This window comes from Leptothoe kymatousa TAU-MAC 1615 (genome assembly GCF_018739865.1).
Taxonomy (GTDB): Bacteria; Cyanobacteriota; Cyanobacteriia; order Phormidesmidales; family Phormidesmidaceae; genus Leptothoe; species Leptothoe kymatousa.
In genome coordinates this window covers 138,201-195,871 of record NZ_JADOER010000002.1, presented here as the reverse complement: position 1 = coordinate 195,871, position 57,671 = coordinate 138,201, and the positions used below count along the sequence as shown (strand labels likewise).

The 57,671-nt window shown below is 51.9% G+C and carries 45 protein-coding genes (2 of these 45 cut by a window edge); 24 read left to right on the top strand and 21 right to left on the bottom strand.

Features of this window, described 5'->3' with window-relative positions:
* The 3 genes from IXB28_RS01240 to IXB28_RS01230 all read right to left on the bottom strand — a co-directional run.
* Window positions 1-229 carry the beginning of an FtsW/RodA/SpoVE family cell cycle protein gene (locus IXB28_RS01240; RefSeq protein ID WP_215616721.1) on the bottom strand. It extends 1,133 nt beyond the left edge of the window, so the window shows 229 of its 1,362 coding nt (coding positions 1-229); its start codon is at window positions 227-229; its stop codon lies off the left edge, out of view.
* Between the two features lie 191 nt (window positions 230-420).
* Window positions 421-2,007 carry an NAD(P)H-quinone oxidoreductase subunit 4 gene (locus IXB28_RS01235; RefSeq protein WP_215616720.1) on the bottom strand — a complete coding sequence of 529 codons (1,587 nt, stop codon included), beginning with the start codon at window positions 2,005-2,007 and terminating at the stop codon, window positions 421-423.
* A 505-nt stretch (window positions 2,008-2,512) separates the two neighbouring features.
* Window positions 2,513-3,460, bottom strand: a complete 948-nt coding sequence (locus tag IXB28_RS01230; protein ID WP_215616719.1) for a class I SAM-dependent methyltransferase — start codon at window positions 3,458-3,460, stop codon at window positions 2,513-2,515.
* 227 nt (window positions 3,461-3,687) lie between these two features.
* On the opposite strand from IXB28_RS01230, the gene IXB28_RS01225 reads away from it, so the two are divergent.
* On the top strand, window positions 3,688-6,378 hold the full coding sequence (locus IXB28_RS01225; protein ID WP_215616718.1) for a M1 family metallopeptidase: 2,691 nt from the start codon (window positions 3,688-3,690) through the stop codon (window positions 6,376-6,378).
* Window positions 6,379-6,673: 295 nt separating this feature from the next.
* Here IXB28_RS01225 and IXB28_RS01220 read toward each other — a convergent pair whose 3' ends face one another.
* A complete protein-coding gene (locus tag IXB28_RS01220; protein ID WP_215616717.1) occupies window positions 6,674-7,288 on the bottom strand; it encodes a phycobiliprotein lyase in 615 nt (204 codons plus the stop codon).
* Window positions 7,289-7,759: 471 nt separating this feature from the next.
* On the opposite strand from IXB28_RS01220, the gene IXB28_RS01215 reads away from it, so the two are divergent.
* The gene (locus IXB28_RS01215) at window positions 7,760-8,098 is read left to right on the top strand and encodes a DUF4926 domain-containing protein (protein WP_215616716.1); all 339 of its coding nucleotides are present in this window, start codon (window positions 7,760-7,762) and stop codon (window positions 8,096-8,098) included.
* A gap of 35 nt (window positions 8,099-8,133) precedes the next feature.
* Here IXB28_RS01215 and IXB28_RS01210 read toward each other — a convergent pair whose 3' ends face one another.
* Both IXB28_RS01210 and IXB28_RS01205 read right to left on the bottom strand, forming a co-directional pair.
* Complete coding sequence (locus tag IXB28_RS01210) at window positions 8,134-10,014, bottom strand: DUF4114 domain-containing protein (protein WP_215616715.1); 1,881 nt, start codon at window positions 10,012-10,014, stop codon at window positions 8,134-8,136.
* 226 nt (window positions 10,015-10,240) lie between these two features.
* Complete coding sequence (locus IXB28_RS01205; protein ID WP_215616714.1) at window positions 10,241-12,724, bottom strand: tetratricopeptide repeat protein; 2,484 nt, start codon at window positions 12,722-12,724, stop codon at window positions 10,241-10,243.
* A gap of 630 nt (window positions 12,725-13,354) precedes the next feature.
* Between IXB28_RS01205 and IXB28_RS01200 the strand changes: the two genes are divergently transcribed.
* Entirely contained in the window at window positions 13,355-14,368 is a 1,014-nt protein-coding gene (locus IXB28_RS01200; RefSeq protein ID WP_215616713.1) for a hypothetical protein, read from the top strand.
* 297 nt (window positions 14,369-14,665) lie between these two features.
* Window positions 14,666-15,007 carry a DUF4189 domain-containing protein gene (locus IXB28_RS01195; RefSeq protein ID WP_215616712.1) on the top strand — a complete coding sequence of 114 codons (342 nt, stop codon included), beginning with the start codon at window positions 14,666-14,668 and terminating at the stop codon, window positions 15,005-15,007.
* Between the two features lie 272 nt (window positions 15,008-15,279).
* Here the strand turns inward: IXB28_RS01195 and IXB28_RS01190 are convergent, their stop codons facing one another.
* Entirely contained in the window at window positions 15,280-15,609 is a 330-nt protein-coding gene (locus IXB28_RS01190) for a hypothetical protein (RefSeq protein ID WP_215616711.1), read from the bottom strand.
* A 330-nt stretch (window positions 15,610-15,939) separates the two neighbouring features.
* Window positions 15,940-16,491, bottom strand: coding sequence for a DciA family protein (locus IXB28_RS01185; protein WP_215616710.1), 552 nt, complete (start codon window positions 16,489-16,491; stop codon window positions 15,940-15,942).
* 109 nt (window positions 16,492-16,600) lie between these two features.
* On the opposite strand from IXB28_RS01185, the gene IXB28_RS01180 reads away from it, so the two are divergent.
* Window positions 16,601-17,929 carry a hypothetical protein gene (locus IXB28_RS01180; protein WP_215616709.1) on the top strand — a complete coding sequence of 443 codons (1,329 nt, stop codon included), beginning with the start codon at window positions 16,601-16,603 and terminating at the stop codon, window positions 17,927-17,929.
* Window positions 17,930-18,004: 75 nt separating this feature from the next.
* Window positions 18,005-18,673, top strand: coding sequence for a PspA/IM30 family protein (locus IXB28_RS01175; protein WP_215616708.1), 669 nt, complete (start codon window positions 18,005-18,007; stop codon window positions 18,671-18,673).
* Between the two features lie 35 nt (window positions 18,674-18,708).
* On the opposite strand, the gene IXB28_RS01170 is transcribed toward IXB28_RS01175, so the two are convergent.
* Complete coding sequence (locus IXB28_RS01170; RefSeq protein WP_215616707.1) at window positions 18,709-19,863, bottom strand: histidine kinase; 1,155 nt, start codon at window positions 19,861-19,863, stop codon at window positions 18,709-18,711.
* A gap of 467 nt (window positions 19,864-20,330) precedes the next feature.
* On the opposite strand from IXB28_RS01170, the gene IXB28_RS01165 reads away from it, so the two are divergent.
* The 4 genes from IXB28_RS01165 (at window position 20,331) to hisB (ending at window position 23,987) form a co-directional block, all read left to right on the top strand.
* Window positions 20,331-20,897, top strand: a complete 567-nt coding sequence (locus IXB28_RS01165; protein WP_215616706.1) for a hypothetical protein — start codon at window positions 20,331-20,333, stop codon at window positions 20,895-20,897.
* 239 nt (window positions 20,898-21,136) lie between these two features.
* Window positions 21,137-21,580, top strand: coding sequence for a hypothetical protein (locus IXB28_RS01160; RefSeq protein ID WP_215616705.1), 444 nt, complete (start codon window positions 21,137-21,139; stop codon window positions 21,578-21,580).
* A gap of 311 nt (window positions 21,581-21,891) precedes the next feature.
* The gene (aroB, locus tag IXB28_RS01155) at window positions 21,892-22,986 is read left to right on the top strand and encodes a 3-dehydroquinate synthase (RefSeq protein ID WP_215616704.1); all 1,095 of its coding nucleotides are present in this window, start codon (window positions 21,892-21,894) and stop codon (window positions 22,984-22,986) included.
* A gap of 386 nt (window positions 22,987-23,372) precedes the next feature.
* Complete coding sequence (gene hisB, locus IXB28_RS01150) at window positions 23,373-23,987, top strand: imidazoleglycerol-phosphate dehydratase HisB (protein ID WP_215616703.1); 615 nt, start codon at window positions 23,373-23,375, stop codon at window positions 23,985-23,987.
* 8 nt (window positions 23,988-23,995) lie between these two features.
* On the opposite strand, the gene IXB28_RS01145 is transcribed toward hisB, so the two are convergent.
* Window positions 23,996-25,654, bottom strand: coding sequence for a CocE/NonD family hydrolase (locus tag IXB28_RS01145; RefSeq protein ID WP_215616702.1), 1,659 nt, complete (start codon window positions 25,652-25,654; stop codon window positions 23,996-23,998).
* Window positions 25,651-26,115 (bottom strand): cupin domain-containing protein, encoded by a 465-nt coding sequence (locus IXB28_RS01140; RefSeq protein ID WP_215616701.1) that lies wholly within the window; start codon window positions 26,113-26,115, stop codon window positions 25,651-25,653. The genes IXB28_RS01145 and IXB28_RS01140 overlap by 4 nt, the downstream gene beginning before the upstream one ends.
* Before the next feature lie 698 nt (window positions 26,116-26,813).
* Here IXB28_RS01140 and IXB28_RS01135 point away from each other — a divergent pair.
* Window positions 26,814-28,004 (top strand): PP2C family protein-serine/threonine phosphatase, encoded by a 1,191-nt coding sequence (locus IXB28_RS01135; RefSeq protein ID WP_215616700.1) that lies wholly within the window; start codon window positions 26,814-26,816, stop codon window positions 28,002-28,004.
* A 159-nt stretch (window positions 28,005-28,163) separates the two neighbouring features.
* Here IXB28_RS01135 and IXB28_RS01130 read toward each other — a convergent pair whose 3' ends face one another.
* Together IXB28_RS01130 and btpA are read right to left on the bottom strand one after the other, a co-directional pair.
* A complete protein-coding gene (locus tag IXB28_RS01130) occupies window positions 28,164-29,081 on the bottom strand; it encodes a vitamin K epoxide reductase family protein (RefSeq protein WP_215616699.1) in 918 nt (305 codons plus the stop codon).
* A gap of 261 nt (window positions 29,082-29,342) precedes the next feature.
* Window positions 29,343-30,149, bottom strand: coding sequence for a photosystem I biogenesis protein BtpA (gene btpA / locus IXB28_RS01125; RefSeq protein ID WP_215616698.1), 807 nt, complete (start codon window positions 30,147-30,149; stop codon window positions 29,343-29,345).
* Window positions 30,150-30,487: 338 nt separating this feature from the next.
* Here btpA and rimO point away from each other — a divergent pair, with 338 nt between their 5' ends.
* From rimO to IXB28_RS01085, 8 genes are all read left to right on the top strand, one after another.
* On the top strand, window positions 30,488-31,846 hold the full coding sequence (gene rimO, locus IXB28_RS01120; RefSeq protein ID WP_215616697.1) for a 30S ribosomal protein S12 methylthiotransferase RimO: 1,359 nt from the start codon (window positions 30,488-30,490) through the stop codon (window positions 31,844-31,846).
* A 67-nt stretch (window positions 31,847-31,913) separates the two neighbouring features.
* Window positions 31,914-33,317, top strand: coding sequence for a DEAD/DEAH box helicase (locus tag IXB28_RS01115; protein ID WP_215616696.1), 1,404 nt, complete (start codon window positions 31,914-31,916; stop codon window positions 33,315-33,317).
* 565 nt (window positions 33,318-33,882) lie between these two features.
* On the top strand, window positions 33,883-34,389 hold the full coding sequence (locus IXB28_RS01110) for a Tic20 family protein (protein WP_215616695.1): 507 nt from the start codon (window positions 33,883-33,885) through the stop codon (window positions 34,387-34,389).
* Window positions 34,390-34,505: 116 nt separating this feature from the next.
* Window positions 34,506-34,850 carry a 30S ribosomal protein S6 gene (gene rpsF, locus IXB28_RS01105; protein ID WP_215616694.1) on the top strand — a complete coding sequence of 115 codons (345 nt, stop codon included), beginning with the start codon at window positions 34,506-34,508 and terminating at the stop codon, window positions 34,848-34,850.
* Window positions 34,851-35,185: 335 nt separating this feature from the next.
* Window positions 35,186-35,734 (top strand): Npun_F5560 family protein, encoded by a 549-nt coding sequence (locus tag IXB28_RS01100; RefSeq protein ID WP_215616798.1) that lies wholly within the window; start codon window positions 35,186-35,188, stop codon window positions 35,732-35,734.
* A gap of 244 nt (window positions 35,735-35,978) precedes the next feature.
* Window positions 35,979-36,620, top strand: a complete 642-nt coding sequence (locus tag IXB28_RS01095) for a DedA family protein (protein ID WP_215616693.1) — start codon at window positions 35,979-35,981, stop codon at window positions 36,618-36,620.
* A gap of 255 nt (window positions 36,621-36,875) precedes the next feature.
* Window positions 36,876-37,424 carry a bifunctional adenosylcobinamide kinase/adenosylcobinamide-phosphate guanylyltransferase gene (gene cobU, locus IXB28_RS01090; RefSeq protein WP_215616692.1) on the top strand — a complete coding sequence of 183 codons (549 nt, stop codon included), beginning with the start codon at window positions 36,876-36,878 and terminating at the stop codon, window positions 37,422-37,424.
* A 136-nt stretch (window positions 37,425-37,560) separates the two neighbouring features.
* Window positions 37,561-38,055: a hypothetical protein gene (locus IXB28_RS01085; protein ID WP_215616691.1), complete on the top strand. Its 495-nt coding sequence runs from the start codon at window positions 37,561-37,563 to the stop codon at window positions 38,053-38,055.
* A gap of 247 nt (window positions 38,056-38,302) precedes the next feature.
* On the opposite strand, the gene IXB28_RS01080 is transcribed toward IXB28_RS01085, so the two are convergent.
* The 4 genes from IXB28_RS01080 to IXB28_RS01065 form a co-directional block, all read right to left on the bottom strand.
* Window positions 38,303-38,578 (bottom strand): RNA recognition motif domain-containing protein, encoded by a 276-nt coding sequence (locus IXB28_RS01080; protein ID WP_215616690.1) that lies wholly within the window; start codon window positions 38,576-38,578, stop codon window positions 38,303-38,305.
* A gap of 612 nt (window positions 38,579-39,190) precedes the next feature.
* Window positions 39,191-40,126 carry a ribonuclease Z gene (locus tag IXB28_RS01075; RefSeq protein WP_215616689.1) on the bottom strand — a complete coding sequence of 312 codons (936 nt, stop codon included), beginning with the start codon at window positions 40,124-40,126 and terminating at the stop codon, window positions 39,191-39,193.
* Between the two features lie 579 nt (window positions 40,127-40,705).
* Window positions 40,706-41,542 carry a hypothetical protein gene (locus tag IXB28_RS01070; RefSeq protein ID WP_215616688.1) on the bottom strand — a complete coding sequence of 279 codons (837 nt, stop codon included), beginning with the start codon at window positions 41,540-41,542 and terminating at the stop codon, window positions 40,706-40,708.
* Between the two features lie 30 nt (window positions 41,543-41,572).
* Complete coding sequence (locus IXB28_RS01065; RefSeq protein ID WP_215616687.1) at window positions 41,573-45,436, bottom strand: hypothetical protein; 3,864 nt, start codon at window positions 45,434-45,436, stop codon at window positions 41,573-41,575.
* Between the two features lie 522 nt (window positions 45,437-45,958).
* On the opposite strand from IXB28_RS01065, the gene IXB28_RS01060 reads away from it, so the two are divergent.
* The 4 genes from IXB28_RS01060 to IXB28_RS01045 all read left to right on the top strand — a co-directional run bounded on the left by IXB28_RS01060 (window position 45,959) and on the right by IXB28_RS01045 (window position 51,477).
* Window positions 45,959-46,450 carry a photosystem I reaction center subunit XI gene (locus IXB28_RS01060; protein WP_215616686.1) on the top strand — a complete coding sequence of 164 codons (492 nt, stop codon included), beginning with the start codon at window positions 45,959-45,961 and terminating at the stop codon, window positions 46,448-46,450.
* A gap of 130 nt (window positions 46,451-46,580) precedes the next feature.
* Entirely contained in the window at window positions 46,581-48,785 is a 2,205-nt protein-coding gene (locus IXB28_RS01055; protein ID WP_215616685.1) for an AAA family ATPase, read from the top strand.
* Window positions 48,786-48,932: 147 nt separating this feature from the next.
* Window positions 48,933-50,501 carry a tetratricopeptide repeat protein gene (locus IXB28_RS01050; RefSeq protein WP_215616684.1) on the top strand — a complete coding sequence of 523 codons (1,569 nt, stop codon included), beginning with the start codon at window positions 48,933-48,935 and terminating at the stop codon, window positions 50,499-50,501.
* Window positions 50,502-50,679: 178 nt separating this feature from the next.
* On the top strand, window positions 50,680-51,477 hold the full coding sequence (locus IXB28_RS01045) for a tetratricopeptide repeat protein (protein WP_215616683.1): 798 nt from the start codon (window positions 50,680-50,682) through the stop codon (window positions 51,475-51,477).
* Between the two features lie 47 nt (window positions 51,478-51,524).
* On the opposite strand, the gene IXB28_RS01040 is transcribed toward IXB28_RS01045, so the two are convergent.
* A complete protein-coding gene (locus tag IXB28_RS01040; protein WP_215616682.1) occupies window positions 51,525-52,913 on the bottom strand; it encodes a 1-acyl-sn-glycerol-3-phosphate acyltransferase in 1,389 nt (462 codons plus the stop codon).
* A 638-nt stretch (window positions 52,914-53,551) separates the two neighbouring features.
* Between IXB28_RS01040 and IXB28_RS01035 the strand changes: the two genes are divergently transcribed.
* Window positions 53,552-54,103, top strand: coding sequence for an FHA domain-containing protein (locus tag IXB28_RS01035; RefSeq protein ID WP_215616681.1), 552 nt, complete (start codon window positions 53,552-53,554; stop codon window positions 54,101-54,103).
* Between the two features lie 15 nt (window positions 54,104-54,118).
* Here the strand turns inward: IXB28_RS01035 and dprA are convergent, their stop codons facing one another.
* From dprA to IXB28_RS01020, 3 genes are all read right to left on the bottom strand, one after another.
* A complete protein-coding gene (dprA, locus tag IXB28_RS01030) occupies window positions 54,119-55,276 on the bottom strand; it encodes a DNA-processing protein DprA (protein ID WP_215616680.1) in 1,158 nt (385 codons plus the stop codon).
* A gap of 115 nt (window positions 55,277-55,391) precedes the next feature.
* Complete coding sequence (locus IXB28_RS01025) at window positions 55,392-56,051, bottom strand: DUF2301 domain-containing membrane protein (RefSeq protein ID WP_215616679.1); 660 nt, start codon at window positions 56,049-56,051, stop codon at window positions 55,392-55,394.
* Between the two features lie 15 nt (window positions 56,052-56,066).
* Window positions 56,067-57,671 carry the 3' portion of a sensor histidine kinase gene (locus IXB28_RS01020; protein ID WP_215616678.1) on the bottom strand. 78 nt of this gene lie beyond the right edge of the window, so the window shows 1,605 of its 1,683 coding nt (coding positions 79-1,683); its start codon lies beyond the right edge, outside the window — the gene reads right to left on this strand; it ends in the stop codon at window positions 56,067-56,069.

Genomic DNA, 57,671 nt, shown 5'->3' with positions numbered 1-57,671 from the left:
TCACCCAGCGCGATATGCCCAGACCGACCAAAACCCAAAGAATTTGAACCTTAAAGTAACGGGCGCCATCACCGATTTCAGCATCTGCCACCGGATAGGACGCAGAAAACAGCACCACGAGGCCGATGAATATCCACAGCATGGTTAACCATCGCAGTAGTCTGGCTTCCAGCGCCCAATCCCGCACTGAAAAAAAGTTAATGACACCGGCAAAGCGATTCAAATTCAAGGGACGATTGCTATATAGGAGTGCTTAAGAGATAAAGAAAACCACCGATCTTGTCAAGGGTAACCTTGTAAAGATCGGTGGAAGTAGTAGAGGATATTTTTACAAAGGGCCGCTATGGCACCGCCAAAGGGCAGGCCCCGCAAACCCCATGGCGTAGGAGATGGCATGGCTATCCCCTACAGGCAACGGCTCTACCGACCAATGGCGGGGGCTTTAGTGGTTGGGATGGTGCCGATGGGGAGAGGGGGTTGGCTATCTGCGATCGCAAACAGTTCCGTCCGCAACGACTCGCTAATCTGCATGGTCTTGGCGTCGTACACCTGGGTTAGCAGCTTCGGATATAGACCAAACCCAATGATGGGCACCAACAGGCAAGCCACGATAAACACTTCCCGGGGCTCCGCATCGATCAGCACCTGCTCATCCGTCAGCTCCTTATTTTCAGGACCAAAGAAGATTTCCCGCAGCATCGACAACAGATAGATGGGCGTCAAAATCACCCCCACCGCCATCAGCAAAATCATCACCAGCTTGAAGTTAAAGCTATAGGCATCGCTGTTGGCAAAGCCCACAAACACCATTAACTCCGCCACAAACCCACTCATACCCGGCAGCGCCAGGGAGGCCATGGAGCAGGCGGTGAACATGGCAAAAATCTTCGGCATCTTGGTGCCCACACCGCCCATTTCCGGCAGGATCAGGGTGTGGGTGCGGTCGTAGGTGGCCCCCACCAAGAAGAACAGGCTAGCCCCAATCAATCCGTGGGAGACCATCTGCAGCACCGCGCCGCTCATACCCAGGTTAGTAAACGAGGCAATACCAATAATCACAAATCCCATGTGGGAAATGGACGAATAGGCAATCTTTCGTTTTAGGTTGCGCTGGGCAAACGACGTGAGCGCCGCATAGATAATGTTGATCACCCCAAAGAGAATCAAACCAGGGGAGACAATGGCATGGGCATCGGGCAGCATCTCCACATTCATGCGGATCAAAGCGTAGCCACCCATTTTTAGCAAAATGCCCGCCAGCAACATGTGCACCGGAGCCGTCGCCTCGCCATGGGCGTCGGGCAGCCAGGTGTGCAAGGGGAAGATGGGCAGTTTCACCGCATAGGCCACCAGGAATGCGGTGTACAACCACAGCTGCAGCCGCACCGGAAACTCCTTGGCCATCAGCGCCTGCATATCAAAGGTGATGGTGTCGCCATAGAACGCCATGGCCAGGGCCGCCACCAAAATAAATAGGGAACCGCCAGCGGTGTAGAGAATAAACTTAGTGGCCGCATATAGCCGGCGCTTGCCGCCCCAAATGGACAGCAGCAGGTAAACCGGAATTAGCTCCAGCTCCCACACCAAGAAGAACAGCAGCATATCCTGCACAGCAAACACCGCAATTTGGGCGCCGTACATGGACAGCAGCAAAAAGTAGAACAGCTTTGGCTTCAGCGTGACCGGCCAAGAGGCCAAGGTGGCCAAGGTGGTGATAAAGCCCGTCAGCAATACCAGCGGCATGGAAAGGCCATCTACGCCTACGGACCAGTTCAGGTCTAACGCTGGCACCCAGCTGTAGCTTTCCACCAGCTGCATGCCAGAACTCGTGGGATCGTAGTAATTAACAAATGCAAAGACAATCAGGGCGAAATCAATCAGCCCAACGATCAGGGAATACCAGCGTATGGTTTTGCCATCCGTATCGGGGATCAACGGCAAAAGCAACGCCGCCACAATGGGCAGCAAAATAATGGTGGTTAACCAAGGAAATGTTGCGAAGTCCATATAACAAGAGGTCAGGCAAGAGGCCAGGTTTTATTGCATCCATCCCACCGCCCAGAGCCCGCTTACAAGCAGGGTCGATGGGGTAGAAGATCGGCTGTGGCGTCGTTGCTGACAAGAATCTCAACAACCGTCAGGCCTTAATTAACCACTGTATGAATAAAAATATTGATCCCCTAGTATCTGCTGGATTTCTTAAAAGTGTGTAATGGGATCGTTACAAGTGGTTAATAAAGGTGAGGGGGGTTCAGATAGTTGTTGTTAACCGGGGAATTATTTAGGCTTGGAATCATTAAGAGAACATCAAGAATTGAGCGGACATTAAACGCAGAAATGCGACAACAGCGTTGCGTTCTTCTACTTAGGAAAACGCAATCAATTAAATCCATAATTGTCACCGCTAGCCACAGAGGACTGAGCGGAGTCGAAGTCCGGCAAAAGCGGAGTCGAAGTCCGGCAAAATTAGAAGTTATTTAATCGCCAGTTCTTAGCTCTTTTACCCAGACCATTAGCTAGCCGCCCCAGTTTTCTGGGCAATCACCACCCGGTGGCGAGAGGTATTGATCTGTTGGCTAGGTTGGTTAAAGCCTGCGTCCATAAGGGCCTGGTGTAAATCCAGGGAAAAGTACTGGTCGAGATAGGGCTCTGTGCTTTTCAGCAGCGTCAGCACGTAGGCCGGTAGTTTTTTGTACACCTCCGACTGGGGGTTCATTTCCATGATGGCAAAATGACCGCCCGGTTTCAGCAGTCGATGGGCTTCGCGAATAACATCTAGGGCCGCCGATGTAGGCAACTCATGGAATAAAAGAGAGGCCGACACTAAATCGACGGATTGCCCGGACAGGCCAGTTTGCTCAGCCGCTGCATGGCGCCACTGGGGTGCCGCCGCCGAGGCCCGGGTTTGATATTGGGCCACGGTCAAAAAATAGTCGGATAGCTCTACGCCCGTAATGTGGGCATGGGGATAGGCCGATTGCAAAGCACAGGTGCTCAGCCCAGTACTACAGCCTAGATCCACAATCGACTCGGGGGCCGTGGGCAGCCGCTCTGCTAAGGCATCGAGGTAGCTTTGGCGCAACCGCACATCCCCACGGGCATCCCCTTCGGGCCACAGGCGAGCGTGCACGGCTTTAGCGGCCACCGTCGCTTCTAGGGCAGGCTCCCAGCCCAGGTTGCCTTCTTCGTAAGCGTGGAAACTTGTGAGGTAATAGTCGGGATAGGTGAGGGTGCGATCGCAAATCGCCGCCCGTTCCTGTTCCCACAACGGATTTAACGCCCCATTCCCCCCCCGGGACCTCAGCTTGGCCACCTCATCCAGCCAATACACCCCAATGGACTCCGCCCGCTTAATCATCATGTTGCGGGCCCGATCCTTCGCAAAATTCGCCAACGGCTTAATGGCCAACGCTCGATTGATTAAGCCCGTAATAGACCGGGTCGCGATCGCATTATTCATCAAACAGCAGAATTCATAACACAGCTATATCCAGCCTAAACCCCATCCCACCAGGCCCCCAAATTCCCCCTCCAAATCAAAGAAAAAAGCGATCCTATCTAACCCCATCACCAGCCACCCAAAATACTAAGCCACCGCCAATTAAGTATCCCAACGGTAAGCAGCGATTTCGTCTAGAAAACGCTACCCTAGATACCCAAAACTACCCCACAGTCACATCCAAATCTATGTCCGTCGCCGCCTACTACAACGCCGATGAAAACGGCCACAAATCCTTCGAACTACCCGGCGCCTCCCCCCACTACAACCCCGATCGCCCCGGCCAAGTTGAGCACATCGCCCTCGACCTCGATTTCGACATCCCCAAAAAAAGCTACAAAGGCACCTGCTCCATTCGCCTCAACCCAGTGCGCAACGGCATAGATAGCCTCACCCTCGATGCCGTCAGCCTAAAAATTGCCTCCATCACCATTGCAGAACAGCAACAAAAATTCGATTACGACGGAGAACAACTCCACATTCACCTCAGCAAACCCACCGCCGCCGGGCAACCCATCACCCTAGTCATCACCTACGCCGTCAAAGAACCCCAGCGCGGCATCTACTTCATCGCCCCCGACGACCATTATCCCGATAAGCCTTACCAGGTCTGGACCCAGGGAGAAGACGAAGACTCTCGCTTCTGGTTTCCCTGTTTCGACTACCCCGGTCAGCTCGCCACCTCAGAAGTGCGGGTACGGGTGCCCAAAAAGTACTTTGCCCTCTCCAACGGCGAACTCATCTCCACCGAAGAACAAGGCAAAACCAAAACCTACCACTGGCAGCTAGACAAGGTCCACCCCAGCTACCTAATGACCCTGGCCATCGGCGAGTACGACAGCATCGAAACCGACTGGCGCGGCCGCCCCGTACGCTACTATGTGGCCAAAGGTCGCAAAGACCAAATCGACCTCACCATGGGCAAAACGCCCCAAATGATGGAGCGGTTCAGCCAGGTCTTTGGCTACGACTATCCCTTTTCCAACTACGACCAGGCCTGCCCCGCCGACTTTATTTTCGGCGGCATGGAAAACACCACCACCACCCTCCTCACCGATCGGTGTTTACTCGATAAACGGGCGGCCCTCGACAACCTGCGCTCCGAAACCCTAGTGGCCCACGAGCTAGCCCACCAATGGTTTGGCGACCTCATCGTCATCAATCACTGGTCCCACGCCTGGGTAAAAGAAGGCATGGCCACCTACTCCGAAGTGCTGTGGCTAGAAGAAGCCTACGGTCGCGACGAGGCCATGTACTACCACCTCAACCATGCCCGCGACTATCTCGCAGAAGATGCCAGCCGCTACCGTCGGCCATTGGTCACCCACATCTATCGGGAACCGATCGAGCTATACGACCGCCACATTTACGAAAAAGGCTCCTGCGTTTACCACATGATCCGCCAGGCCCTAGGCGACTCCCTATTTACCAAAACTCTCCAAACCCTGCTCACAGATAACGCCCACAGCACCGTCGAAAGCGTCGATGTGTTGCGCGCCATCGACAAAGCCACAGGCAAGAATCTGCGGTATCTCTTTGACCAATATGTCTATCGCGGTGGACACCCCGACTACAGCGTCAAATATAGCTGGGACAGCGACAGCAATCTCGTCAAACTCCTCGTCACCCAGACCCAGGTCGCTGACGGCAAATCCCAGGTACAAGAAGGCCTATTTGACCTCAAAATTCCCATCGGTTTCGGCTACGTAGACAACAATACCGCCGATGTCCAAACCGTTACCGTCAGAGTCCACGAACGGCAGCAAGCATTTTACTTCCCCCTACGACGCAAGCCCGACTTTATCAGCTTCGATGTGGGCAACCACACCCTCAAAACCGTCAAACTCGACTATCCCCTCAAGGAGCTCCAAGCCCAGCTAAAGCACGACCCCGATCCCATTTCCAGGCTATATGCCGCTAAAGCCATTGCCAAGAAAGGTACCCTAGCCGCAGTAGAAACCCTAAGCACCGCCCTGGTAGACGATAGTTTCTGGGCCGTACGGGCCGAAGTGGCCGAAGCCTTAGCCACCATTCAGCTATCCCAAGCCGTAGATGGCCTGATCAAAGGCCTCAACGACAAACATCCCAAAGTGCGCCGAGCGGTCGTCAATTCCCTAGGGAGCATCAAAACAACAGAAAGCTACAAGGCCCTCAAATCTGTTGTCAGAAATGGAGACAAAAGCTACTACGTTGAAGGTGCAGCGGCCACAGCCCTCGGAAGAGTTGGCTCTAGCACCCTCGACAATGGCAAAAACAAAGAGAAAAAGACCCTTAGCCTACTAGAAATGGTCTTAGAAGAGCGGGCGGGCTGGAACGAAGTGGTGCGCTCCGGTGCCATCAGTGGTCTAAGTATGTTCAAGTCCTCGGCAGATGCCCTAGACCTGTTGCTACCCTACACAGAACTAGGCATTCCCCAAGCCCTGCGGCTCAATGCCATTCGGGTCCTCGGCAAAATTGCCGCCGGACAGACCAAAATCAACATAGACCGCATTTTAGATCGCCTCGCCGCCATCGCCCGAGAAGAATTCTTCCTCACCCAGGTGGCTGTGGTTATCGCCCTAGGCCAAATGGAAGTATCGGGGGCGGTGCGCGTATTACAGGGCCTCGCAGAACAAAGCCCCGACGGACGCGTTAAACGCCGTGCCGAAGAGGCCATGGGTCGAGTGCGTAGGGCCATCGGCTCAGATCAAGCGGTGCACGAACTACGCAAAGATCTAGATGACGTAAAACAGCTCAATAAAGATCTGAAGAGTCGTTTGGAAACCCTAGAAGCCAAAGCCAAGGCAAAGACAGAGGCCGATAATCAAATAAAAAAAGACTATCGATTTGAAGATCGACAGCCCCCCAGACCCAAGCGCGAAAGGCTGATCGAGGATTAGGAATAACTGATATCTCAAATCTTGTACCTGGTGATGATGCCCGGCCCACCGAAAGTTCCAAGGCTAATTGAATCAAAACCCACTAAAGGGGTTAGAGGATCGCTAAAAGTCCAAGTACAGGGCCATTAAGCGAATCTTGTCCCTTTAGGGGACAGCCCTCAATTAGCGTTGGGTTTTGAACCTAACGTGGGTTGTAGGCTCAAAACCGATCTGGTGCAAGATCTCAGATATCAAAAGGGGGACATTCCCATGTGGATGTCCCCCTTTTGATACGCAATTTAAGAGCAGGATAGACCTACCAGCCCATGGCCGCCAGCTGTGACGATTGCTCAAAGGCTTCAATGGCAGCGTCCTCTTCCAGGGGCTTGCCCTCAATGGCCTTACCATCGACAAAGCGGGTTTCCGCACAGAACGATGCGGTACTTAGGCCACCAAAGCGTTTCACAATGCTGCTGCGCATGCGTAAATTCGGGGTGACAAACCAGAACCGCTCCACCGAACTCATGGTGTCATATTCGGTTTCTAGCACCAGGCCATCGTCATCATCCATTTCGTAGCGACCCACCACGGGGACAATTTCCGCATATCCGCGCTCCCGCAATAGTCGCCCCTTACGGGAATTATCATCATCGGGCACCAGGGCAAAGACCGTTGTGCCCTCATGGTTACCTTCACCGTCACGGTCCCAGGCCATTTCTCCATTCCAGGCCACGTAAGCACCACCCACGGCCAAGGCTGGATCAATTTCATGGAGGTTGCAAATGGCAATAATTTTTTCGTTGTCCTTATCCAGAGGCTCAACGGTAATATTAGAGCCCCCCAGCTCAGCCCGTCGAAAGGGTAGATGGTGAGTGGTTCGTTGAGACTGCCATTGTCCAGCACTATGCTGGAAAAATTCCATTACATCCATGGGGTTAGGGACGTTGCTGCGTATATTTTCCTTCCCATTAATAATAAACCGTTAGGGAACTTCGGGCATGGATGGATGACCTGCCCCACAGTGGTTTACTCAGCAAATAACGGCCCACGCCAAAAGGGTGATGGCTCACAAGGGCGACGGTTCACATCGAACAAGAATTATTAAAGCTACAGCAATTGCATCGGGTTAATAACAATCGCCATGGAAGGAGTATAGCGAGAGCGTTGCTGTTCCTTGGGTTGGATTATGCATCAACCATTGGCCAATGGTAAGCCCCATGGGCTTATGCATCCATTCAGTCAGCAGCATCACCAAAAGGCTCTCCTATTCGTTTACGAGAGAATATGGTCAGAAAATTATTCAGGGAACACTGGCTAGGCATCCTACAGTCATTGGCCTAGGTGCAGGCCCAACATCACCAAGAGCCAAGCATTTGACACAACAGGTACCACTATTCAACCGATGATTAAAGAGCTGGATATCGTTACGCTCACCCGTGATATAAAAACCTACGGCTTAAGGAAAGGCAGCCGTGGCGCCGTGGTGCAGTGTTATCAAGATAGCGACTGCTATGAGGTTGAATTTACAACTGGCATGGGTAAATCGTCCCAGGTGCTCACCCTGTCCAAGCTTGATATCCAGCTAGAACGAGAGGCCATCCAAGCGCGGGTGGTGGAGATGCTAAATTCTTTGCCGGAAGATGTCCTAGCCGAAGTGCGAGACTTTGCCGAATTTCTCACCCAAAAGGAACACCATAAGGTGGATGGTTCTGGGTTGTTTATACATTTTTCCAATAGCTGAGCCTTGGTGGAGCGTTGAGCAAATAAAAGACGCGCTTAAATCCAGCCGACGGCACTGGTGCTTACCACCCGTTTTAGGTCCGGCGTCAGTTCTATCGTGTAGGCAAAGGGAGAATCCAATTGGGTCTCCACCTGGGTCATAGCGGTGCCATCGGGACGACGGGGCGAGAAAAATGATTCGGCTTGCACCACCAGGTTACCGTCAGCGTTGGTGCCCATATCTTGGACCGTCAAGGTATTACTGTTGCCACTGCTCAGAATGGCCGACAGGTAAGCGGCGGCCACCAGCTCCCCTGTCGCCGGATCAATCTGACTAATCACAGAGGCCTTGGCCCCACCCCCTTGGCCATAGCTGCGCAACCAGGCCGTTGTTGCCCCCTGGCTTTTACGGCGAAAGTCCTCGCTGGGGCTCCCCTGGGTCCCATCGACGGTAAACACAGCGTAGAGGTCGGTGCCAGTCCACGCTAAACCAAGGCCACGGCCATCGGTGCCCGTAATTTCATAGTCGGTGCCCACCCAAGTTTGGCTACCAAAGCTAGCAAGGATAGGGTTTTGGTTATTGCTAGAGACTTGGTTGGTGCCAATATAAATACGCTGATTACCTAGGGTAATTTGCTGGGCACCGCTGGCCTGGATATCGGCTTCAGTGGCGTCGGGCGTAAATTTTGCCACGGTATCGGATACGGCGCTGGTAATAGGCGTCAATACGTTCTGGCCTGTTGATGTTGAAACACCATTGACAACAGCCTCCGCCAAAATAGTTTGGGCCAGGGGCAGCTCAAACCAGGTTTGTATCGGGTCAATTACCTGGGACAACGCACTGAGGTCCCCACTGGCCCCAGAGACTTGAATAATCAGATCGTTAAAGTCAGCATCCGACTGTTGCGAGAGGGCAATATCCTCTAGGGCCACAACGCCGTCGGCCATCTCAGCAAATTGTTCTTGGCCACCTGAGTTGGCGGCCGCCACCGAAAACAAAACGGGGCCACCCGCTTGGAGAGCACCATCGACGGCAAGAATAAACCCAAATTCATCTCCAGCGGCTAGGGTGACGGTTTGCGTGCCCACAAAGCTGCCGCCATTGTGGTTGGTTTCCCCTAGCTCTCCCGAGAGTTTTGCCCCATGGGCAATATCCGAGAAAACCTGAGCCCCCTCGGTGCCATTGCTAAGGGCACGACGAATTGCCTCCTGGATATAGGCTGCGGACCCAGGGGTAAAGGCTTCCATGCCCGTGAGGCTATAGAGACCTAATTCTCCGGCAGCTTTGCCGCTATCGAACAGCACTTCAATGTCAACGGTGCCAGTGGTGGTGGTAAACCCACCTTGGGCAAATTCCACCGCTGGGCCACCGGGAAATAGCTCGCCATGGTCATTTTCCGTGCGGAGCGTGGCCCACTGGGCAGGGGAGAGGGGTTGTCTTTGAACCAGGGCGGCAAACATGGCCCCTTCGTCCCCGGCGGTATCCGTTGGATTTACTTGATGGTCTACCCAGTGACCCAATTCTTCTAAAAGTACGGATAGCAGTGCCCCAGGTTGTGGCAGTAAAGAGTCTGCCAGGTAAATCGTTTGCTGGCTGGCGGCATAGGCTCCGTGGGCACCGTAAGCGGCTAAACCATCGGGTGCCACCAGGATATCTGGACCGGTATTGCCATTGACTAGCTGGTGCAGGTAATCATCACCGCCCACACCCAGCAAATCATCGACAGTATCGGTTTCTAGAAACTGGTCAATTAGCTGTAGGGCCTGGTGCCAGGGCAGCTCGAATTGGGCCTCTATGGTGCTAACAGTTGGGTTGGGTTCAAGGGTGGTGAGCGCCTGGCTGGGAACGATGGGACCATCCTGAAGGTAGGCATTGGCAACAGGGTTGAAATCGCCTAGGGCATGGGGCGGGTAGGCTTCCAAGCTGTTGTGGAACATGGAGAATGGATGGGTAAAGGACGGCAACCGCTGACTAGCAGATCTACTTGAACCTGCCGACAAAATGACAGGTTTCAGGAGAAATCTAAAAGTTGGGTAGATTCCCGGAGAGTTTTATGGCACTAGCAGCATTCCCAATTTATTGTTGAGACAAACAAGCATTGATATGGTGTGGATAATTCGAAGCCAAGCAATATCGGTGCATTACGCTAGCGCTAACGGCACCCTACAGTGGGCTGGCGATTAGGGTCTGAAATCGTGGGTCGTTGCGAAGACCGTCGAAATCGGTGTCGGTTTTGGCCAGTTCGATATATTCTTCAGGGGCAAGCTCAATCGCTTTTTGGAGAAATTTTAGGGATTCGTCTGGTTTGTTCCAAAGGGCATAGGCGCAAGATTTGTTATAGAGCGCTTCGTGGTCGTCCGGTTTGATCGCTAAGGCGGCGTCATAGGCTGAGATCGCATCCCCATAGCGCCCCATCTTAGCCAACGATAGGCCCTTGTTATTGAGCGCTTCGTGGTCGTCCGGTTTTATCGCTAAGGCGGCGTCATAGGCTGAGATCGCATCCTCATCGCGCCCCAGATTAGCCAACGAATTGCCCTTGTTATTGAGCGCTTCGTGTTTGTCCGGTTTGATCGCTAAGGCGGCGTCATAGGCAGCGATCGCATCCTCATCGCGCCCCAGATTAGCCAACGAATTGCCCTTGTTATAGAGCGCGTCGTGTAGGTCCGGTTTGATCGCTAAGGCGGCGTCATAGGCAGCGATCGCATCCCCATAACGGCCAATTCTTCGTAAAGCAGGCCCTAAATCAAAAGTAAGAAGATTACAGCTCATCTCTGGCGCATCTACTGTAACAATCTCATCACTCTGAGTCTGTGCCTTCAATAAATAACTCTCCCTTGAACTCTCTGCACCGTATTTTGATTGATAAAAATACGCAACAAACTTCGCCAGACCCTTTAATTTCTCCGTCCGCTTCCAGCAAAGAGCTAAGGACGCTTTAATAGCCGTTTCCGTTTGTTGTACTAGCTGCCCTAAATTCTCTGACCACCCTAGCCACCAACCCTTTTCCACCATTGGACTGAGCTGCTGCAAAGAGGTTTGTAGCCCCTTCTTGATTAGGGGATGCATATCTTCTTGATATTCCGCCGCAACCGCCTGCAATGGTGCCTGCACCAGCTCTAAATGGCCCAGGTAAATGCTCTCTAACAGCCGAGAAATTACCAGCAGCTCTGCCTGCTGGGGCTGGGCAAAAAGCTGATGGTACAGGGCTTCCGATTGATAGATTCGCCAGTCTTCACTGTCATACTTTTCAGAAATATGGGCATCTTCCCACACCTCTTCATCCGCCAGTCCACCATAGTGGTCCGCCAGGGTTTGATGGGTTGCGCGAAACTGTTGTTGACTCTCTTCATAAAACGCCTGGCGCAACACATCCCGCGCCACATCATCAAACCGATACCCGGCATCCGTCGTGCGCTGGGTAAAGGGCAAGTCCAATAGCCAACGAAACCGCCCCTTAGCCGTCTCTTTCTCTTGCAGCGGAATCTCCAACCCTTCGCAGCGGGTCAACGTCTTGATTAGGTCCCCATCAAACGACCGACAGCAGGCAACAATCTGCACTAGCTGAATTTCATGGAGGCTAAACTGTCGCAGCAAAAGCTGTTTAACCGCCTGCACCCCCTCGGTAAAGTCCGGTTCCTCCCCCCGACGATATTCCTCCCGCACCCAGTTTAGGTAATAGGGCAGCCCCCTGGTCGCTGAGATAATACGCCTGACGCGATCATCGTCAGTGATGCCAATTTCCGCCAAATACTCCCTGGATTGAATATCCTCGAACCGTTCCAATTCCTGTTCATAGACCGCCCGATCATTCTGGTTGCGCTCACTCCAGTGGTCCTTATTGAGCAATTGTTTGCGCCCAGCGGTAACAATGCGAATGGGGTGCTTTTGCAACTCCGTATTCCCCAACAGCAGCTTGCAAAGCCATTGGTCTATTTCCGGGGGCACTTTTTCATAAAAGTCCAGTACCAGCAAAACCGGCTGAGCCGCTGCTTTGCTTTGCAAACATGTGGCAAAGGCTTTGGTTAGCTCCAATAGCGGGTTAAGCATCAGGGCCTGCAGCTCCCGATCATCCCGAGTAGCCCTATGGCGGCTGATGATGCCCTTCACTTCATCCAACATGGAGGCACTGAGTTCCGCCGCATCGCCAATGTGGGGCGCGGCCAACGATAGCCCAGCCCCCACCAAACTGCCCCCCGGCACCATGGCGGAAATCCCTTGCAGCGCCAGGGTACTAAACTTTTTTAGCTGATCGATTTGTTTATCATCGGCCTGGCCAGTGCCGCTTTCGGCTTCTGTTTTGAGGGTTTCCAGGGTGCTGTTGTAGCGCTGCTCCAGCTGATAAAATTCGTTTTCCTCAGCCTCATTGGTCATGGCCGCCAACTGGCCGTAGAGCACCTTCATCACCCCCAGGGGCGTATTGGCATTGGCCGTATCGCCAAATTTCACCTCAGCAATGGTTTCAATATTGGGGTAGCGCTTGCGGTGGGCCTCCATTGCCTTGGCCAGCACCGTGGATTTACCCACACCGCCCAAGCCCCACCCATGGAACACCACCGGACGATTGGCCGGAGCCTCAAACGAAGCAGCCAGCACTTCTAAAAACCGCTCGGCCACGGTGCGGGAAATGTAGATGTCTGGAACTGCCATAGCCGCTGGGCAAATGAATAAAACTTCGGTCTAATTCTAGCGACTCAACCCATTAACCGCACTTATTCTATCCAAGCTTAAGCGTTCTGCAAGGATCACCCCCTTAGGGGCACAATCGCCATGTATTACATTAGCAATTGCGTCACACCTACACCTAAAATTCTCTCTTGAAGGGTTATTTTGTGACTAAAGTCACTCTTTTTGAGGAAGAAAGTTCTATCTTATATAGATATCCATTTCCCTTGTCAGTTCTTGATTTTAACCATGGGATAGCAGATCAAGTAACAGTTTTACAACTGGCCCACAACAACACCAACAAAAACAACGCAAGACCATTCTTTTCCCTGTGCCGGTCAGAAGAATGGTCCCTTCTCAGTCTGTCCTCATGAACGGCTAGCTAGGGTCTAAATGTTGCCGCTGGGTGCTATCTAGTTTCTATCTATATATATTTACGGCGTTACTGATCCTCGGGATGATTCTATTTGGCGGATCCAAATAATGAATCAGCCTAACAGATCGTTTCATTCCCTAAATCAGCAACGGCATATTCACTATTGGAATCAGGTGTGTCCTCTTCGCAGCGGCGTCTTATTTCCCTCACGTTGTCACCCTCAGGATGCACACGCAATCATGGCTGCACATACAATGGGCCTACCATCAGGCCTGCTAGACGATATTGACCTGGTTATACGTCAAGATGCACGAGAACTTATTGAACGTATTGAACAGGGACTGGCCTCTGAGCATCTATCTAAATCGGCCTATCGCGAGCTAGGCAAACTACTGGAACAAGTCCCCCATCTAGAACTTACTAACGACCGTATGCTGATGCCAATGATGCAATTGGCCGTCAGTTTATTGTTACCGACAGAAGCCACCCCGAAAGACGATCAGTCCCCGGCCATGTCCATGGCCGAACGGGTGGCGCTAGCGCGAGATATTCGTAAACGCATTGCCCGAGAGATCAGCATCTACCGCAATCCTTTAGTGGCAGTCTTGAGCGCAGCGGGGTCCCCCGCCGCCCAGCTAATCTCGGGACTGACCTGGTTTACGATTACCATTACCGTCCTGATTGGCAGCACCACCGCTGCCCGCATGTTTCTCTCCAATCAGTACAACATTGGCTATCAGCATGGCATTCGCCAGGCTCAGCCGGTGGCGGAAACAACCGTTGAACCAGACGCCAATAACAGCATTGTCATCGATGGGGAATCGTCGGGTTCCACCGCCATTGACGATGGCGAAAGCCAGGGCTCCCAGGTAGAACTATTTTCTTCCCAGGAATGGCAATATATTCAGCTCGTTCTGGCGGCAGGGGGCCTGGGTAGTATTGTTAGCGTCATGTTGCGATCGCGAAAGCTAGAAAACCGAAATCGGTCCCAATCGATGCTGCCCTTTTTCATTGGCTTTTTTAAGCCCGTGGTGGGCACCGCCTTTGGGCTGCTGGCCGTGGCACTGATCGAATCGGAAGTGGTGATTTTATCTGGGTTTAACCCCAGCGAAGCCGATACCCAGTCCAAGTATTTGTACTTTGCGATCGCCTTTATTGCCGGTTTTAGCGAAGTCCTTGTCCCCGACTTCCTGGCTAGGACCGAAAAAACAATGTCCCCCAGCGAAAGCCACCAAACGGAGGATATTGCCTAAATAGCTAACGCACAGCCCTGCTATGCCATGTATGGCATAGCAGGGCTGTGCAACATAGCAAATCTGTCACAGCTTTCCGTTTTAACCCCCACCTATTTGGTTAAAACAACAGGTATTCGAAGGTTCTTGCGTAACAAGGCCCAGGCAGCTGTTTCGCCGTTGCTGATTTAGGGAATGGTCCGATCTGTGACATGTGTCATGGACCGGTCTCTTGCAGATAAAATCATCCCGAGGATCAGCAACGCCACTGTTTTAACAAACAGCTGCCGTAGTTGTTCCTTTTGTTCTTAACTATCTATGCTTAAACCAACTATCCTGAGTCTGCTGCTGCTGAGCACCTTCCTCACCGTGCAAGCCCAGGCAGCTCAGCGCTATGGGGCCATTGCCATCTCCCGATCGGGAGACTGGGGCGTAGCCACCAACTATCTATCTGTGAACAGTGCCGAACGAGAAGCCCTCCGCAGCTGTGGCGATATCGACTGCACCATTCGCGTTTCTTTCCGTGGCTGTGGGGCCGTGGCCGAATATAACCAAAGCCTGGCCTGGGGCGTTGCCACCACCCTTGAACAAGCTAACCAAGAAGCGTTAAGCGCCCTAGACAACCAGGGAGAACTGATTGCCAACGGCTGCAATCGCTAAATACTCCCTTGCCATCGGGCCAGCATCTTTGCCCAAACTAGGCATGGCGAGGATAGGGCACACCCACAAATACACCCACAAATACACCCACAACAAAGGGCAGGTATGGACCTGCCCTAGGGATTTAAAGTTAATTTTCTAAAACTCAAACGTCTGTGATGCACCGAAACGGCAGTGTCTGATTCTGGGAACGACTCAATCGGCCAGGTTGCTATTTCCAAGGAAGGAGCTAAACAATACTGACGACGAGCCACACAAAATTTTCCGTCGGCCTAAGAATTAACTTTGGCCACCAACTCAGCCTGAGCCATCGGCTCTAACTGAGCAACAGGCTCTAAACGAGCAACAGGCTCTAAAAACGGCCTAGGCGTAACGGGCAAGGACTCCAACATTTCCCTCGCATCCTTCGATAAGGTAGCAGCTACCTTATCTGGATTATTTAACTTAGACACAGATTGAAACGGTGACCGCGATAAACAACAGCCTTTCCAGGCAGATTGCACAGGCACTGACAACTGCGAACACTCGCCACCACGACGGCCAACTGGAGTATAAAACCGGCAAGCGCCACACTTGGCCATTTCATTTTTTTTAATACTCATAAAAGTCTTTAACGAGAGAGTAACCGAAAGCCTTTACCTTGATCATTGTGACCGAGAGTTTCCATCCATCTCTGACATCTCAAAAATGTTAAAAGCTTGATACAACAGGCATTAGAAGTTAATCGAGGCAGCGATCCCCGTTAATATTTTCTTCATATTCTATTTAAACAAATCAATATTCTCAAAAACATCGGGGATCATTACTAAACAGGCGATCCCGCCTATACATTCAAGCAAAATTATCAGGATTAAAGGCCATCAATTTGAGGAAAATCACTTAATTTCAAGAGATTTTGAACCTTTCTTTTTGTCTGTTTTATTTATATATTTTTATTGCCATTTCTTAACAATGCATGGGGCGCACATGCCCCACCTTGCGAGTTCCCCAGATGGACAAAAACATTCACATTCAGGACATAATTCTTGATGTTTTTGTTGTTCTTTTTTTATAGAAACCCACCCCCGATAGGCTTCTTCTGGAGTTGTTGCTGGGGCTTGTTCTAACGCTTCATCAGTATCTAGCTTGCCCACATAGCTGGGATGGGTTCTGATCCAATCATTGTCTGGCTGTTGAGCCTGTCGGGGTTTGCTATGCCACTGGGCACTAGAAAAGCGAATGTCATCTAGGGGCATTGCTAATAGCTGATTGAGTTTATGCAAAATACGCCGCCGCTCTAGGGTGAGGGTCTGGGCCCAGGAGGCATTGGCCACATCGACATAAAGAATATGGCGCTGAATGCTAACGGGCTTGGTTTGGCGCGCCACCACATACCCCACGGCTTTGGGCCAATAGTTGCCGACCTGGCGAAACTGGCGTCGGGCTTGCCAGCTCGGGTTGGCTTCCATATCGGTAATTAGCGATCGCAGTCCAGAAAACCCCATGGCCACTCCCCTTGAAACTCCAATACGACGTCTCCCAACTAACGTGCTAACGTATGGTCTATCAGTGGTCCACCGCTGCTCGCTACTTGTTTAATTTTAGCTGTGCCCCATGGCTTCTTCCCAAGACAACTCCTCTGTTTCTCCCTCCACCGGGTCAGACCCAGACCATAGCATTGCTCCGCAGCTAGAACGGGCCCTGCAGAATCTTAATGTCAATCTTGAGGATGAATTAACCCGCTATCGGCGTAAACGCCATGGCCGGGTCAACCCACCGCCACCGCCACGTCGAAAAAAACAACGACAAACCATTGATCTAATTTCGGTGAAGGCGGCCCCCAGCGACTCGGCGGTAAATGTGCCGCCGGCGAATCAACCGCCCAAGCCACCGCCGCCGCCACCCAATCCGTTTTTGCAAGCTGGCACAGAGCCCCCCACCGCCGCCCCACCGGACATCGAACTACCGGATGTGGACGAACTGCTGGAGGCCCAACTGTCAGAAATAGATGAAAGTGTTGCGGAAGGCGCCACTGGCGAGGCGGCCACTGGCGAAGCGGCCACTGGCGAGGTGGGCATCGACGAGACCGCCCTCCCCGTTCAGACAACCGACAATACGCCCGATGGCTATTTAGAATCTTCGGAAGAACTCCTAAAGAGTCTTGACGATGAAAAAGCCGAGCCGGACTCTATTCCTGAACCCTATTCTCCCAATCGGAAAAATAACGGGCTGCTGAAGCTGGCCGGACTGGTGTTAGTGCTATTAGCCGGGGTTGGTGTCGGGTTTGCCATCACCTATCCCTCCCAACTCCAAAAGCTGAGAGCCCAGCTATTTCCCGGTGGCACTGCCCCGGATACGACGGAACCAGCCGCAACCACCGACGGCCCTTCGGACGCAACCTCGGACACACCCTCAGCTGAAACCACCCCCGCTGAAACCGCACCGGATGGCTATAAGCCCCCCGGTCCCGACTTATCCCAACGAGAGTTTGTGGAGCTGGATTTAGAAAGTCTTAGCACCCTTGAGGTAGATGGCAATCGGCCCAATGTGCCGGTGCCAGCGCCCGCCCAGGCCCCCCAAACCGACACGGCGAATCCAACTGCGGCGGCAGGCACCACCCCAGCCGCGCCGCCTGCCAGCAGCGACCCCGCCGCACCTAGCGAACCCGCTGCCACTGGCGAAACTACCCCGGCCAGCGACCCCGCTGCTGAAACAACGCCTGCCGCCGCCGGTCCTAATTTCTATGTGATTACGAGCTACACAGGCGATGCATCCCTCAATAAAGCACGGGAATTTGTCCCCGATGCCTTTGTGCGCAATTTCAATGCCGGTGCCCGCATACAGTTAGCGGCGTTTGATAATCAGGCCCAGGCCGCCGACCAGGTGGCCGCACTCAACCAGCAGGGCATAGCGGTGGAGCTCTTTGGTCCGACGAACGAATAACCCCCTGCTATCCTAGACACAGGACTGGCGTCGTATTGATAGCCCAGTCGCTGTGCCTCGGAAATTGGAAAATTTATGGGATTGGTCAATCGGTTCTTTCGGGTAGTGCGTTCAAGCCTCAATGAGGCTCTCAACGGAGCCGAAGATCCAGAAAAGGTTCTAGAGCAAACCACAGCGGATATGCAGGAAAACCTGCTGCAGCTCCGACAGGCCGTGGCGGTTGCGATCGCAACCCAAAAACGTAGCGAACGCCAATACGACCAAGCCCACAACCAGGCCCGCGAATTTTACAATCGCGCTCAAAACGCCCTAGCCAAAGGAAACGAGACCCTAGCCCGCGAAGCCTTGGGCCGTCGTCAAACCTACCTCGAAACCGCCAACGCCCTAGAAAGTCAGCTCCAGCAACAGCAAACCAGCGTGCAACAGCTCAAAGCCAATATGCGCACCCTGGAAGCAAAAATGGCCCAGGCCCAAACCCAAAAAGACATGTACATTGCTAGGGCTCGCTCCGCCAAAGCCAGCCAAAAGCTAAACGAAATGATGACCCAGGTAAATGGCGGTCGATTTAGCCAGGTAGAAGAAAAAATTCTAGCCATGGAGGCCGAAGCCGCCGCCGCCGCTGAGCTCAGCCAGCTTAGCCAAGATTCATTAGAACAAAAGTTTACCGCCCTAGAGACCGGCCAAAACCCAGTAGATACGGAATTAGCCGCCCTAAAAGCGCGGATGCAACTGCCGGAGGGCTAAAACCACAACCTCTGGCCAGGGCTGCCAGGGCTCCATCAGGGCTGCCACGGCTGGCGACTATGGCTTTGTTTATACACCGGCAACGTAAAGTGAAACGTGCTGCCCGCCGTCGGGGCAGAATCCACCCAAATTTGCCCATAGTGGGCTCTCACAATGCGCAAACACAGGGCCAACCCCAACCCATATCCATCCTGGGACTGATCTCGCTGTAAGCGAAAACTCTCCTCAAAAATTCGGGCTTGCTTATCCGCAGGGATGCCCGGCCCCGTATCTTGAATACTCACCTGCACCTTTTGGGTGGTCCGATGCAGCGCCGTAATCATCAGCTCCCCCCCCGTGGGGGTGTATTTCACCGCATTGTCCAAAAGGTTCGTAATGACCCGACGCACTTGATTCGGATCCGCATGCACCTGGGGTAAATCCTGAGGAATCTCCAGGTGCAGCACCTGATCCTTAGTTTTCACCTTAGACAGCATAGATTCCATCACCTCTTGGCACAGCTCTACCAAATTTAATTCCCGAGGAAAAATATGTAGATCCACACTGGGACCGTGGGCCGCCTGCAAAATATCCGTAATCATCCGATCGATCGACCGAATCTGAGTTTTAGCATTCCGCAATAATTGCACCGTCAGCTCAGGCCGAAAGCGAGAGCGGCGCTCTTTGGATGGGTCGTACCCCATTTCCAAGGTCTCAATGGCAATGGATGCCGCCGTCAAAGGATTGCGCAAATCATGGGCCAACATTGCAATGATCCGATCCTTGAACTCAAGCTTGGCATTAATTTCCGCATTCAACTGTTTCAGGCGAAAGATTTCGTCCGAAAGATGAATAATTTCAGTCGATTGAGCAATGGACGTCTCATCTAGGGTCTGCTGCTTGCGCGCAGCATTTTCATCCGTCGCTTCAGCCTGCCAACGCGCCCACCAATAATCAATCTGAGAGATAATATCGCTCCCAGTCAATGTTTGCCGTCCAGCCGCCGAGACCTTGATCAGCGTAGGGGTAACGACTAACTTGAAATGCTCAGCCAAATAGGGCTGCTCACTAACGTCAACGACCTCTAAAACAGGATCAATTTCCCCTTCTAAGCCCTCAACATGCTGACGAATCTGACGAACTTGCTCAACAGAACTTGGCCGCTTATCAATAAACAGCAATAGCTTCAGAGGCACTTCAAGAGATGGCATGGGTGAACGTTTGACTCCTGCTCAGCAATAGAAATCTCCAAAGACCGGGTGCCTGACTAAATGACGTTGCTGATAGAAGGACTAACGTAAGCCTTAAAACAGCTAATACAATAAAACGAAAGGATGGCATCATACCAAAAATAACAACGCCAATATCTACCTAGCCTACATCTTTCCCAGCTTGGATGACGGTCACTGAATCAAAGAATTCTGCAGATTACTACGACTATAGGCCTATGCCAGTTGCGAAAGCCTCCCATCCGAAATCAAATACTTCGGGGTTGTAGGAAATTATAGTTATGGGTGGTCTAACGGACACAACTGGCATCGTTAAAGAGATATAACGGAACAATCCAAAAGCAGTTCATAGGCTTACTTCTCACGTACAGTGGAGAATAGAGATTGTTTCTGATGGTAACCAGTCATCCGTTAGCGGTCCTTCGATCAAGCAGTGAGGCGCGGTGGTTATGGGAGTTCTAGGCATTGTTGAAAATCGTATTGGTCATCAGCGCACAGCGCAAAAATTAATTGATTGCATTTCTAAAGTTGGGGCCCTATGTTTGGGTGCAACCACGTTACTAATTACCCAAGCCGCTGTTGCAGAAACAATTGGAGCAACAGCGACTGGTCCCCTAGCCATTCAGCCTCTACTAGCCCAAACTAACTCCACCGCCCAGGGACAATTGACCAACGGTATTTATCTCTTTGGCGAAAAGCCTTTGCCAGACCAGTTGCAAACGGCCTACATGATTTTTGAAGCACGGGCAGGAGAAGTGGTCGGAGCATTCTACTCTCCCCATTCGTCCTTTGACTGCTTCGAGGGAGATGTCCAAAATGCTCAGATGTCCCTAGCCATCACTGAAACTTACTCCCAGGAAGTTTATCCCTACATGCTAAACCTGGACGACACCGCCATCGCTGGCCCCGGCGGCAGTCAGTTTGCCATTGAGGGTTTCCACCAAATTGATGCCGTTAGTGACAATGACATGCGCATGCTGTCCACATGCCAGACTCAATACAGCCAAACTATTTAGCATTCAGGCAGTGTTCGTTCGACCGACGGGTCACAACCTCTGAGACGATTCGTTCAATCAGCTACAGTTTCTCGGATCAGGCTAATTTATTTTCTTAGTAGGATTCATAAATTGCTCAACTGATAAAACAATGCTTTGGCGATTTGCCAAGGCATTGTTTTATCGTAGTAAATGAAAATCCACCATTACCGATCCCCGGCAATGGTGAAGATCCTGCAGTATCTCTCTGAATCGTAGGTGTGAACGCAGCAGAACAAGCTCTTAGCATTGAATACGCCAGTAAAATTGCCGCCACTGTTGGAGCATTTAAAGGGCAGTTACCCGACCTACGCTCCGACTTAAAACCCTGGGCCAATGACCCGGACACTCGAGAGCTCATCGATCCGGACTCGATTGATATTGGCTTTCATTTTCCTGGCTTTAGTTATTCCTTCAACTGTCGCAGCTTACTAGTGCAGATTCGTTTGCACACGATGGCCAGCGAACATGACAACACCAACATAGTGAAGCTAATTGGCATTGAAGTCGTCGGGTTTAACCATCTGGGCGAGCAGTGGCACTTGTCAACGATTAATAACTGGCAGTTTGAGGGGGTCGCCCCCCCCAAAGACAATGCTGGCGAAAAGATCAAACTTTGCTGCCGACAAATTTTCAAAGTGTTTAATCCTGACCTTGATGCCTAAGGAATCACATCTGACGGACGGACAAAAGTCCATTGTGTGGATGGGTAGAACGATGTGAAACCCAATGCCAGAGACAGTTTCGTTGGGTTACCCTAGCGCTAACTCAACCTATAGCAGAACTCAGATCTAGGATCACCCTAGTAAAGGGTTCAACGAAGCGTCACCCTTTACTCCACCATCAGGACTGAGCCCAATGTTGAGCGTTGACACGGCCCTTGAGACTGGAGGGTAAACATATTTATTGCCAAGGCAGAGAACGCGGCACCCTGAATTGGCTAGTAGGATAGTTGAGTACATTTTGACTCACTTCCATGAAGACCGTTATCCCCGTCGACTTGCCCCAAAACCAGTACGATATCAAAATCGCTACCGACGGGTTGCAGTATCTGGGGGCCTGGCTATCGGCCATTGGCAAAAGCGGTAAAGTTTTACTGGTGTCTAATCCGGTTATTTTCAAGCACTACGGCGACACCGCAATTGAGTCCCTAAAAGCAGCTGGCTTTGATGTGTGTCAATGCATTTTGCCCGCTGGAGAACGCTATAAAACCCTACGATCAATCGAGAAGATCCATGACGTAGCGTTTACCAATCGTCTGGAGCGCAGTTCTACCATGGTGGCTCTGGGGGGAGGTGTGATCGGCGATATGACAGGATTTGCCGCCGCCACTTCGCTCCGGGGAATCGCCGTTGTGCAGGTGCCCACCTCTTTGCTCGCCATGGTAGACGCCTCCATGGGTGGCAAAACGGGGGTCAACCATCCCCAAGGTAAAAATCTCATCGGTGCCTTTCATCAGCCTAGTTTGGTGCTCATCGACCCCAATGTCCTGGCCACGCTGCCCGGTCGTGAATTTCGTGCCGGTATGGCCGAAGTGATTAAATATGGCATTATCTGGAACGAAGACTTGTTTGACCAATTGGAACAAGCGCAGCGCTTAGACCAAATGCGCTATGTAGGTCAGGCACTACTCCACGATATTTTGAAGCATTCTTGCCAGGCAAAAGCCGATGTTGTCAGCCAGGATGAAAAAGAAGCCGGTCTGCGCGCAATTTTGAACTATGGCCACACCATTGGCCATGCGGTAGAAAGCCTGACGGGCTATAAGCTCGTGAACCATGGTGAAGCTGTGGGCATTGGCATGGTAGCAGCAGGCGCGATCGCAACCGCCATGGACCTCTGGCCCCAAACCGCCACCGACCGCCAGCTCGCCATCATTCAAAAAACCAACCTACCCACCAAACTGCCCGAGAACCTTAACATCAACGACATCCTCCCCACCCTCCGCAGTGACAAAAAAGTAAAAGCCGGCAAAGTCCGCTTCGTCCTACCCAAACGCATCGGCGCAGCCTTCGTCACCGACCAAGTCACCGACGACATTATCCGCAGCGTCTTAGAGGAGATGTTCTAGGAGGATAGAAATAGAGCAAGCGATAGAGCCTTTATCCCCGATAAAATAAGCCTAAAACCAGTCTCGAAAACAAACCACTCGTTTACGCTGCTCCGCATTCGCTACGCAGCGTAATCCCCCAGCCGTAACTCAGTGCAACCGCTGAGAGCATCCCAACCACCCCTTTATTCTTTCGGGGGGCGTGGGGGAGTTAGGCCCCCACATTAGGAGGGTTTCAGGGAGGAAAGCTCTTTCGGGGGGCGTGGGGGAGTTAGGCCCCCACATTAGGAGGGTTTCAGGGAGGAAAGCCCTGAGCAATCTCCCCCGCCAAAAACCAAACAATCAAACCAAACAATCAAACCAAACACTCTCATCCAGAGCAGCCAGATCGCCCTACCCAAAACACCATGCAAAATCTCGAATTCCCCACCCGCACCGCCACGGTCACCCGCACCACCAAAGAAACCGACGTCACCGTCACCCTCAACGTCGATGGCACTGGCCAGTGCAACGCCAACACCGGCATCCCCTTCCTCGACCACATGCTCAACCAAATCGCCTCCCACGGCCTATTTGATCTCGACATTCAAGCCACCGGCGATCTCGAAATCGACGATCACCACACCAACGAAGATGTGGGCATCACCCTAGGTATGGCTCTACACCAAGCCCTCGGCAATCGCAAAGGCATCGTCCGCTTTGGCCACTTTGTCGCCCCCCTCGACGAATCCCTAATTCAAGTGTCCCTAGACTTTTCCGGTCGGCCCTACCTCGCCTATGGCCTCGACATTCCCACCCAGCGCGTTGGCACCTACGACACCCAGCTAGTGCGCGAATTTTTCATGGCCGTCGTTCACCACAGCCTCATGACCCTACACATTCGTCAGTTAGACGGCATTAATTCCCACCATATTATTGAAGCCACGTTCAAAGCCTTTGCCCGGGCCATGCGCATGGCCACCGAAATCGACCCGCGCCGCACCAATGCCATTCCCAGTTCCAAAGGTGTGCTCCAGGTATAGTTTTGCCCCTACCCCAGGGGCAAAACCAGCACAGTCTCTGGGCCCTGATGAATCGCCAGGGTAATCACCTGATGCTCCATCGTTGGCACCCCATGGTTAATCTCTGCAGCCGTTCCAGAATTAACTGGATAGGCAGGAAAGCAAGCGCCACTGAGACTTAAACGCAACGCCTGACCAGCCCTGAGGCGAAAACAGGTGGGTTGCAGCGGCACCGTGACGGGAACATCGCCAGGCTCGGCAACGCGCCGATAGCCCTGGGTGAGATTAAACACACGGCCATCGGGCTGCACCACTGACAGCACAGCACAGATGTCGTAGCTAGCCGCAGCTGTCTCCACCGTTAGCGCCACGGTCACCTCGCCGGCTACCGCTAAGTCACCTTCCAGTCGGGAGGTGGTGTAGGTCAGGATATCGCTGCGACCATCCAAGGCGGTGCGATCGCAACTCCCCCCCGGCCAGCTCCCATGGCCCCCCAACGCAGGCACTGGCCGCCAGGGATCATGCACCAGCACATCGCCGATGGCAACATCAGGCAGCACGGCGACCTCAGACAACACAAGCTGCCCGTCATCCTCACGCATCCCCGCCAAACCGGTACTTTGCAATTGATATTGCCGTACCTTTCCCCCGGAGGGCCACGCATCAAAACATCGCCAGCAGTTACTGCCCATCTCAAATAAATGGACTGGACCATGCTCGGTTAGGCCATGATCTAACCGACCTTTGCCCTTCAAGCAATAGTCAAACCACTGCACCTGCAATTTATCAATGGGGTTGAGCGCCCCTAGGCCAAAGTCCATCTCCCCTACTTTGCGACTCCAGGGCAGATGGGTCCAAGGGCCTACCCACAAATGCTGAAGGTGGGCGCTGCCGCGCACCATCTCTTTAAATAATCGAATATCCCCCGTTAGATAAGGATCAAACCAGCCCCCCACATGGAGCATGGGTAAGTCCACATCCGCCAAATTAGGTTTCAACCCTTGCCAATAGTCATCATCCTGGGGATGGGCAACCCAGTCATGCCAAAACGAATCAGCCGCATATTGCCTCAAAACATCTGGCTCGGCCGTCACAGCACCGTTTAGGGGCAAGTTACGCGAAGCCGACCGCAACGCATTAAAGGCAAGGTCATCCCCCCGCAAACGGGCTGTTTCAGCCGCCAACTGAATCGCCCAGCCCAGCCCGGCCTGCAACCTCAGCGCTCCATTTTCATAGGCCCAGTCTTGATATAGGTCATATCCCACCATGGCTGGGGCTAACACTTTCAAAGCCGATGGTTTTGCCTGGGCCGCATAGAGCTGCGTCATCCCCTGGTAAGAAAACCCATACATACCCACCTGACCATTGCTGTTAGGCAACTGAGCCGCCCATTGCACGGTGTCGTAACCGTCATTTACTTCATGGGCAAAGAGTTTAAAGTCGCCCCCTGAGGTGCCGCGACCGCGCACGTCCTGAATCACCACAATGTAGCCTTGGGCGGCGTACCAAGTGGGGTGGGCATAGACCACGGTGGATGCGATCTCTCGGCCATAGGGCTGGCGCATCAACAACACTGGCCACGGACCATCCCCCTCTGGGCAATACACATCTGCATCCAGCCTCACCCCATCTCGGGTCAGGCAAGAATGCACTTCCTTCGGTTTAACTAACAACCAATCAGACGTCATCTAAAACAATGCGTACGCCCCAATACCGACAGATCTTCCTCATCCAACTCCGCCGGCACACCTTGGCGAATCAGTTCGGCAAAATCCTCATTAGGCACCATTACACTCAGTAGATAAAGCCGCTGCGCACTAATATTTTCCACAAAATGAATGCCATGGGAGGGCACTAAAATACTGTCCCCCGTCCGAATCATCGATACTTTACCATCGCAGACCACACGCCCTTCGCCCTGAAGTACATAAAACATTTCCACAGCCACCTGATGCCGATGGGAGGGTGTACGTCCACCCTGATCAAAAATTTCTACGCAGCAGGTCAACGCAGCATGGCCCTGGGTGGGGTCCACCAGCAAAGCCAAACGGTTTTTATCGTCTGGAGTAATGCGAAAAACTTGATAATCGCAGGGGGATTTTAAGACCGGTAGAACGCAGCTAGTTGGCAGCGTACAAACACTTTCCATGATTTTTCCATAAAACTTGATTAGGCATTGCTGAGTACCGATGTAGCTGCATCGGTCAAACTGATTCGTCTACAAAGGGTGAGCGATGGCACACACCTCTCCATCAGCAAAGACGTGGTAACGCTTCTTCAGGGTAAAAATCCCATTCACCCCCAGGACGGTCTTGCAATAATTTGTCACCTGTGACGATTCAACGACGCCGTCATCATCAACACACGCCAGCCCAGCGGTCTCCCAAACGACCGTCTATTTTTTCTCCCTGGGCACACTTTCATCACCGACACGTCACATAGGAAATCTCAGAAAATAACCGTACAATTGCACGAACGGTTAGGGGAACCAGAATTATCCTCTGTAGGCTGATAAAATAAGCGTCTACACGATCTACTCGCTAAATCCTTATATTTGTTTTTCTGTTTTTAAAAATTTCCTTTGGACATCTATAAGACGCTGATTTGTCAATCACCTGCACAGGCAGAAGTTAGAAGGGTACACTCTAGCTAAAACAGCCAATCAGTCAATCGTTATTTACTGAGAGAGTTGATTGAGTTTTGACATCGTTCGATAGTCGATACCCTGCTAGCGATTTCGATAGGGCCTTATGCCATGAGTAGGAAACCAAACAGCCCAATGGCAAATAGAAGCATGGAGATGGTGCTGTCGCACTATCTAATGAACCTCTGCATCGTATCGTTGTAATGGTCAAGGCAAATAACTCCATCGCAGATATTTTAGTGATCGACGACGATCCAATTATTCGGCGTATTCTGCAGCGCATGCTCCAGAGTCAGGGGTATCGTGTGGCCATTGCCGAAACTGCGGCTGACGGTCTAGACCAAGCGTTAGCGATTACGCCCCCCGTTATTTTGTGTGACTGGCGACTACCTGGAAACATCGATGGGTTAGAAATCTGCCGCCGACTTAAAGAGCACCCAGACTTGTCCATGAGCTCTTTTCTATTAATTACGGCCCATGCGGAAACCGCAAGCCGCGTCGAGGCATTGGAGGCTGGCGCTGACGATCTGCTGATGAAGCCGATCGACATGGCCGAACTCAAGGCTCGGGTAAAGTCCGGCATGCGTCTTTGTCAGCTCACCCGCGACCTGAAGAAACAAAAGCAATATTTAGAAAATGAACTGGCCGAGGCGGCATCCTATGTGCAGTCGCTTCTACCTCAAGATACGGACAAACCACCGGTTAAGATTCAAACTCGCTTTTTGCCTTCTCAACAGCTAGGTGGAGACTGCTTTGATTTTTATTGGCTAGACCCTGATTATCTGGTGATGTATTTGCTGGACGTATCAGGGCATGGATTAGGGGCCGCATTACTGTCCACATCAGTTCTGAATGTTTTGAGATCGCAGTCCTTACCGGGCACCAACTTCTACCGGCCCGACAAGGTGCTCGAAAGTCTGAACAACATGTTTCAGATGACCGACCAAAACGAAAAGTATTTCACCATTTGGTACGGCGTATACAACCGGGTAAATCGTCAGCTCATGTATGCGAGCGCCGGCCATCCCCCCGCCATTTTGCTATCCCAGCCAGAAGACGAAACACCGAAAACAGAACTTCCCCTAATGACCGCTGAGACCATGCGGTTACGCACCCCAGGCATGCCCATCGGCATGATGCCAGACACGACCTATACCTGGAAACGCTGCTCCATTCCAGACAATAGCTATCTCTATATCTTTAGCGACGGCGTCTACGAAGTCCCCGAAACAGAAATGTCTGAACCTGGGGAAATTTTTGGCCTCGATAGCTTTATTGACCACATTGTTAAATGCCCACGCCCAGGTCAGCTAGACCAGCTAATCAGCCATGCCACCGTGCCCAGCGTAGAGGTGGGCGACGACCTATCTCTACTGGAAATCAACTTTGGGTGAGGGCCCAATCGGTAAACCAGCCGTGCTCGGGCGCCCTAGGATATCGGATGCAGGCAACCGAGGTTGCATATGGGCGGCAGCCCAAATAATAGGTCCAGGTAAGTGCGCCTTACCTGGACCTAGAAACATCTAAAACGATCGTTGGTTCAACCCTAGACGTTAATTCTTAAAATTCTTCGGCCCCGTATACCCCGAAGCCTCAGCCAGAGTGGATAGCGTCTGAGTACCCGCAAGAAATTGCCCATTGACCTCCCAAGTGGGAAACCCGCTAATCTCAGGAACCGAACGACATAATTCCGTCTGGGAATCGGCACCGTCATCAGCACATTCGATGTAGGGCATGTACTTCTTCGCTTCTTTGCCAAAGAGCTGCTTCTGGTCAAAACAGTGGGGGCACCAATAGGCACCATACATTTTGGCATCCACTTCCTTTAGGTGCTTAGCCAAAGCCACTTCGGCTTCGCCCGATGTATTGGTAACCGCTGGGCCGGTGTTGCCAGCTGCCGTCGCCGAAGGGCCGTTGATGCTGATGGAATACATACCAATGGTTGCCACCAAGGTAACCATCCCCATGATCACACCGCGAAATACCAAAGCGCCCTGGTCCTCCCACTGACGCCCCACCAACGTCAGAATAAACATCAACAGCGTAAATGAGGCGGAGGCAATACAGTACAGACAGGCGGCCTTCAATTCGGTGGCCAGCAGGTACATCAAATAGCCACTGAACACCATCATGCCCGTGGCACCGATGAACAGTAGGGGCCAGGTGGTATCTTCCAACTGTTGGCGCTGCTTACTGTTGCCGTCACCATTGATTAAGAGCGGACCTAAAGATAGGGCCCCCATAGTCAGGTAAGCCAGACAGCCAAACAGGGTGAGCGGAATGCCAAAGACGTCGGCATAGGCACTGGTTAGTACCTGATCGCACCCTTTGACCGGGCAAGCGGCGCTGTTGCCCATCAGCTTGATGACGGTCAGATAAGCCGTACCTAGGGCTCCAACGGTTGCGATCGCACCGATGGCCGGGCGTGACCAACGATAAATCCCACGATTTTCCTTACGGCGACGTCCCATAGCGAATAGATAAATTCCAGTTCGTCAAACTACACAAAAGCCAGGCCTGTTTTTAGACAAAAAATACTGTTAAAAATAGCCCCGACTGCATCTTAGACAAAAAATAGGGGCTTCGGTAGAGAAAATTATCGACGTTGCCGATCCTGGGGCCGATTTTGTTTGGCCGACCCAGCTCCTAAAGCGGGGCCCACAGCATCGTTATTCATCCCCCCACATCAGCCACGGCAAATCCCCCATACCGAACCCTTTCTTTATCTACACCTAAAATGCCAGGGCATCCACAAATTGCCCCACACGGTTTGGGTCAATCGGTTGTTCAATTTGCCCCCAACGCTTCAGCGAACTCGACACAATCACCCCATCCGCCGACTGCATCAGCCCCGCAATATTCCCAACAGTGGCACCACTGCCCACCAAAACGGGCGTTGCCCCCGCAGCCGCTTTTGCCCGAGCCAAATCTTCACGGCTAGGCGGCTGCCCAGTGGCCACGCCAGACACAATCACCCCATCGGCCAACCCCCGGTGGATGGTATCCGCCACCGCATCCGCCAACGCCGTGTCAGCCGGCAAAGCCCCCACCGGAGCCGCATGTTTTACCAGCACATCCGCCAGCACCTTAACGTCCGCCCCTAGCTCTCGCCGATAGCGCATCAAGTTATGGGCATCTCCTTCAATCACCCCCTGGTCCGTAGCCATCACCCCAGTCAGCACATTCACACGAATAAACTCAGCGCCAGTGCAAGCCGCAATGGCTAGCCCACTGCGGGCGTCATTACGCAAAACGTTAATCCCAATGGGCAAGGTCACCAGCTGCCGCAAGCGACTGACCACCACCGTCATCGCACTAACCACCGCTGGGTCCACAGATTTTTTCGTAAAGGGGGCATCAAAGAAATTTTCGATGATGATGCCGTGCACCCCACCCGAATCCAAAGCAACGGCCTCTTGCACCGCTCGCTCCACCACCGCCGACAGTGACCCCTGCCAACGGGCAGATGTGGGCAAAGGCAATAAATGAACAACGCCAATGACAGGATTGGGGGTCTTAAAAAGTGTCGTTAACTCCACAGGGGCTCCAAGACATATTGCGGGATCTTAACTATGTGGTTGATCTACCCATTTTTTATACCCACAGAAAACATCAAAGGTAGGGCAGATCAACCTTCTAAGGGATATAGAAGAACCTTCCATCGGGAAAGCCCCCAGAATTGTATAGTTATGTTATAATTTCCTCAACCAGGCAAAAACAATCGCTGCCCGATTGTGACTTGATAGTCAAAGACATGTGGCCATTCCTTGGTAGTTCTTGGCTGATCAAAAGTGGTAGGGTAAGGTGTTAAGTCATCCGTGCGATCGCAACGCCTGCTCTGGAGACTAACATTCTATTTTCCCTCACATAAGACTTTATGGTTCATAAGCCAACCATCGCTATTTCTCACCTTGGCTGTGAGAAAAATCGTGTTGATACTGAACATATGCTGGGCCTATTGGTTCAGGCGGGTTATCAAGTAGATGCCAACGAGGAGCTTGCTGACTACGTCATTGTCAACACCTGTAGCTTCATTGAAGAAGCTAGAAAGGAATCGGTACGAACCCTAGTGGAGCTAGCGGAGGCCGACAAAAAGATTGTTATCACAGGTTGTTTAGCCCAGCATTTTCAGTCCGAGCTATTGGATGAAATCCCCGAAGCTGTCGCCCTCATCGGCACAGGCGACTACCATCGCATCGTTAACGTAATCGAACGGGCGGAAGCCGGTGAGCGGGTAAAAGCCATTTCCGCAGAGCCGACCTACATCGCCGACGAAACCGTTCCCCGCTACCGCACCACCAGCGAAGGGGTAGCTTACATTCGAGTTGCAGAAGGCTGTGACTATCGTTGCGCCTTTTGCATCATTCCCCATTTACGGGGCAATCAGCGTTCTCGCCCCATCGAATCTATCGTGGCAGAAGCCCATCAGCTAGCTTCAGAGGGCGTACAAGAACTGGTACTAATTTCGCAAATCACCACTAACTATGGCGTTGACCTATACGGCAAGCCAAAGCTCGCTGAGCTCTTGCGCGCATTGGGTGAAGTCGATGTGCCATGGGTGCGCATGCACTATGCCTATCCCACCGGGCTCACCTCCGAAGTACTAGAAGCAATTCGCAGCACCCCCAATGTTCTGCCCTATTTAGATTTGCCCTTACAGCACTCCCATCCCGAGATCTTGCGAGCCATGAATCGTCCATGGCAAGGGCGCGTAAACGATGATGTGATCCAACGACTCAAGCAAGAATTGCCAGATGCCGTATTGCGCACCACATTCATCGTTGGTTTTCCTGGCGAAACCGACGAACATTTTGAACATCTCAAAGCGTTCGTCCAGCGCCATGAGTTTGACCACGTTGGTGTATTTACCTTCTCGGCCGAAGAAGGAACCATAGCCGCTACCCTCCCAAATCAGGTTGATCCAGAGATCATGCATCAGCGTCGGGAAGAACTGATGCTCACTCAACAGGAGATCTCCTTCCGACGAAACCAAATGCAAATTGGTCAGGTCGTGAATGTTCTCATTGAGCAAGAAAGTCCTAGCCAGGGTGAATGTATCGGACGTTCTGCAAGGTTTGCTCCAGATGTGGATGGTCTGGTCTATGTCAAAGGTGCGCCTGCCCTCGCCAAAATCGTTCCCATCGAGATTACTGGAGCTGATACCTATGACTTATTTGGCACCGTACTTTCGGCTAAATCCCTGCTAACCAGGGAGTCCGTGAGCGTTTCTTCCTAAATTTCCCTTGTCTACCCGCCTTTACTGGCCCACCTGTCCGTCTTAAATGACCTCGAAAGGAGACTAAATGACATTGTCTTTTGCTGACCTTGGGTTGTCTGACCCTCAAACTCAACATCTAGAGGAACTTGGCTTTAAGGAGCCGACTCCAATTCAAGCGCAAGCCATTCCCCACATGCTTGCCGGTCATGATGTCGTGGGGTTAGCGCAAACGGGAACAGGCAAAACCGCCGCCTTTTCTTTGCCCATTTTGGAGCAAATTAACATCAACAAGCGGGCGGTACAGGCATTGGTACTCACCCCTACCCGTGAGCTAGCAATGCAGGTATGTCAAGCCGTACAGACCCTGCGCCATAGTCCTCAACTCCATGTTTTGCCTGTGTACGGTGGGCAGTCCATCGAACGACAGCTTAGCCAGTTGCGACGTGGAGTTCACATGGTGGTAGGAACACCAGGGCGCATCCTAGATTTACTCAACCGCGGCGGTCTTAAGTTCGATCAGTTGAGCTGGATGGTCTTGGATGAAGCCGACGAAATGCTGAACATGGGTTTTATTCAGGATGTAGAAAACATTTTGAGCCACGCCCCAGCAGAGCGGCAAACTGCGTTTTTCTCCGCCACCATGGAGCCCACAGTGCGCGAACTGGCAGCGAAGTTCCTCCAGTCTCCCGTCACCGTCAAAGTTAAGGCACAAAATACTGCGCCTAAGAGAATTTCTCAGCTAGCCTATGTTGTGCCCCCCGGCTGGAGCAAACCTCGGGCCCTGATGCCGATTCTGGAAATGGAAGATCCAGAATCCGCCATTATTTTTGTAAGAACTCGTCGCACCGCCGCTGAATTAACCCGTCAGCTCCAGTTTGCTGGCCACAGTGTGGATGAATACCATGGCGATTTAAACCAGGCCCAACGCGAAAGGCTATTGCTGCGGTTTAAGCAAGGGCAAGTGAAATGGGTTGTGGCCACAGACATTGCGGCTCGAGGCATCCATGTGGACAACCTCACCCACGTGATCAATTACGAACTGCCTGACAACTTAGATAGCTATGTGCATCGTATTGGTCGTACTGGACGGGCAGGTCAAGAAGGACGAGCCGTATCCATTGTGCATCCTTTAGAAAAATATCAGGTGCGCCAAATCGAGCAGCACCTCAAGCAGGAACTCACCTTCTGCAAGGTACCAACACGGGCGGAAATTGCCGCTCGCTCCCTTGAAAAATTACAAACCCAAATGAAAGAGGCGGTCACCAGCGAGCGCCTGGCCTCCTTTTTGCCCATCGTTTCCCAGCTCACCGAAACCTATGACCCCCATACGGTAGCTGCCGCCGCCTTACAAATGGCCTACGACCAAACACGGCCTACTTGGATGCGCAGCGACAAGGAACAGTACATGGCAAAAGAAGAACCACGCCGTCAGCGGAACCGTCGCGGGGGTCCCCGTCGCCGCCGTCGCATGGAAACGCCAGCCTCATAGAACACCATTACCCGTAAAAACTGAGTAAAGTTATACTCCGCCTTCGTATACCTCGCCTAATATGGGCATAGGGTCCGTTCTAGGAGGCATGTCAGGCGTGTTAGTTGTTCTGCTAAACGATCAGGTACTGCCATCCACATCGGTTTGCTCTAGCTGTTTGATGGCGAGTCACACGGGTGAGCCTCGGTTACGGGAAGGCAAGTTGGGGTGTGCTCAAAGGTTAGAATCCTCTACCGAGCTCCCCCAATATCAGTGCCAGATGGGCTTTCGTCTTGCCAATTTAGAGTCCTTTAGACCTTGTGACTATTGAATTGTGGCATTTGCCAAGACCTAGCTCATCTGCTTGATTAAGCCAGTGCCCTGACGCATTTGCTAAAAGTCGCCTTGATATTTTGGTGTAGAACAGCCATGGAAGTCCATGGCTTCCTGGAGCGATGCCGTGGGCCTAAAGCAGCCTGATGGACAGCGTTACAACTGGTTCTACGGTTCCTAAATCAAGATGGCGCCCTAAACCTGCGCTATGCTGAGAACATGCCTTCGTTAATAACGCTTTCAAAGAATTCCTATGACTTGGCGTAGCACAACTGACACTTCTGACAAGCTACTGGGCTGCCTACCTTACTTTTTACCACTGTTCGATGCGGTTATTGTCGGCGGTGCAATCTTTAAGCTCATTTCCAACTTCCCGGCATTAGCGCCCGTTGGCAATATTCTATTTTTACTGGTCTCACCAGTTATGTTTATCTACGGATTGGTCCCCTTTGGGTTGGGCTCCATTGCCGTATTTTTCGCACTGTTCTTTTTAGTGGTGCGCAATTCAAATATTAGTCACTTCATTCGATTCAACACGCTGCAAGCCATTCTAATTGGCTTCATTATCTCTATCGGTAGCATCCTGTTAGATTTAATCAGTGTTCCGGGTCTAGAGCTCATTACCGATACGTTCTACAACGTTCTGTTGTTTGGTGGTGTCGCCGCCGTTGGCTACTCCATTTTTCAATGCATAATGGGCCGTTACCCAGAAATTCCTACTATCTCTGAAGCCGTCCATATGCAAATTGGTCGCTTTTAAGGTTGCTCTGTTGCCCTAAATGCGGGCAACGGAAAAAATTGTGCTGGCCATACTGCTATGATGGTTAATCCTTGCTTGGTGAAATAACCAAGCCTTTAAGTCCATAAGGAGAAGCCATGAGCAATTTCTACGAAACCATGTATATTTTACGGCCCGATATCAGCGACGAGGCCGTTGATAATACTATCGGTAAGTATCAAGGCATGATTCAAGAGAAAGGCGGTGAAGTGCTAGAAACTCAGCACCGTGGCAAGCGACGTCTTTCCTATGAAATCAATCGCTATCGCGAAGGCATTTACATTCAGATGAATTATCAGGCTCCAGGAGAAACCATTTTTCCCATGGAGAGGGATATGCGTCTCAGTGAAGATGTGATTCGCTACCTGACGTTGGTAGTAGATGAGCCCCAAGAAGCGGCTGAAGCTGAAGTTCCGTCTTCTGCAGCACCGCTAGGTTCCTAGGGAACTGATTCAGCGGTTTAATTCATAGCTGAATCCCACTATTTTTGAAGATGTTCGCCTCCGATGCGCTTTTGGTAATCGGAAATTATTTGACTAAACGCTTTATCGGCGAGTAGTTTCGGAGAACATTAACGGTAATTTTTTCTAAATGAACGTCGTGACCGTCTGGTATTGGTTACGGCGTCTTTTTTTGCGATTTTTGCAGTAAATTACAAAGCAAAAGCATAAACCCCTTGCAATTTACAGAATTGGTGCTAAATTTGTGGGCACATTGACCCATGAAATACCGCTTAAGAAGTCATCGTTAGTACTGTAGGAGTGATCACGTGGCCCCACTGACCCAGTTAAAAACATCTGATGCGCAGGTAGAAATTGCACGATTGCAGGACGAATTACATATGAGAGACCAGCTGGTGCAGCAGCTATCTCAAGAATTATTTCGCCTAGTCAAAGGCAATCAGGATTTCTTGCCTTCCCCAGATGTTTCTGAGCGTCATCAGGCTGAGGTACGGGCTTTACGAGAACAGCTGCAAGGCGTAGAAAAGCAGGTGGCCTTCTACCAAGAGCAAATTTCTAGCCGGGATGAGGAAATTCAACAGATGCGTCAAACTGTCGGTGAACTAACCGACCGTACTCGCATGTTGGAGCAGGTCGTTCAAGAACTGCCAAAAATCTATAAGCAAAAGTTTTCTGAGCGTATGTTGGTGGTAAAAAATCGGGTTGCCAATATTCAGCAGGAAAATCGACAGCTCAATGCTGAGCTCCAAAATGTGAGTTATCGCTTAGCAGTGCGCACCCGCCGCACTCAGCATTGCCTAGACTTACCCACATTTCCCCAGTCCATGTTAGGCAATGCCACTATGGCTAGCTTTGCTGAGGTCTAATTTTTTGTTGCTGATCCGAAGCATTTCATAATCACTGCGTATATGCGATGAACCTCTCCGACGGAGAGGTTTTTTTATGGCGTTTGGCTAAATTCGGCATTAGTTTCACGGATCGTGTATCAATTTTGTGTAGAGAAGTGGTGAAAGTCTGGGCTTTAGTAAGAAAAATCAGTGGTTTTAGCTAGAGAAGCGCCCCAATAAGAAGGAAAAATAAATAAAATATAAGAAACGTAAACTCACCTATATGCACACTGTCCCATTCGCGTTTGATTTCTTCTCACTCGAAACGATTCAAGCGTTGGCGCAGGATTATGGTTACTGGACCATTTTTTTTGGCATCATGCTTGAAAATATGGGGCTGCCCCTACCCGGTGAAACGGTAACTCTAGTGGGTGGTTTTTTGGCCGGTAGTGAAGAACTCGCCTATCGATGGGTATTGTCTAGCGCGATCGCAGGCGCCGTCATCGGCGACAGTATCGGTTACTGGATTGGCTTTTATGGGGGCTGGTCGCTCTTACTACGTTTGGGCACCCTCCTGCGCATCGACGAAAGCAACCTAATCAAAATTCGCGAACAGTTTAGCCAAAATGCAGACAAGGCCGTCATCTTTGGTCGCTTTGTCGCACTACTAAGGTTTTTTGCAGGCCCCTTGGCCGGTATCGCCCAGATGCCCTACTGGAAATTCCTACTGTGCAATTTGTTAGGCGCTAGCCTATGGGGTACCACCATGGTTACCCTGGCATTTTTCATAGGTCGCCTAATTCCATTGGCAACGCTAGTAAGTTGGGTTACGCAATTTACCGTTGCCATCCTATTCCTCGTTCTACTGTGGCTTGGCATATTCTGGTGGATGGAAAAAAGACAACAGGCACCAGCGGCCGACTAATGCGACAAGTTGCGTACACATATATACGTTAGACCCACCTTTTTTAGTGCATACGCCGATGTAAACCCGACTGGGCCAGTATCATAATTGGCACAGTCACCTTGGGGACAATGCAATGAGCGGCGTTGAACTAATTATTTTTGGAGCAGGACCAGCCTTTGGGGTATTCATTTCCCTTGTGTCTTGGCTATATCGAGGGTATACAATTCTAAATTCTGACTACAGTCAAACCCAATACAACCATGACTGGATTTAATGGCTGAGCTGATTTTAGTCACCGGTCCTGCCCGCTCTGGAAAAAGTGAATGGGCAGAACATTGGGCAGACAAGATGCAAAAATCGGTGATTTACATTGCCACCTCCACCCTCTCAGCAGAAGATACGGAATGGCAGGAGCGGGTTCAGAAACATCGTCAGCGGCGGCCAAGTACATGGCAAACCCAGGAAGTTCCTAGAAAACTAGCGTTAGCTATTCAACAGGGCCAACATAGCCAATGCCTGTTGGTAGATTCTTTAGGTACCTGGCTGGCTAATTTTTTGGATGATGATGACACAGCGTGGCAGCATAGCCAGGATGAGCTTTTAGCCGCTTTAGCCACCGCTGAGTGTGATGTCATTTTTGTGGCCGAAGAAACCGGTTGGGGCCTAGTTCCGGCCTATCCACTAGGGCGTCTCTTCCGTGACCGATTGGGAAGCTTAGTCAGGCAAATTGGCCAAATTGCAACCCAGGTATATTTAATCACAGGGGGTTATGCCTTAGATTTGAAGCACTTGGGCACCCCCTTTCCAAAAAAAAGCCCTTGAACTGTGATCGTGTGCAGACATCACAGACCTTGAAAATAGGTTAACGTCTGGGGACTTCTAAAATTACAACGCTAGGATTAACCTATGACAGTCAGCGTGCTGTAGCCAAGATTGTTTCACAGTACGAGGTAGTCAAATGGCATCCCCACAAGAAGTACAAACGTATTTGGCCTATTGGTTTCAGCTAGGCAAGCCTATACACCTAAATAATGGACAAACTACGCAACGTCCTGTGCCCGTCCTAGAGGGCAATCGATTTAGCCGCGCTTTTCAGGATTGTTGGCAGGCGGTCATCGCTGTAAATGGCCGCGATTGCTATCTAGATGGTGCCAACGAAACCATCGAAGAGCTACTATCCCCCCATTGGGAAATTACAAACTGTGCCCTTTGCAGTATTCCAACGACCATGTCTGCAGTGATGCCGGTGGCAGGGCTATGTTCCTGTGGTGATATGGAGTCTTGGCCCAATGATGAGCTACCTGCGCCCCACATGCCCATCAATAATAAAAAGCACTTCAGCCGTTTAAAGACTCGGCTCAATGAGCATCATCCGTTAGGTGGTCATCAGGCGGAGGGTGAACGTGAGCTGCAGAGAATTCATCTGCTGGATACAGACATCTCTGAGAAATAGCAAATTTTAGAGATGCCTGAGCGCTGCTTAGGTCCAGGGTTTATCGTCTTCGATAGGCCCACACAAGGCAGTGGGCACAGCAGTCAGCCAAAAGTTCGCCACCCTAGGGCAAGCAGCAGTAGCCCATAAAAAGAGAGCCCAGGCAAACATACCTGAGCTCTCACAGCTAGAGATAACCTCTAGAACTAAAAAAGGTTACATGGCTTAAAGTCGATCTTGTCGATCTTAAATAGCCATGTGAACTCTATTACCAGCTTTTCTTACGACCACCACTGCGATCTTCACGGGGCTTAGCCTTGTTAACCTTTAGATCACGCCCCATCCACTCTGCACCATCTAGTGCTTCGATAGCAGCAGTCTCTTCAGAATCACTGCTCATTTCTACAAAAGCGAAGCCACGCATGCGACCGGTCTCACGATCAGTTGGGAGGTGAACACTCTTGACCGTTCCATATTCTGTAAATACAGACATCAGATCATCTTTTGTAGCATCATAAGACAGATTGCCTACATAAATTGACATAAATTGTCTCCAAAACTTAAGGGATATACAGAGGGAAGTTTCGAGAAGGAAAATGTCAATGGAAAAACGTGAAAATTCGTTAATACTAGAAACAAAAGTTACCAACCGATCTTTTTCTCTGAAGCAACTATAGCTTAAGAGCACGCTGCTGAAACTAGTGGAAGATTACATTAGTTTTAGCACTTAGTAACAGCCGCATACTCCATGGGTACAACACAAAGACGTTGTCGAGCCGATTGCACGGCACTTCGGCCCAATTTATATCTGTGCTGTTGCCCTCAGCATCTAATCACTGGGCAAAAGTATAAGATCTTTTTAACACAGATACAGTGGTCACAATCACAGGTCTCTATGGACTCATTTCACTGATTGCGACAAAGGCAACAACATAGTCATTGATGGCACTAAAGAGATATTGAATGGCTCTGGAGTGATACTGGCGTGAAAAGACGATTAAGTATCTCAGCAAGCCACAGTCATTTCTCCTTAGCGATGCCACGCAAAAGCTTTTTTTGCCTCAGGCTCCTTTGCCGAAAAGCCGCTCCCAGGAAATATCGATCCCCAATCAGTCAGGGTAGCGATCTCACACGCCCGGTGGCACATCGCAACCGACTAGGCCACTACTCGCGCTACATTGTGAACAAAGAAATCGTGGGCCATGAGGGTATTGGGAAAAATGGCTTTGGCCTCTGCTAGCAAATCCTTCAGTTGGAGACTGTTTCCCGGTGCATAGCGAGGGCTAAAGTGGGTCAAAATTAGCTGCTGTGCCTGGGCTGCGAGGGCCACTTGGGCTGCCATGGTCGAAGTGGAGTGTAGCCGCTGATAGGCAAGCTCAGCATCCTGATGGGCAAAGGTGGATTCATGGATGAGCACACTGGCGTGCTCAGATAGCTCAATGGCGCGATCGCAAAAGATGGTATCGGTGCAGTACACCAGCTTACGGCCTTGAATCGTATCTCCACATAGATCGGCCCCATTAATCACCCGACCATCCCCTAAGGTAACGGCCTCACCCCGTTTCAGCCGACCATAGATGGGGCCAGGGGGAATCCCCAACGATGCCGCCCGTTTCACATCAAATTGCCCAGAGCGATCTTTTTCCACCACCCGATAACCAAACGCAGGCACCCGATGCTCTAAACGCTGGCAGTACACCGAAAACTCACCCTCATCCAGCACCTTCCCCGGCTCCACCGTATGCACCTTAATGGGATAAGAAAAATGAGTTTGGGAATATCGGCGACAGGCCTGCAAATACTCGTTTAACTTCGGCGGACCATAAATATCAATCCGCGATACATTCCCCGCTAACCCACAGCTAGCCAACAACCCCATCAGACCAAAAATATGATCCCCATGCATGTGGGTCACAAAAATGCGACGAATCTGACTAGACTTGAGGTCGCTTCTTAAAAACTGATGCTGGGTCCCTTCGCCACAGTCAAACAACCAAACCTCAGCCCGTTGGGGTAGCCGCAGAGCAACGCTAGACACATTGCGAGCCCGCGTGGGAACACCAGAACTAGTTCCAAGAAAAGTAATTTGCAAGGGAGTTGCCAGGGTAAAAAAGCTCGTGCCGCGTTAGAAGAGCATGGACCGCCCTGTAAAACGCGCAGCATCAGCATGCCTTACATGAAATCATATCGGGGAGCAGCAATACCCACAAAATTCCAGATGCAGCCTAGCCGTTCGTCAATCAGAGTGGAACAGCGTTTGGCTAAATAGAACGACCGATCATCGGTAAATGTACAGACCAAAACCAGATTCCAGGGGCCAAACATCAAGATTTCTTGACTTTTATCGCTAATTCCAGAAATTAGTTTTGGAGGATAGACCCGTGGAGCAGCAACCGTTAAGTAAGGTTACGGACCATCCTTAGCAAGAACTTATCGGAATTTAGTGAAGATTCATCACAGAAAAAACTGTACTGATTGTTACAATATTCTACGGAGATTAATTAGACAGTGCGCAAAACGCATTTTCGAACACCTCCAAATGAGAGATAAACGCAAAGTCAAAAGACTTATAAAATCGGCTCCTGATTCAGGGCCGATTTTTCTTTTGGTGAATTATTATGCATGATTCTTATCGGTTGATCACATTGGTTAGGCGCGTCAATGCTTTTGCTTAACGCTCAGACAATTGATAGTGATAGACCAATGATTGCTGCAGGTAATGGATAAAGTAATCGCTAGCGTGATCAATCAAAGCCGGACGTATCTGTTTTCGATAGGTGCGATTAAATACACTGCCCTTCAGCACATCTCGCTTAATAATCAGGTAAGCGCGAATGCGTTCCTTAATTCGCTGCCTCACCTGCACACCGTTCACAATTTGCCGATTGTGAGATAGCCGTGCCCCAAACATCTCCACAAGATAACGCCGCACCGTATCAGAATAATTAAACCAACTGGCCTCTAAGATGGCATCCCTCACCGATAGGGTGGGGTTTTCGTATAGCAGCCGCCCGACCACAAAGGCGACTAAATCAGAGGCATAGTCTTGGTCAGACGCAAATTTAGTCAATAGCTCGGCCAACACCTCCGGTTTATAGCTGTCCGGGCCATATTTATCGAGATAGACCTCAATGGGCTGGGCTGTATCGCCAATGGCCGCAGTATATTCGCGGCTGTCGTAGCCTCGCCCCGTAACGGCTTTGGACATTAGCCACAGCACCCCATCGGTGAGGGTAGACCTGAGGTTCCCCCCCCAGGTTTGATCCGATAGGGCGGCCATAAAGTGGGCAAAATCAATGCTCTGGCCCATGAGGACTACGGTTTGGTCGTCCAATTCTCCCCGAATAAATTTAGGGTTATTGCCAGCAACCATCTCCCAAAATTTATTGGCATAGGCTGGCCGAGTATAGGCCCGCAATGAACGCACCACCTGAATTGAGGAACTTTGAGGACGCTGATGCTGATAGTCATCAATAAACTGCAACATTTTGTCCAAATTGGTGGCCATGGAGATCACAGGAGGCGTGTTGGGGGGTGATTAGTCCCAATGGTGCAGCATGGTAGACCACTGTCTGAGTAAATCTCTAACTTGGGTGCGACGGGACTCAAAGGTGGCGGCGATCCAAATTAAGGCAATTCCCAGAACAATGCCCACGGCCCAAAGCGTACTGCCATCGGTGCGGATAAACATCATGATAGTGCGCCATATTTGCAAGATGAAGGTGAGGGTCCCCACATATAGGTAAGCCCGCACCTGATTTGCCAGCCCTAAGAGCACAAACCCGATGCTGATTAACAAGCTGGCTCCGATAAAAAAGAGCACCATAGATGGGGTGGCGGCCACCTCGGCTTGATAGATGGCGGTTATCCCGATTAAAAAGGTGGCGGCACTGCGAAGATAGTGCCGTTCTTTTCGCAGGGTAATGGGTTGCCAGCGGGGATCCACTTCTAAAATGTACAAAGCAGATGCACTGACCATGGTGACTAACCACAGCAAGGTGAACCATCCCTGGGCCAGCAGATAGCGTCCCCAACTGGCGTTGAACAAAATCAGACTGAGGTAACTGAGACGCACGGCCCTCAGCCGTTGAGCCATGACGGCATAAAAGGCACCCACCAATAGCAAACTCTGGGTCTTCGCAGCGGTCAGACTAAACAATATCCCCAGCATGGGCCACCCCAGGGCCATGCGTCGCCAGGGGCGCACCGGCCATCCCCAACGCTGCCAAGGCAGCTGATAAATAATTAAACTCACGACACACAGCCCCAAGGAGCCCCAACCACGAATCCAGTGGAGGTTGGCCACCAGTTGCTCTAAACCATAGGGCATCGCCACCGTGGCAATGGTCAACCCACTCCAGGTCCATTGGCTATAGGCCTTGTCTGGTTGAAGGTCTGGTTGACCGTCTGGTTGCCCCTCTGGGAGAGGAGACGTTGCCTGGGCCTGGGACAGACCATTGATGGGAAACCACCGGGCATTGCCTTTGAGCAAAGCATGTGTGCCTAACACTGTGGCCACCCCTAGCCACAGCCATACGCCGGAACGGCTATGGCCACTAACCATGGCCAGGGTGGCCAGGGCGACGCCGAGCATCCAGTGCAGTCGTGCAGCCAGGGCAATACCGACAGGGGGGAGGTGGCTAAACCGCTGAATCCAGCGTTGACACAGGAGATAGATCACGGCGATCGCAGCCCCCACCAAGGCCAATAGGGTCAGTCCATCCCCCGCGGCGCCACCGCTTGCCTGCAGCATTCGATAGACCACCAGTTCGTACAACCCCAAAGACAATAGCCCCAAACCGCCATAGCCCAACCGGCGTAAATGGGGCTGGCGACGGCCAATGGCCACAGCCACAATGCCCACTACGGCAGCATAAAAGCCCGTGGTGGCGGTAAAGCTGGCATGGCCCAAAACCAGCCCCAGGGCCCCATAGGCCAGGGGGATGTAGTGCCAGCTCACCGGATAGGTGCCTTGTTTTTTCGTTACCAACACCGTTCCCATCAGCTGGGTGGTCAGGGCCAGGGCCACCATGGCCATTGCGATCGCAGCTGGCTGCACAGCCCCCTGGGCCAAGGCAATTCCCATGGAGATCACTAGACCCACCCCATAGGCCAGCTCCCACCAGCTGCGCAGGCGAGCCACGCTCAAGCGAGCGAGCACCAACGCCATGGCCCCTAGGCCATACTGCACCAATATTTGCCCATCTGTGGATAAGGGTTGTATTGCCCTAGGGGCAGCAATACTTAAATCTGCCGTCAACAGCCCCGTCAGCCCCAAGGCCAAGCCCCAAGCAAGACCGCAACTCCAACTACGGCTGGCCAGGCAATAGTTGGCAAATAATTTGCCCGACCGACGAGCCAGGAGCTGGGCCAAAATCGTCAACCCAGAGGCCACCACCGCCACCACCAAAAAGAAATGCCCCACACCATAGGGCCACGGAGCATCCAGTAACCACAGCCAAATAGCCCCTGCATGGATACAGCCCACAGCAGCGCCCATGGAAAATACTGGCAATGCACGCTGGGTGGGCCAACGACGGCTGTGGGCCCAAAGCAGCCCAGCCCCCAACCCCAAAGCCACCGTTGCCATGGGCCAAGACCGCAGCAAAATCAACTGCCCCACCAAGGTCAACACCGCCAGCCTAGTCGCCTGCTTAGGGCGTTCAAACGGCGGCCGATAGGCCATCACCGTCAACATACTGGGCACTAATATCCAGGCCAGATTCCACCCACCGTCCCAGCTATTCAAAAATAAACAATACCCAATGGCACTTAAACCAATGCCAACAGACCAAGCAGCTCGACGGCACCCAGGATAACGATGGCTGGCCACACTAATGGCCCATTCCACCAGCGTTAATCCAACCCAGACCGTCGCCCATTGCCCCTGGGCCCAGCCCCCCAGCTGCTCACTCACAACATACAAACCACTTACCCCCGTGGCTAAGGCCGCACCATGGGTGGCATAAACCAGACCCATGGCAGGTTGACGCAGGCGAGCCAGGCACCCTAACGTAGCCGCCAGCCCCACCAAACTGAACGTAAACAAAAAAGACTCAACCTGAGTGACGTTCAACAGCACCAGTAGCAAGCTGAAGCCCACCGTTAAACGGTCCGTCACCCCAGACCAAGCGGCCTGCCCCTGACGGCGAAACCGCCTGGAAAACCACAGCATCAGCGCTACATAACCAAATAACCAAAGCCCTGCAAAATTAAGCGCGCTGACAGGTTGCACACTAAACTGCCCCAAAAAAGCCAGCAGCCCTTGGCGCCAAACAACGGGCCAAACCAACCAGCCCCAACCAACCGCCTGAAACCCAACCAGCCACAGTGTGGCCAATGTGCTTACCTGTTGACGTTCTGGCATCGACTGCTGTAACCGCTGACGCAATAGCCAAATGGCTAAACCACTCACCCCCATAGCCTGCAGTGGCTGCTCCCCCGCAGTCCCCAGCCAGCCCAACACCAGCAGCCCCGCCCCCAACCGAGACCAAATTGGATAGTTCAGACGACATAGCATCCATCCACAGACACCCAATGCCAAGCCAAGCTGAGCCAAAGGCACCTGGGCTATCCACCAGCTACGCAGCAGCAGTATGGCAAGGGATAGGGCAATTAAAATCCCTGGCAGTTGGCCCCGAGCATCCGCTGTAGTATCCCCACCCCGATCGTTGGCCCGAACACCCAATAAATGATTTACGGCGCTACCCACCGTCCCCACATAGGCTGCGGCCAAGGGCCAACCCGCCATCCCCCAACCCCAATGGAGCCAACTCAAGCCAACAAGGTTGCCCCCGGCTCGACGCTCAGCGGTCAGCACCAGGGTCAGACCGCTCAACCCCACCCCCGCTAGAACAGCGAGAACCCTAGAAGCTGCAACCACCCCCAGGGCATCCATCATCCACATATTCAATGGAATCAGTAACAGTGTTGCCGCTTTGAGCATTTGAGCGGTTGTTTTTAACTGGCTGCGCGTCCCAGCCCAATAGCTCACCCCACCAAACGCAAGGGTGTAAAGCAACAGAATGGAATATTGCCCCACGACTGAAAAAGACTGCCACCGACTTGCCGCCAGCACGGCCGACGACACGACGACCAAAAACACCCCCAAAAACAGCAGCCACAGAACGCTTAATTCCTCAAGAAATGACTGCACCAACCGGGACTTAAACCCAGCAAAGATGGGCTCTCTGGGCTTGGTTGGCTTGGGGTCCGCGAGATTTTCATGGGCGACGACATCAGCCGTCCTTTGGGAAATCGGCAACGAGCTTGATAGCTGACGGCCAAGATTGATGGCCTGCCCTTCACTCAGTAGCCCCAGTGCGATCCAACGATCTAGCTCCCTCAGTAGATGAACGTTGGCAGCGTCAGTTTCAAGATCAATGGGAATTTTCAGCCACATACCAACTCCACAGGGCAACGGATACTTCACCCCTAGATTGTGGCCAGTCAAACTATCAACGACTATGACTTTTACGAAGCCGATGTCGGCACTAACTACATCAGCGTAGTCAGGCGAAGTCTATGGAAGTGGGCCGAAATCTTAGGAGCTGCTGTGGCTACATCTTCTGCCCCATAAGCATTGCGGCAGGATAGGCCCTGGCCTATCCCCAGGATTTTCCCATGGGTTTTCCAGACGGCAGACCACAGCGCCAGACTGTTAAGTAATTTAACGTTATACCCGTTCGTACTTAACAAACCTGTTGCATTCACCATCTTCGGGGAGCTTCTATGAGAATATTGGCCTCAGATGCAGCCGATGTGCCATGTCGGTGCTCTGTTTCTGTGATTGCGTAGAAGCGGCGGTACTGAAATGGCCTAAAGCCTCAACGGTTTGGTTTGCGTTGTATGGGCGTTGCTGCATAGCAACGGCAAGTTCGAATTTCCCGTCTTACGACTGTCCATTACATAGGAAGACGTTCTTATGGCAACTAGTTTTGCAAGCGCAACTGGAGCCCCCGAAGTGGGTAACGTTGCGACTCCGATTAACTCCTCTGCGGTTGCACGTACTTACATTAATAATTTGCCTGCTTACCGTGCAGGTTTGTCTCCATTTAGCCGTGGCCTAGAAGTAGGCGTTGCTCACGGTTACTGGTTCTACGGTCCTTTTGCTATTCTGGGTCCCCTCCGCGCCACTGATTATGGTGCTGTGGCTGGTGTGATTGCAGCTGTTAGTTTTGTCTTTATTCTGACTGTTGCAATTTCTATCTACAGTGCGGCTAATCCTGCTGGCCCTGAAGGTACGCTGACAACTCCCAATCCTCCTGAAGCATTTTCTACTCGCGAAGGGTGGAGCAACTTTGCTAGCGGCTTCCTAGTGGGTGGCTGCAGTGGTGCATTCTTTGCCTATCTGCTTTGCCAGACTCCCCACTTACTACCTCTGCAAGAAGTTGCTGGTGGTATCTGGTCCTCATAGTTTCGGACTGAGTGTTAGTTAACTAACCCAGCCTCAATCTATGTAAAACGCTCCCATATTGGGAGCGTTTTTTAGTTTTCAGGTTTTGGTAAATCGATACATGGGCTAAATCGGCAACGATACTAGATCTATGGATTTATTTGAGCAACGTCGACAGTCTTTAATTGCCTCTGAAGCGCCCTTGGCGGCCCGCATGCGTCCGCGCCATTTGGATGAGTATGTGGGTCAGGATGCCATCATTGGGCCCGGTCGGTTGTTGCGACGGGCGATTCAGGCGGATCAGGTATCGTCGCTGTTGTTCTATGGCCCCCCTGGCACGGGTAAGACCACCCTGGCCCAGGTGATTGCGAATACGACAAAGGCCCACTTTATTGCCATCAATGCGGTGCTGGCGGGGGTGAAGGACATTCGCAGCGCGATCGCAACCGCCCAAGATCTCCGAGGCCAGCAGGGTCAGCGCACCATTTTATTTGTCGATGAGGTGCACCGTTTCAACAAAGCCCAACAGGACGCCCTCCTGCCCTGGGTGGAAAACGGCACCGTAATTTTGATTGGGGCCACCACCGAAAACCCCTACTTTGAAGTGAATAAAGCCCTGGTGAGTCGGTCGCGGGTGTTTCAACTCAAACCCCTGGGGCCCGATGACCTGCGCCAAATTGTGCAGCAAACGCTGAGCGACCCGGTCCGGGGCTATGGCAAACGCGCCGTCCACATCGATGACGAGGCCCTAGACCATTTGGTCAATGTGGCCAACGGCGACGCCCGTGCCCTGCTAAATGCCCTAGAACTAGCCGTAGAAACCACTCCCGATGCCCATATTTCGCTAGCCGTAGCCGAAGAATCGATTCAGCAACGGGCGGTGCTGTACGACAAAGAAGGCGACGCCCACTTCGACACCATCAGCGCCTTCATCAAAAGCATGCGGGGCTCGGACCCTGACGCCACCCTATACTGGCTGGCCCGCATGGTGTACGCCGGCGAAGACCCCCGCTACATTTTTCGGCGCATGGTAATTTTCGCCGGGGAAGATATTGGTCTGGCGGATCCCAATGCCGTGGTGGTGGCCAATGGCTGTGCCCAGGCCTTTGACCGCGTGGGCATGCCCGAAGGGCGCTACCCGCTAGCCCAGGCCGCCCTATACCTCGCCACCTGCCCCAAGTCCAACAGTGTCATGGGATTTTTCGATGCCCTCAACACGGTGGAAAAAGAACGGGAAGCCGATGTCCCCAATCCCCTGCGGGATGCCAATCGAGACAAGGAAGAATTCGGCCACGGACAGGGCTATCTATATCCCCATGCCTACCGAGACCACTGGGTGGAGCAGCAATATTTACCCACCGGACTCCAGGGCAAAGTGTTTTACCAGCCCTCAAACCAGGGCTATGAAGACACCATTCGGATTGAGGTCGCCCGTAAACGCGAGGCCCAGCTCGCCGCTGTCATGGCAGCGGATTTACCCGAAGTACTGACATTCGGCCCCACAGATCAGGCCCAGGAACAATGGATACAGCGCACCTTAGGCAATGCGGGGGAGCGGCTCAGGCAGGTGTGCGATCTCATCTACGCCACCCTAAATCCCCAACGGCACCACGTTTTACTCGACCTCAACGCCGGACTACTCACCTGGGAAGCCCTGCGCCAGGTCCCCGAAGGCGGCGTCTATGCCCGCACCCCCACCGCAGACATACATCGAACCCTAACCGCACAAGCCCACACACTATCGGACCTAGCCCGGCCCATTTTTTTGACTACGCCCCTGGCCGCATTACCCAAAACCCTAAAAGCTCAAGCCCCCGACGTTACATTCGATGGCATCGTTGGCCGCAATGCCTTCCAATCCGGCTCAGGGCATCCAAAACTGTTGAAAAAACTGGCCCATCATCTGGCCCCCAAAGGCCGCATGGTCTTGGCCGAAACCATTCCTTTTCGCACCCTACGCCTCTACACCCTGCTGCCACCGCACACCCTGCCGCCACCCATATTGCATCAGCTACAGCAGGCCGAGGATGGCCTCTACACCAGCAACCCGGAAAAATACTGGGATGTGGAGGCTATTCCTGGCTGGTTCAAAGGCACCGGCTTGGTCGCCGATATCGAACTGATGCAAGTGCCCAATACCCTGGCAGTCACACGGCAACTTAAATCACGATGGTTTGGTGAAGATTCTCAGTATATGCAGCATCTGGCCCAAACATTTGCTACCAAGGAACTAGCGGTTATTCAACAAGCGTACACACGGGCATTAAGCACGAACATCGCTTGGAAAACCAGTATTGCCGTAGTTACGGCCATAAAAGGCGACTCCCACGACGCCCAAACTACTGGCAATCGATGAGTAGCCTCTTTTTATACGGGGTACTTCCACCTAAGATAAAACTCTAAGTGGTGCTGATTCGAACCAGCCTGCAGCGGTGTATTTGCAGATCGATTCACCCTTTCATAATTAGCAACCATTAAGTTCCTGTATAGTGCATTCCCCCCAATGCTCAATCGTCCCTTTAATAATCAGTCCCCCCTGCTGGAAAAAGACCCGACAGCGGTCAATATAGCCGCCCCCTCGTCGGCGACAGTCAGTGCCAATGATCGGCAACTGACCGGGAAATCAGCAGACGAAACCGTCGCCCTATTTAACCTAGGGCTACAAAAAATGAGTGTGGGTGACAACGAAGCCGCCCTGTCTCTACTAGAACAAATTTTGGCGATCCAGCCCGATATTCCCAATGTGTGGGAAAAACGCAGTGCCATATTACAAACCCTAGGCCGCTATAGCGAAGCCGTTGATAGCAATGCCAAGGCTGTAGAGCTCTACCAAGCTGGAGCCCAAGCCTTAGCGGTGGATGTGACCCAAGGGTGGACGGCGGAACAGTGGGTGAGCGAAGGAGAACGCTTATTTTTTAACCGCCACTACGAAGAGTCCATTGCCGCCTATGATGCGGCCCTTAGGCTCAAACCAGACTTATCTAACACGCTTTACAACAAAGGCGTATCCCTATTCAACCTAGGTCGATTGGCAGAGGCCATCACCGCCTATGATGCGGCATTAGAGCTGGCCCCCAACCTCCATAAAGCCCTCCACAACAAGGGCTTTGCCCTGGCCAAGCTGGGGCAACTGGAGCCTGCGATCGCAGCGTATGATGCCGCCCTAGCCATTGATCCAGGCCTACACCAAACCTTCAATAACAAAGGCCTAGCCCTGGCCAAACTAGAGCGTTACCAAGACGCCATCGCCGCCTATGATGCCGCCCTTGAGCTCACCCCCCACAAGCACAGTACGCTGCACAACAAAGGCGTAGCCCTAGCAAAACTAGGCCAATACGAAGCCGCCATCGCCGCCTACGATGCCGCCCTCAGCCTCAGACCCAACCTCAACAACGCGTTGTACAACAAGGGGCGAGCCCTAGCCAAACTAGACCGCCATGGCGAGGCCATCGCCGCCTATGATGCATCGCTTGCGACCAAGCCCAATCTCTACGATGAAAGTTTCCACAAAGGACTATCGCAATATGCCTTAGGCCATAGCCAGCAGGCCCTGGCCACCTATGACCTGATTCTGGAAACCCAGCCCGACAATGCCCATGTGCTCTACCAAAAAGGCTTAGCCCTCCACGACCTAGGCAACTACCCAGGGGCCATTGCCGCCTACGATGCCGCGCTCCACAGTCAACCCGACCATTACAAAGCCCTGGGCAAAAAAGGCAATGCCCTACTGAAGGCAGGTCGTTTTCACGAGGCCCTAACGGTCTATGACGATGCCTTAAAACTTAAGCCCAACTTGCCAGATGTGCTCTACAGCAAGGGGATTGTCCTGCTGAACCTGCGGCGCTATGAAGAAGCCATCGCCGCCTATGAGGCCATCCTCTCCATGCAACCCCAAAATTATCTGGCACTCTACCGCAAAGGCGTGGTGCTCCATGGGGCAGAGCGTTACGCAAGTGCGATCGCAGCCTTCGATGCGGCCCTCGCCATTAAGCCAGATTTCCAAACAGCCATTCAAAGCAAAGAGGCCACCCAGTTTAAATTATCGCTCCAGAGACGCCATCAACGTTTCTAACGTCCCATTAGGCAAAAGAAATCGGCCCAGCCCACAGCGGCTCTCGACACAACCGTGCCCCCAACCACAAAACGAAAAAACCGCGAATCATAAAATCGAGAGAAAAATCCTCAAGGAACGGAAGCATAGGGCCTAAAATCAGCCCATGCAACAGCCTTAAACCGCGGCCCCAAAAGGGATGATTTCTACTACACAAACCACTGTTTCAGACGACGTGATCGCCCTATTTGAAAAAGGGTTACAAAAAATCAGTGTGGAAGATCACGCAGCTGCGCTACCAATATTCGAGCAGATTGTCGCCCTCAACCCTAATATTCCTAACGCTTGGGAAAAATATAGCGCTGTGTTGCAAAAGCTAGACCGCTATGGCGAAGCCATGGCCGCCAATGCCACCGCCATACGCCTATATCAGTCTGGCCGCAACGCTTTAGCCATTGACCCGACCAAAAGCTGGACCATTACAGAATGGTTAACTAAAGCCAACACCCTATATCTCCACGGCTGCTACGAAGAGGCCATTGTTGTTTACGATGCAGCGCTGCACCTTGAGTCAGAGAAAAAATATACGCTACTCAACAACAAAGGCCTAGCGCTCCAAAAGTTGGGGCGTCGGGAGGATGCCATTGCCGCTTATGAGGCAGCGCTCAAGATTAGGCCTGACTCATGCGAAGCCCTCAACAACAAAGGGAATGCCCTATATGGGTTGGGGTATTACCAAGAGGCCATTACCACCTATGACAAGGCGCTGGCCATCAATCCCCACATCTATGAGGTCCTAAATAACAAAGGTAATGCTCTGTACAAGCTACGCCGCTATCAGGCAGCACTGACCCTATACAACATGGCCCTAGCCCTTAAAACAGATGTACAGGAAACAGATGTACAGGAAATTATTGAAAACAAAGGCGCTGCACTCTACAGGCTAGGGCTACGGGGCAGTCTGGCCCAGCGGTCAAACCAACGCAAAAGTCGTTAGCTCCCTCTCACATAGTCCTAGACCACCCCTGAAAGCTGATAGCTCCCCTAGAACTCAGAACTATCTACAATCAAAGCTTCCAGATTGCCCTGCAAGTCTTTTGTCAGGGCGGCTACTGCTTTTCGACGACTGGCTTTATAGTCACTCCACCGGTCTCTCACATTAATCGGCTCGCCCACCGTCACCAGGGCCTCTCGCTTGCCTAAGGATGGGCGAGGGAACGGATTTTTGCCCTCAATGCGAGCGACCATATCGGCCAATAACAACACCGTTTCAGCAAACCGATCGGCGGTGGGTTTTTCTAAAACATAGCGGCCAGTGACGGCCACAAAACTCTCGACCAAACGCATGTGCCACATGCGCAGGTCTGCTTCTTCCGCCACCCGATCGGCCAAACCGCGCTCCACTGACGATAGGGCGGCTTCATCTCGCAAATCTTCTCGGAAAATACGTTCCCAACCGGCCTGCTCTAAGCGTCTGCACCGATCAATAACAGATCCTTTGGGCTTTAGCTTAAAGTACGTTTCTGCCACCGATAGGGCCCCATCGAGCAAATGCTTTAACCGGGTGGCTAGTTGGGCGTTGGCATCGTCATCCCTATCGGCCGGTGGTTCCAGGTCATAAATTTGGTGGTAATAGGACTCCATTAGGGTAAGCAAATGCTCAGCGAGGCGATACAGCCGCCCATAGAGGTTAGCGAGTTCGGCACTGGGCAGCTCAGGCAGCTTGGGCAGCTCACCGGAAATGCCACTACGGTCTTCTAACTGAGTTAGCAGCTGCGAGATCGCAGCCCAAGGCGGATCAATATAGCGATATTGAATCCCTAGGGGCACCACATAGACCGGCTCCGATCGATCGGCCTTATTGAGATCTTCAACGCACCAAAACGCCAACTGAGGCACGCCAGGTTCCAGGGGACTGACAATTTCATTGTGGCCATTGTTGCCCCCCTCTGGGGCCGCCGCCAACGGAAATTCACCACTGACCAACAACTTACGGGCCGCCTTCAGCGCCACTAAATCCAACTTGCCCCGTTGAATCGAAACGCCCCCCAACCGGGAGCATAGCCACCCCATCCACCGACCGGCCCACAGGGGTATCCCCCGGTCATAAATAAAATGACTATGGACAGGCTGCAACGATAGCCCCTGCTGCTGGCCAGCTTGAGGCACCGCCCGCCACAACAAATGGGCTAAACAATAGGCATCCTCTGGGGCTGGATGGCGAAATGCCAACAATAATCGCCCCTGCCCTGCCCAAAATTCACCATACTTCTGGGCCAACACCTCAGGATTTTTCACCCGAATATCCACTAAATCCGTGTGCCAACGCATCCACCCAGGCACGATAACTTTGAGCAATCGCCGTACCCACGGACTAAATTGCTCAGGGATAAAATCTAGGGGAGGCTGAGCCCGAATAATGGCATTGGTCACCGGATAAATTCTCCAACCAGCAGCTTAACGAATACTTAAAACTACAACTGCTCTAAATTCCATCATGACAACGGCAATGGGGCTGTGCTAATTTCTGAGCCGTCTACCCTCAAAGGCACTGAAACACCTGTGGGTCCTGCTTTAAGGATTCAGGATATCGGTTACCAACCTTGGGCGATTTTAATATTTACTCACGGCTTTTAAAGCTTCGATAAAAGGCAATTCACCTAATCACTGATTTTGAACAAGCAAGCTTTAATAAAAAAGATATAAATACCGCACTACCTTGGATAGATTCACATCCTACCTAGATTGCTCAACATTCGTAGAAAATATCTAAATTTATTAGGGATTAGCATCAAGCCAACTACCGTTAATACAAAGATTTTCCAAACGGTTTCTTGATCTTAAACAGCAGAGATCACGCCAGTGGGAAGCAGGGTTTGTATCACGTAATTATCTAAAATTTTACGATCTTACTGAGTGTCCCCTTCCTGAAATACTGAGCAACTACCTGTGAATCTAGTGAATTAGGGTGACAATCGACCGCACTTATAGCCTGTTGCTGTTAAGTTGTTTCGTCATTGTCCATGTCAACGCTTAGAGCTTTCCGTCCTAGCAACCCAGAAGTTCAGAAAATGTCTATTGATGCAGACATCATCAATGCATTATCACTCCCTTGGGATGCTTTTTTTCAAAATATAAAAAACGATTTTGATACTGCAAATTCAATCATTGATTCACTATTAACAGCTAAAAATCGCTGTCAAGTTACTCCTTTTTATGTTCAAGCTATCATTGCTAATTCTTCTGTATTTTTAGTTTCTAATACAGGCAGTTCTGATACTTTGAACCTCACCCAAGCAGGCGCATGTTGGCTCTTGGGAAAATCGCTCACCTGTGCACTTCCGCTGGAAGATGCCGCCGTTGCTCCTTGTCATGCTGTCATTCGGTATACCCCTGACGCCGGATTTTTTATCGCTGACGTGGGCAGTCAAACAGGCACCTATGTCAATCGCCGTCGTTTAAGCCCACAAAAACGACAGCCCCTGCGAGATGGAGACATGATCGAACTGGGTGATTTGACTGTGGAATTTTTCGTGGACAATTTTGATCCGTTAGAAAATCCATCCGATTTTCCAGCAGATAACCACGAGATTACCTACACAGGGTACGAAATATCTTACTAACAATCTTTCATTGCGTTAGGTTCGTTGATATTGGCCACCGGGCAACTGGGTCACCACCCCCGCTAGTTCTAACTGTAAAAGGCCACTTAGCAAGACACTGGTGTCTTGCTGGGTGGCCTCTACTAATTTGTCCAAGCTGGTGGGTACATCTGGCACCTGGGCTAATAGCTGTTTGAGCGGTGCTTCCAATTCAACCTCAATGGCCGCCACCTCTTGTTTTTGGGCTGTCTCTTCTACGTCAGGGGTAGCCGAGGAAGCGTCTGGAGCGCGTTCATGGTGGGAAACTGTGGCCCCAATCGTATTGATTAGATCGGTGACGAAATGAGTCTCTCCCATCACCATGGCCGCCCCCGTATTGATTAAGTTTAGGCACCCACGGGCGGTCGGATTATCCAAACCGGCGGGCAAGGCATACACATGACGACCATAGTCATTGGCTAAATAGGCCGTGATCAGCGCCCCCGATCGTTCTGGGGCTTCGGTCACTAAGATGGCATCACTGAGGCCGGCAATAATCCGATTACGGCGAGGGAAATGGCCGCGATCGGGAGGGGTGCCATCGGGATATTCGCTCACAATGAGCCCCGTTTCTTCAATGCGCTGGTATAGCTGATCATTATTGCGGGGATAGATGACGTCCACCCCGGTGCCCAATACGGCGATGGTTTGACCGTCGCTATCTAGGCAGCTTTGGTGAGCATAGGCATCAATGCCCGCAGCCAGACCTGAAACGACAACCACCTGCCGCTGACTCAGGCAACGACTTAATCGTTGGGTCCAGCGTCGACCATAGGGACTGGGCCGCCGAGTGCCGACAATGCCGACGGTCATGGCGGAGGGTGCCTGATTGGGCCGCCAGGGTCCTCGGTAGTAAAGCACCGGTGGTGGATCGGGGATTTCCCAAAGCAACCTGGGGTAGTCTGGATCGGCCGGGGTCCAAAATTGGGGGTATTGGGCTTCGTGCTGCTCGAGTAGCTGCTGTGGTTTTAGTCGCGATCGCAGCCGGACAATCTGATCCGCTGTCACTAGCCCAATGCCATCAACGCTGAGCAAACTCGCGGCATCTGCCTGCCAGGCCAGATCCAGAGAACCGAAGTATTCATGCAGCCGCTTGATTAAAATGGGCCCTACATCTTTAATTTGCGACCAAGCCAGCCAATATGCCCGTTCCAAGCCGAATTCCCCCTCAGTCCAACGGCCTTAGGATGCCCAGGCAACGCCAGAATTCGGAGATAAGCGTTCGGAATTAGGAACAAAGGCGTAGACGTCCGCCGTCAAACGTCCGCCGTCAAACGTCCGCTCGCTGCTGCTTTAGATAGTCAAAAACACTTTTATCGCCAATATCTGGCGGGATGGGTTGAATAACTTTGCGCAACGCAAACACCCCAAACAAAATTGCCCAAACTCCCAAAAGCTGACGGCCCAGACCGATGGGCAGCGCCCCTACCATATGGGTCAACAAAAAGGCTGGCACCAAAAAGGTGAGAAATTTAGTTTCTAATCGATTAAAGCAAAAGGCTTCTTTGAAGAAGATGCCGGTGAGTGCCGCAAAGGTAAACCCTATGCCCAAGATGGATAAGGGGTATTGATAGATGGTCAATGCCAAGGGACCAGGCAACGCCACCGCCAGCCCCAGGCTAGCCAAACCACCAATCGCCCAAAAAACTTGTAGCGCCAGGTGCAGTGGCCGCAGGTAAATGTGGATATACCAAAGGCTAATGCCCAAGCCCGCCCACAGCAAGCCATACAAACCAGAAATAGTCCAAAGGATGGCAGGGGTGGGGCCGAAGACTCCCAACAGGGTTACCCCCAACGCAAAACTCAAGGCCGCAATGCCCAAACCACTGCGATAGATAACCACCTCCCGCCGATCTTCGGGGGTAATTACAAACGTGCCAAACTGCCCTTCATAGGCTTCTGGCAAGGGCACCTGTGCTGTCACTACCATGATCTCCCAACCTCATCACTTTTCTAAAGATAGCGGTAGTTCAATGGTAAAGCAGGTCTGGTTGTTACCACTCTCTACGTTAATTACACCACCAATATGCTGCACCAGCTTTTGCACTAGGGCTAAGCCCAACCCAGTCCCCCCTTGCTTCCAAGGGTCGGCACTGGGTACGCGATAAAACTTATCAAAAATGCGTGGCAATTCATCCTGGGGGATTTCCACACCGGTATTGATCAGATCAAATTTGGCCATATCCTCCTGCCCCGGCAAAACAGATAGGGTGATTTGTCCACCTGGGGGAGTATATTTGCAGGCATTATTCAACAGTTCCGCCCAAATGCGATCGAGGCTAGACAAATCTGACCGTATCACCGACAGATTGTCATTCAACACAATTTCGAGCTGCTGCTGTCGGCTGGTGGCCCGTTCTTGAAAACTATTGACTAGGGCCGGTAGCCATTCATCCAGTTGAATGGTTTGCAATGCTAAGTCGTGGTTACCCACATCCAGACGCTGCAGATCTAGCAGGTCGTTAATTAAACTAATTTCTCGCTCACATTCTTCTTTGAGGATGCGATAGTAGCGGGCGATGCGACTTTGTTGGGCATCGGGGCTGGTGAGTTCCTGCTCCATGCCGAGTTCTTGGCTCAGGGTTACGCCCAATAGCTGCAGCGCCACCCGCATACTGGTGACCGGTGTGCGCAATTCGTGGGAGACGGTGCTCAAAAAGTCGTCCTTCAGGTTATTGACCTGCTCTAGCTCCCGCACCTGGGACTGGGATTCTTGGTACAGCCGGGCTTGGCGGATAGCGATCGCACATTGGTTCGCCACCTGCTGCACTAGCCGAATTTCATACTCGCTAAAGCCATGGTCCTTATCATTAATCAACCACAGGTCGCCCAGCACACCGCGATCATCAAAAATTGAGCACGCTAGCATGGACACCAAGCCCCGTACTGGGTTGGGGGCAATGGAGCAAAACTGTAGATATTGCCCTTCTAGCAGCTGATGATAAACCTCAGGAAAAGCCTCCATTTGAGACACACGGCCACGGTCGGACGGCAAGGTGGTGAACTCGTAGTAAATGGTGGAGGTGCCCTGCTCTAGATCGTACAGGGACGTATTAGAACCACGTACATTCAAAGCCTCTGTAATTTCCTGGACCGCCGTCTGCAAAATTTGTTTTTCATCCAAGCTATCTCGCACTCGGTCCGTAATCCGTTTGAGTGTCGCTTCAAACTCAATTAACTTCTCTAGGGCACCGTTGCGCTCTTCTAATTGTTGACGCAGTTCATAGTTGGTTTGCCGCACCTGGGCCAGTTCGCCCACCACCTGCAAGGTATTGATCAAAATCGGCCCGCTAGCCGTCTCTAACCTGGTACGCGAACAGGTTACCTGGTGCCGACCAGAGGCTGTAGCAATGGTTATGGGCTGTGGATCAGGGGTTTCTCCCGATTGAAAAAAGCCCTCGTCCTGAGCCCCCAATGTGCCTGCATCTACCAACGCTGGCACATCTTGGTCTAAACATCCCACCAACTGCTCCAGGGAACTATTCAATAGCTGACAGCAGGCCACATTAGCAAACAACCATCTATGGTCTTGCCCCTTCACATAGATTGG

Bases quoted from the DNA above. Each gene is read 5' to 3' on its own strand.
- IXB28_RS01130 (WP_215616699.1), bottom strand. From the start codon at position 29,081: ATGGGACGTCGCCGTAAGGAAAATCGTGGGATTTATCGTTGGTCACGC.
- IXB28_RS01110 (WP_215616695.1), top strand. From the start codon at position 33,883: ATGACTTGGCGTAGCACAACTGACACTTCTGACAAGCTACTGGGCTGC.
- IXB28_RS01220 (WP_215616717.1), bottom strand. From the start codon at position 7,288: ATGGATGTAATGGAATTTTTCCAGCATAGTGCTGGACAATGGCAGTCT.
- IXB28_RS01200 (WP_215616713.1), top strand. From the start codon at position 13,355: ATGGCTGCACATACAATGGGCCTACCATCAGGCCTGCTAGACGATATT.
- IXB28_RS01060 (WP_215616686.1), top strand. From the start codon at position 45,959: ATGGCAACTAGTTTTGCAAGCGCAACTGGAGCCCCCGAAGTGGGTAAC.
- IXB28_RS01235 (WP_215616720.1), bottom strand. From the start codon at position 2,007: ATGGACTTCGCAACATTTCCTTGGTTAACCACCATTATTTTGCTGCCC.
- IXB28_RS01025 (WP_215616679.1), bottom strand. From the start codon at position 56,051: ATGGTAGTGACAGCACAGGTGCCCTTGCCAGAAGCCTATGAAGGGCAG.
- IXB28_RS01175 (WP_215616708.1), top strand. From the start codon at position 18,005: ATGGGATTGGTCAATCGGTTCTTTCGGGTAGTGCGTTCAAGCCTCAAT.
- IXB28_RS01065 (WP_215616687.1), bottom strand. From the start codon at position 45,436: ATGTGGCTGAAAATTCCCATTGATCTTGAAACTGACGCTGCCAACGTT.
- IXB28_RS01055 (WP_215616685.1), top strand. From the start codon at position 46,581: ATGGATTTATTTGAGCAACGTCGACAGTCTTTAATTGCCTCTGAAGCG.
- IXB28_RS01230 (WP_215616719.1), bottom strand. From the start codon at position 3,460: ATGAATAATGCGATCGCGACCCGGTCTATTACGGGCTTAATCAATCGA.
- IXB28_RS01035 (WP_215616681.1), top strand. From the start codon at position 53,552: ATGTCTATTGATGCAGACATCATCAATGCATTATCACTCCCTTGGGAT.
- rimO (WP_215616697.1), top strand. From the start codon at position 30,488: ATGGTTCATAAGCCAACCATCGCTATTTCTCACCTTGGCTGTGAGAAA.
- IXB28_RS01095 (WP_215616693.1), top strand. From the start codon at position 35,979: ATGCACACTGTCCCATTCGCGTTTGATTTCTTCTCACTCGAAACGATT.
- IXB28_RS01085 (WP_215616691.1), top strand. From the start codon at position 37,561: ATGGCATCCCCACAAGAAGTACAAACGTATTTGGCCTATTGGTTTCAG.
- IXB28_RS01165 (WP_215616706.1), top strand. From the start codon at position 20,331: ATGGGAGTTCTAGGCATTGTTGAAAATCGTATTGGTCATCAGCGCACA.
- IXB28_RS01190 (WP_215616711.1), bottom strand. From the start codon at position 15,609: ATGAGTATTAAAAAAAATGAAATGGCCAAGTGTGGCGCTTGCCGGTTT.
- IXB28_RS01215 (WP_215616716.1), top strand. From the start codon at position 7,760: ATGATTAAAGAGCTGGATATCGTTACGCTCACCCGTGATATAAAAACC.
- IXB28_RS01045 (WP_215616683.1), top strand. From the start codon at position 50,680: ATGATTTCTACTACACAAACCACTGTTTCAGACGACGTGATCGCCCTA.
- IXB28_RS01205 (WP_215616714.1), bottom strand. From the start codon at position 12,724: ATGGCAGTTCCAGACATCTACATTTCCCGCACCGTGGCCGAGCGGTTT.
- IXB28_RS01145 (WP_215616702.1), bottom strand. From the start codon at position 25,654: ATGACGTCTGATTGGTTGTTAGTTAAACCGAAGGAAGTGCATTCTTGC.
- IXB28_RS01135 (WP_215616700.1), top strand. From the start codon at position 26,814: ATGGTCAAGGCAAATAACTCCATCGCAGATATTTTAGTGATCGACGAC.
- IXB28_RS01180 (WP_215616709.1), top strand. From the start codon at position 16,601: ATGGCTTCTTCCCAAGACAACTCCTCTGTTTCTCCCTCCACCGGGTCA.
- IXB28_RS01050 (WP_215616684.1), top strand. From the start codon at position 48,933: ATGCTCAATCGTCCCTTTAATAATCAGTCCCCCCTGCTGGAAAAAGAC.
- IXB28_RS01170 (WP_215616707.1), bottom strand. From the start codon at position 19,863: ATGCCATCTCTTGAAGTGCCTCTGAAGCTATTGCTGTTTATTGATAAG.
- IXB28_RS01185 (WP_215616710.1), bottom strand. From the start codon at position 16,491: ATGGGGTTTTCTGGACTGCGATCGCTAATTACCGATATGGAAGCCAAC.
- hisB (WP_215616703.1), top strand. From the start codon at position 23,373: ATGCAAAATCTCGAATTCCCCACCCGCACCGCCACGGTCACCCGCACC.
- cobU (WP_215616692.1), top strand. From the start codon at position 36,876: ATGGCTGAGCTGATTTTAGTCACCGGTCCTGCCCGCTCTGGAAAAAGT.
- IXB28_RS01140 (WP_215616701.1), bottom strand. From the start codon at position 26,115: ATGGAAAGTGTTTGTACGCTGCCAACTAGCTGCGTTCTACCGGTCTTA.
- IXB28_RS01115 (WP_215616696.1), top strand. From the start codon at position 31,914: ATGACATTGTCTTTTGCTGACCTTGGGTTGTCTGACCCTCAAACTCAA.
- IXB28_RS01225 (WP_215616718.1), top strand. From the start codon at position 3,688: ATGTCCGTCGCCGCCTACTACAACGCCGATGAAAACGGCCACAAATCC.
- IXB28_RS01210 (WP_215616715.1), bottom strand. From the start codon at position 10,014: ATGTTCCACAACAGCTTGGAAGCCTACCCGCCCCATGCCCTAGGCGAT.
- IXB28_RS01195 (WP_215616712.1), top strand. From the start codon at position 14,666: ATGCTTAAACCAACTATCCTGAGTCTGCTGCTGCTGAGCACCTTCCTC.
- rpsF (WP_215616694.1), top strand. From the start codon at position 34,506: ATGAGCAATTTCTACGAAACCATGTATATTTTACGGCCCGATATCAGC.
- IXB28_RS01070 (WP_215616688.1), bottom strand. From the start codon at position 41,542: ATGGCCACCAATTTGGACAAAATGTTGCAGTTTATTGATGACTATCAG.
- aroB (WP_215616704.1), top strand. From the start codon at position 21,892: ATGAAGACCGTTATCCCCGTCGACTTGCCCCAAAACCAGTACGATATC.
- IXB28_RS01080 (WP_215616690.1), bottom strand. From the start codon at position 38,578: ATGTCAATTTATGTAGGCAATCTGTCTTATGATGCTACAAAAGATGAT.